Annotated in this window: 46 protein-coding genes (1 of these 46 running past the window's edge); 19 read left to right on the forward strand and 27 right to left on the reverse strand. The window is 66.4% G+C overall.

Translation table 11 applies throughout. From position 1 onward, the window contains the following. From HV701_RS12765 to HV701_RS12775, 3 genes are all read left to right on the forward strand, one after another. A partial coding sequence (locus tag HV701_RS12765; protein ID WP_175133396.1) for a VCBS domain-containing protein occupies positions 1-4,302 on the forward strand: 4,302 nt, incomplete at its 5' end. A 405-nt stretch (positions 4,303-4,707) separates the two neighbouring features. Then, the gene (locus HV701_RS12770; protein ID WP_175133397.1) at positions 4,708-5,367 is read left to right on the forward strand and encodes a TetR/AcrR family transcriptional regulator; all 660 of its coding nucleotides are present in this window, start codon (positions 4,708-4,710) and stop codon (positions 5,365-5,367) included. After that, positions 5,364-5,846, forward strand: a complete 483-nt coding sequence (locus HV701_RS12775) for a DUF8051 family protein (RefSeq protein ID WP_175133398.1) — start codon at positions 5,364-5,366, stop codon at positions 5,844-5,846. Before HV701_RS12770 ends, HV701_RS12775 begins: the two co-directional genes overlap by 4 nt. Before the next feature lie 111 nt (positions 5,847-5,957). On the opposite strand, the gene HV701_RS12780 is transcribed toward HV701_RS12775, so the two are convergent. From HV701_RS12780 to HV701_RS12790, 3 genes are all read right to left on the reverse strand, one after another. Next, complete coding sequence (locus HV701_RS12780; protein WP_175133399.1) at positions 5,958-9,080, reverse strand: CheR family methyltransferase; 3,123 nt, start codon at positions 9,078-9,080, stop codon at positions 5,958-5,960. Between the two features lie 416 nt (positions 9,081-9,496). Further along, a complete protein-coding gene (locus HV701_RS12785; RefSeq protein ID WP_175133400.1) occupies positions 9,497-9,673 on the reverse strand; it encodes a hypothetical protein in 177 nt (58 codons plus the stop codon). A 108-nt stretch (positions 9,674-9,781) separates the two neighbouring features. After that, a complete protein-coding gene (locus HV701_RS12790) occupies positions 9,782-10,156 on the reverse strand; it encodes an ArsR/SmtB family transcription factor (protein ID WP_175133401.1) in 375 nt (124 codons plus the stop codon). A 57-nt stretch (positions 10,157-10,213) separates the two neighbouring features. Between HV701_RS12790 and HV701_RS12795 the strand changes: the two genes are divergently transcribed. Both HV701_RS12795 and HV701_RS12800 read left to right on the forward strand, forming a co-directional pair. Beyond that, positions 10,214-11,023, forward strand: a complete 810-nt coding sequence (locus HV701_RS12795; RefSeq protein ID WP_272909473.1) for an alpha/beta fold hydrolase — start codon at positions 10,214-10,216, stop codon at positions 11,021-11,023. A 106-nt stretch (positions 11,024-11,129) separates the two neighbouring features. Further along, positions 11,130-12,341, forward strand: coding sequence for a diguanylate phosphodiesterase (locus HV701_RS12800; RefSeq protein WP_175133403.1), 1,212 nt, complete (start codon positions 11,130-11,132; stop codon positions 12,339-12,341). 116 nt (positions 12,342-12,457) lie between these two features. On the opposite strand, the gene HV701_RS12805 is transcribed toward HV701_RS12800, so the two are convergent. Further along, complete coding sequence (locus HV701_RS12805) at positions 12,458-14,164, reverse strand: flagellin N-terminal helical domain-containing protein (RefSeq protein WP_175133404.1); 1,707 nt, start codon at positions 14,162-14,164, stop codon at positions 12,458-12,460. 329 nt (positions 14,165-14,493) lie between these two features. After that, entirely contained in the window at positions 14,494-15,225 is a 732-nt protein-coding gene (locus tag HV701_RS12810) for a response regulator transcription factor (RefSeq protein ID WP_175133405.1), read from the reverse strand. Positions 15,226-15,509: 284 nt separating this feature from the next. On the opposite strand from HV701_RS12810, the gene HV701_RS12815 reads away from it, so the two are divergent. The 4 genes from HV701_RS12815 (at position 15,510) to HV701_RS12830 (ending at position 19,986) form a co-directional block, all read left to right on the forward strand. Next, positions 15,510-17,681: a TonB-dependent receptor gene (locus HV701_RS12815; RefSeq protein ID WP_175133406.1), complete on the forward strand. Its 2,172-nt coding sequence runs from the start codon at positions 15,510-15,512 to the stop codon at positions 17,679-17,681. A 78-nt stretch (positions 17,682-17,759) separates the two neighbouring features. Then, entirely contained in the window at positions 17,760-18,047 is a 288-nt protein-coding gene (locus HV701_RS12820; RefSeq protein ID WP_175133407.1) for a hypothetical protein, read from the forward strand. Beyond that, the gene (locus HV701_RS12825) at positions 18,034-18,342 is read left to right on the forward strand and encodes a hypothetical protein (protein WP_175133408.1); all 309 of its coding nucleotides are present in this window, start codon (positions 18,034-18,036) and stop codon (positions 18,340-18,342) included. Before HV701_RS12820 ends, HV701_RS12825 begins: the two co-directional genes overlap by 14 nt. 15 nt (positions 18,343-18,357) lie before the next feature. Beyond that, positions 18,358-19,986, forward strand: a complete 1,629-nt coding sequence (locus HV701_RS12830) for a PepSY-associated TM helix domain-containing protein (RefSeq protein WP_175133409.1) — start codon at positions 18,358-18,360, stop codon at positions 19,984-19,986. A gap of 38 nt (positions 19,987-20,024) precedes the next feature. Here HV701_RS12830 and HV701_RS12835 read toward each other — a convergent pair whose 3' ends face one another. Beyond that, positions 20,025-20,957, reverse strand: a complete 933-nt coding sequence (locus tag HV701_RS12835) for a LysR family transcriptional regulator (RefSeq protein WP_175133410.1) — start codon at positions 20,955-20,957, stop codon at positions 20,025-20,027. A 99-nt stretch (positions 20,958-21,056) separates the two neighbouring features. Between HV701_RS12835 and HV701_RS12840 the strand changes: the two genes are divergently transcribed. Both HV701_RS12840 and HV701_RS12845 read left to right on the forward strand, forming a co-directional pair. Then, a complete protein-coding gene (locus tag HV701_RS12840) occupies positions 21,057-22,388 on the forward strand; it encodes an arylsulfatase (protein WP_175133411.1) in 1,332 nt (443 codons plus the stop codon). Positions 22,389-22,429: 41 nt separating this feature from the next. Continuing rightward, complete coding sequence (locus HV701_RS12845; protein ID WP_175133412.1) at positions 22,430-23,404, forward strand: Bug family tripartite tricarboxylate transporter substrate binding protein; 975 nt, start codon at positions 22,430-22,432, stop codon at positions 23,402-23,404. Positions 23,405-23,418: 14 nt separating this feature from the next. On the opposite strand, the gene HV701_RS12850 is transcribed toward HV701_RS12845, so the two are convergent. Beyond that, positions 23,419-24,381 (reverse strand): N-carbamoyl-D-amino-acid hydrolase, encoded by a 963-nt coding sequence (locus tag HV701_RS12850; RefSeq protein WP_276512726.1) that lies wholly within the window; start codon positions 24,379-24,381, stop codon positions 23,419-23,421. Positions 24,382-24,645: 264 nt separating this feature from the next. After that, positions 24,646-28,041 carry an autotransporter domain-containing protein gene (locus HV701_RS12855; RefSeq protein ID WP_175133413.1) on the reverse strand — a complete coding sequence of 1,132 codons (3,396 nt, stop codon included), beginning with the start codon at positions 28,039-28,041 and terminating at the stop codon, positions 24,646-24,648. 704 nt (positions 28,042-28,745) lie between these two features. Between HV701_RS12855 and HV701_RS12860 the strand changes: the two genes are divergently transcribed. Next, entirely contained in the window at positions 28,746-30,353 is a 1,608-nt protein-coding gene (locus tag HV701_RS12860; RefSeq protein WP_175133414.1) for a methyl-accepting chemotaxis protein, read from the forward strand. Between the two features lie 760 nt (positions 30,354-31,113). Then, positions 31,114-32,928 carry an autotransporter domain-containing protein gene (locus HV701_RS12865; protein ID WP_254595167.1) on the forward strand — a complete coding sequence of 605 codons (1,815 nt, stop codon included), beginning with the start codon at positions 31,114-31,116 and terminating at the stop codon, positions 32,926-32,928. On the opposite strand, the gene HV701_RS12870 is transcribed toward HV701_RS12865, so the two are convergent. From HV701_RS12870 to HV701_RS12915, 10 genes are all read right to left on the reverse strand, one after another. Then, positions 32,925-35,354 carry a fimbria/pilus outer membrane usher protein gene (locus HV701_RS12870; protein ID WP_175133416.1) on the reverse strand — a complete coding sequence of 810 codons (2,430 nt, stop codon included), beginning with the start codon at positions 35,352-35,354 and terminating at the stop codon, positions 32,925-32,927. The genes HV701_RS12865 and HV701_RS12870 overlap by 4 nt on opposite strands. After that, positions 35,351-36,064 (reverse strand): fimbria/pilus chaperone family protein, encoded by a 714-nt coding sequence (locus HV701_RS12875; RefSeq protein ID WP_175133417.1) that lies wholly within the window; start codon positions 36,062-36,064, stop codon positions 35,351-35,353. The genes HV701_RS12870 and HV701_RS12875 overlap by 4 nt, the downstream gene beginning before the upstream one ends. 65 nt (positions 36,065-36,129) lie before the next feature. Further along, complete coding sequence (locus tag HV701_RS12880; RefSeq protein ID WP_175133418.1) at positions 36,130-36,756, reverse strand: DUF1120 domain-containing protein; 627 nt, start codon at positions 36,754-36,756, stop codon at positions 36,130-36,132. A gap of 38 nt (positions 36,757-36,794) precedes the next feature. After that, on the reverse strand, positions 36,795-37,466 hold the full coding sequence (locus HV701_RS12885) for a DUF1120 domain-containing protein (protein WP_175133419.1): 672 nt from the start codon (positions 37,464-37,466) through the stop codon (positions 36,795-36,797). A gap of 54 nt (positions 37,467-37,520) precedes the next feature. Next, entirely contained in the window at positions 37,521-38,282 is a 762-nt protein-coding gene (locus tag HV701_RS12890) for a hypothetical protein (RefSeq protein ID WP_175133420.1), read from the reverse strand. A 47-nt stretch (positions 38,283-38,329) separates the two neighbouring features. Beyond that, on the reverse strand, positions 38,330-39,064 hold the full coding sequence (locus tag HV701_RS12895; RefSeq protein ID WP_175133421.1) for a DUF1120 domain-containing protein: 735 nt from the start codon (positions 39,062-39,064) through the stop codon (positions 38,330-38,332). Positions 39,065-39,231: 167 nt separating this feature from the next. After that, positions 39,232-40,302, reverse strand: coding sequence for an extracellular solute-binding protein (locus HV701_RS12900; protein WP_175133422.1), 1,071 nt, complete (start codon positions 40,300-40,302; stop codon positions 39,232-39,234). A 74-nt stretch (positions 40,303-40,376) separates the two neighbouring features. Beyond that, positions 40,377-41,021, reverse strand: coding sequence for a response regulator (locus HV701_RS12905; RefSeq protein ID WP_175133423.1), 645 nt, complete (start codon positions 41,019-41,021; stop codon positions 40,377-40,379). Positions 41,022-41,091: 70 nt separating this feature from the next. Beyond that, a complete protein-coding gene (locus HV701_RS12910) occupies positions 41,092-44,367 on the reverse strand; it encodes an ATP-binding protein (RefSeq protein WP_175133424.1) in 3,276 nt (1,091 codons plus the stop codon). Positions 44,368-44,369: 2 nt separating this feature from the next. Continuing rightward, positions 44,370-45,554: an EAL domain-containing response regulator gene (locus HV701_RS12915; RefSeq protein WP_175133425.1), complete on the reverse strand. Its 1,185-nt coding sequence runs from the start codon at positions 45,552-45,554 to the stop codon at positions 44,370-44,372. Between the two features lie 289 nt (positions 45,555-45,843). Between HV701_RS12915 and HV701_RS12920 the strand changes: the two genes are divergently transcribed. Further along, positions 45,844-46,227, forward strand: coding sequence for a hypothetical protein (locus HV701_RS12920; protein WP_175133426.1), 384 nt, complete (start codon positions 45,844-45,846; stop codon positions 46,225-46,227). A gap of 86 nt (positions 46,228-46,313) precedes the next feature. Continuing rightward, positions 46,314-46,526 (forward strand): hypothetical protein, encoded by a 213-nt coding sequence (locus HV701_RS12925; protein WP_175133427.1) that lies wholly within the window; start codon positions 46,314-46,316, stop codon positions 46,524-46,526. Between the two features lie 22 nt (positions 46,527-46,548). On the opposite strand, the gene HV701_RS12930 is transcribed toward HV701_RS12925, so the two are convergent. The 4 genes from HV701_RS12930 to HV701_RS12945 form a co-directional block, all read right to left on the reverse strand. After that, positions 46,549-47,295 carry a fimbria/pilus periplasmic chaperone gene (locus HV701_RS12930; RefSeq protein ID WP_175133428.1) on the reverse strand — a complete coding sequence of 249 codons (747 nt, stop codon included), beginning with the start codon at positions 47,293-47,295 and terminating at the stop codon, positions 46,549-46,551. Between the two features lie 235 nt (positions 47,296-47,530). Further along, the gene (locus tag HV701_RS12935) at positions 47,531-49,993 is read right to left on the reverse strand and encodes a fimbria/pilus outer membrane usher protein (RefSeq protein ID WP_254595168.1); all 2,463 of its coding nucleotides are present in this window, start codon (positions 49,991-49,993) and stop codon (positions 47,531-47,533) included. 170 nt (positions 49,994-50,163) lie between these two features. Beyond that, the gene (locus HV701_RS12940; RefSeq protein WP_175133430.1) at positions 50,164-50,733 is read right to left on the reverse strand and encodes a fimbrial protein; all 570 of its coding nucleotides are present in this window, start codon (positions 50,731-50,733) and stop codon (positions 50,164-50,166) included. A 423-nt stretch (positions 50,734-51,156) separates the two neighbouring features. Next, positions 51,157-51,951, reverse strand: a complete 795-nt coding sequence (locus tag HV701_RS12945) for a sulfite exporter TauE/SafE family protein (protein WP_175133431.1) — start codon at positions 51,949-51,951, stop codon at positions 51,157-51,159. Positions 51,952-52,019: 68 nt separating this feature from the next. Between HV701_RS12945 and HV701_RS12950 the strand changes: the two genes are divergently transcribed. After that, positions 52,020-52,685, forward strand: a complete 666-nt coding sequence (locus HV701_RS12950) for a response regulator (protein ID WP_175133432.1) — start codon at positions 52,020-52,022, stop codon at positions 52,683-52,685. Next, a complete protein-coding gene (locus tag HV701_RS12955; protein ID WP_175133433.1) occupies positions 52,682-53,551 on the forward strand; it encodes a sensor histidine kinase in 870 nt (289 codons plus the stop codon). The genes HV701_RS12950 and HV701_RS12955 overlap by 4 nt, the downstream gene beginning before the upstream one ends. On the opposite strand, the gene HV701_RS12960 is transcribed toward HV701_RS12955, so the two are convergent. The 5 genes from HV701_RS12960 to HV701_RS12980 form a co-directional block, all read right to left on the reverse strand. Beyond that, positions 53,487-54,122, reverse strand: a complete 636-nt coding sequence (locus HV701_RS12960; RefSeq protein ID WP_175133434.1) for an IbrB-like domain-containing protein — start codon at positions 54,120-54,122, stop codon at positions 53,487-53,489. The two genes, HV701_RS12955 and HV701_RS12960, sit on opposite strands and share 65 nt — an antisense overlap. Then, positions 54,007-54,552, reverse strand: coding sequence for a GNAT family protein (locus HV701_RS12965; RefSeq protein ID WP_175133435.1), 546 nt, complete (start codon positions 54,550-54,552; stop codon positions 54,007-54,009). The genes HV701_RS12960 and HV701_RS12965 overlap by 116 nt, the downstream gene beginning before the upstream one ends. Then, positions 54,540-55,772: a phosphoadenosine phosphosulfate reductase gene (locus HV701_RS12970; RefSeq protein WP_175133436.1), complete on the reverse strand. Its 1,233-nt coding sequence runs from the start codon at positions 55,770-55,772 to the stop codon at positions 54,540-54,542. Before HV701_RS12970 ends, HV701_RS12965 begins: the two co-directional genes overlap by 13 nt. Positions 55,773-55,949: 177 nt before the next feature. Beyond that, entirely contained in the window at positions 55,950-56,321 is a 372-nt protein-coding gene (locus tag HV701_RS12975) for a tRNA-binding protein (protein WP_175133529.1), read from the reverse strand. A gap of 121 nt (positions 56,322-56,442) precedes the next feature. Beyond that, a complete protein-coding gene (locus HV701_RS12980; protein WP_175133437.1) occupies positions 56,443-56,613 on the reverse strand; it encodes a hypothetical protein in 171 nt (56 codons plus the stop codon). Between the two features lie 485 nt (positions 56,614-57,098). Here HV701_RS12980 and HV701_RS12985 point away from each other — a divergent pair, with 485 nt between their 5' ends. Further along, a complete protein-coding gene (locus HV701_RS12985; RefSeq protein WP_175133438.1) occupies positions 57,099-57,293 on the forward strand; it encodes a hypothetical protein in 195 nt (64 codons plus the stop codon). A gap of 38 nt (positions 57,294-57,331) precedes the next feature. After that, a protein-coding gene (locus HV701_RS12990; protein ID WP_175133439.1) for a GNAT family N-acetyltransferase crosses the window boundary here: on the forward strand, positions 57,332-57,671 show its 5' portion. 146 nt of this gene lie beyond the right edge of the window; 340 of the gene's 486 nt are visible here — the first part of the coding sequence; the start codon lies at positions 57,332-57,334; its stop codon lies beyond the right edge, outside the window.

A 57,671-nucleotide genomic window follows, 5' to 3' on the forward strand; every position in this document is an offset into this window, starting at 1 on the left:
GCGCGCGTGCAGTCGCTGGCCGTGGGCGAGACGCTGACCGAGACCATCACCGTCACCACCGCCGACGGCACCACCGGCACGGTCACCATCACCATCAACGGCACCAACGACACCCCGACCATCAGCGGCGAAGCCGCCGGCGCGGTCAAGGAAGACGGCACGCAGGAAGTGTCTGGCCAGCTGGACAAGGCCGACGTCGACGCCAGCGACACTCACACCTGGTCCGCCAACGACGGCGGCAAGGGTCAGTACGGCACACTCACGGTCGACCAGAGCGGCAGGTGGACCTATGTGCTGGACAACGGCAGCGACAAGGTCCAGGCGCTGACCGATGGCCAGAAGGTCACCGACACCCTCACCGTCACGGTGGATGATGGCCATGGCGGCACCGCCACCGAAACCATCACCGTCGAAATCACCGGCACCCGCGACGCCGCCATCATCACCCCGAGCAAGCCGGGCGATGACGCCGGCACCGTGCAGGAAGACAAGGCCTACACGGCCAATGGCAAGCTCGACGTCACGGACAAAGACGCTGGTCAGGCCAGCTTCAACGCCCAGACCGACGCCAAGGGCGAGCACGGCTCGTTCTCGATCGACGCCAACGGCAACTGGACCTACACGCTCGACAACACCGATCCCAAGGTTCAGGCCCTGGCCGTGGGTGAGAAGCTCGCCGAGACCTTCACCGTCACTACCGACGACGGCACCCAGAGCACCGTTACCGTCACCATCGACGGCACCAACGACAAGCCCGAACTCAGCGGCAAGACCGATGGCGCCGTGACCGAGGACGACACCGACACCGCCACCGCCACCGGCAAGCTCGACGTCAGCGACATCGACACCCGCGACACGCACACCTGGACCGTCGGCAACGATGGCAAGGGCCAGTACGGCACCTTCACCGTCGAGCAGAACGGCAACTGGAAGTTTGAGCTGGACAACGAGAGTGCCAAGGTCCAGGAGCTGGCAGAAGGCCAGCAGGTCACCGACACCTTCACCGTCACGGTGGACGACGGCCATGGCGGCACCGCCACCGAAACCATCACCGTCGAAATCACTGGCACCAACGACGCCCCGACCATCACCGGCACGGCCACCGGCAAGATCCAGGAAGGCAGCACCCAGGCGCTGACCGGCCAGCTCACCCAGCATGACGTCGACACCAACGACACCCATACCTGGTCGCTGAACAACGACGGCAAGGGCCAGTACGGCAGCTTCACGCTCGACCAGCATGGCAATTGGACCTACAAGCTCGACAACGCCAATACGGACGTCAAGGCGCTCAAGGACGGCGAACACCTGACCGAAACCATCACCGTGACGGTCGACGACGGGCAGGGCGGCAAGGCCACGCAGGTCATCGCCATCACGGTCGATGGCACCAGCGACGGCGCCGTCATCACCCCGAGCAAGCCGGGCGATGACGCCGGCACCGTCGAGGAAGACGCCACGCTGACCGCCAGCGGCAAGCTCGATGTCATCGATCCGGATGCCGGCGAGGCCGTGTTCCGTCCGCAGACCGACTTCGCGGGCCAGTACGGCACGTTCTCGATCGACGCCAATGGCAACTGGCGCTTCAAGCTCGACAACAACGCCCAGGCCATCCAGCAACTGGGCGCCAAGGATCACCTGACGGAAGTGTTCACGGTCATCACCGCCGACGGCACTAACGGCCAGGTCACCATCACCATCAACGGCACCAACGACGCGCCCACCCTCAGCGGCGCGGTTACCGGCGCCGTCAGGGAAGACGGCGCCCAGACCGCTTCCGGTCAACTGGACAAGGCTGACATCGACGCCAGTGACACGCATACCTGGACCGTCAGCAATGACGGCAAGGGCCAGTACGGCTCGTTCACCGTGGACGGCAGCGGCAAGTGGACCTACACGCTGGACAACGCCAGCGACAAGGTCCAGGCCCTCAAGGATGGCGAGACCGTCACCGACACCCTCACCGTCACGGTGGACGATGGCCATGGCGGCACGGCCACCGAAACCATCACCGTCGAAATCACCGGTACCCGCGACGCCGCCATCATCACCCCGAGCAGGCCGGGCGATGACGCCGGCACTGTGCAGGAAGACAAGGTCTACACGGCCAATGGCAAGCTCGACGTCACGGACAAAGACGCTGGTCAGGCCAGCTTCACGCCGCAGACCGACCACCAGGGCCAGTACGGCAAGTTCTCGATCGACGCCATCGGCAACTGGACCTTCACGCTCGACAACGACGCCCAGGCCGTCCAGCAACTGGGCGCCAAGGATCACCTGACGGAAGTGTTCACGGTCACCACCGCCGACGGCACCAGCGGCAAGGTCACCATCACCATCAACGGCGCCAACGACGCGCCGGTGGCTGCCGACAGTGCCGCCAGCGTGACCGAGGGAGGCCGCCACACCTTCACCGCCGCCGAGTTCAACTTCAACGATGGCGCCGAAGGCAATTCGCTCGACAGCGTCATCATCACGCGCCTGCCCGTCGACGGCGCGCTGGCGCTGAACGGCCGGCCGATCACCGCGAACACCGTGGTCCCGGCCGCGGACCTCGCCGCGGGCAAGCTGGTCTACACGCCGTCGGCAACGGGTCAGAACGCCTCTTTCGGCTTCAAGGTGCGCGACAACGGCGGCACCGCCGATGGCGGCCGCGACACTTCCGGCGAGTACAACTTCGTCATCAAGACCAACGCATTCATCGCCGGCGACAACGACAGCAGCGGCACGGGCGCCAAGCCGCCCCTCAGCGGCGGCGCCGGTGACGACGTCATCCTGGGCGACAAGGGCGGCACCGTCACCACGGTCGAACCGGGCAAGAACTACAGCATCGCGCTGGTGGTCGACACATCGGAAAGTATGTTGGACCCTTCGGGCACGAAGGACATGAACCGGATGCAGTTGACGATCGACGCGCTCAAGAACCTGGCGAATACGCTGAAGGGCCACGACGGCATCATCAACCTGGCGCTGATCAGCTTCCAAGGATCTTCTGCTATCAGGCACACGGTCAAGGGCCTGAATGGAGACAACGTCGGCAGCTTGATTAAGGCCATCGAGGGACTCTCGGCCAAAGGGGGTACCAACTATGCGGACGCGTTCTGGCAAGCGAACAGATGGTTCAACATGCAGCCGGAGGCCTCCAAGGGCGCGCCGTTCGAAAAGGTCGTGTATTTTCTTACGGACGGCGACTCGATTTCCATGGATTACGCTGTCGCGCAGTTCAAGCTCCTGACCGACAAGGGCGCCACGGTCCACGCTATCGGCATCGGCCAGGGCGTCAAGGAGGAATACCTGAAGTTCTTCGATAACTCGGGCGAGATGGAGATGGGCAAGTTGACGTTGCCTGGTGGCGATGTCGTCGCCCCGGTTGGCCAGCCCGAGATCGTCAACACCGCCGAGGAGTTGAAGGCTGCCCTGCAGAGCGGATCGTCCAAGACGGATCCAACCGCCGTTGGCGACGACGTGGTCAAGGGTGACGCCGGTCACGATCTCATTTTCGGCGACGTCCTGAACACCGATGGCGACGTGCTGGACTGGTCCGCCGTGGGCGGCCGCCCGGCCGACCTGGCGCAAGGGGCGGGCGTGAAGGCGCTGCAGGTGTTCCTGGAGATGCGCGACGGCCATACGCCGAGCAACGGCGAGCTGTACCAGTACATCAAGGAGCACCACGCCGACTTCAACCTGGCCGACGACGCGCGCGGCGGCGATGACACCATCCACGGTGGCAGCGGCGACGACATCATCTACGGGCAGGGCGGCAACGACACGCTGTACGGCGACGATGGCAGCGACATCCTCTATGGCGGCACCGGCGACGACAAACTTCATGGCGGTGACGGCAACGATATGCTGCATGGCGGTTCGGGCGACGACAGGCTCGATGGTGGCAATGGCAGCGACTTGCTGATCGGCGGCAAGGGTGACGACATCCTGACCGGCGGGGACGGCAGCGATGTCTTCAAGTGGGAGTTGGGCGACCAGGGCACGACCGCCAAGCCGTCCGTCGATACCATCAAGGACTTCTCGCTAGCCGCCGCGTCGGCAGGCGGCGATGTGCTGGATCTACGGGACCTGCTAACCGTCGGCAAGGCGGGCAGCCTGGCCCATTACCTGAACTTTCACAAGGAAGGCAACAACACAGTCATCGACGTCAACACCAAGGGCGAGCTGGGTTCCCAGGGCGCGGACCAGAAGATTGTGCTGGAGAATGTCGACCTGACGCACGATGGCCAGTTGAACAACCAAGCCATCATTGATGACCTGTTGCAGAAGGGCAAGCTCAACGTTGACCTGGGTTAGATCCATCCCGGTCCCCCAAGCCGATGACGGCCCCCGTCCTCCTCAGGCCCGGGGGGGGGGCTGATGGGTTATTTCATCGCCCGGTTGATTGCGCGGGTATGCTCGAGGAACTCGGAGATGGCAGGAAGTGGATCACCGGGTCGCTCGAAGCGCCTCTGGGTAGAGGCGTGAATCAGCGTCCGCCAGTTCCTGGTGCAAGACCCGGACGGGTACTTGCTTCGCTTCCCGTCAACTCTCGGCGAGCGGCCGTTCGCCGGGTCGCCCGGCGGTGCGGGCCGACCCGCCGGAAGCTCCTGCGTCTGATCCAGATTCACTCGGGACCGGGGCGACCGTTTGACAAATTTAGACCATCGGTCTAAATTGGCTTTACCCCTCATTCAGCCGCGCAATCCGCGTGATTCCATCTTGTCCGCCTCCACGCCAGCCACTCGTGCCAGATTCACCGCGCTAAGCGATGACGCGCGCGCGCGCTGGCTTGACCCGGCCGAAATCGAGTTCAGTGAACATGGGTTCGAAAATGCTTCGCTCAACCGCATCATTGCGGCAGCGGGAGAAAGCAAGGGGCGGACCTATCATTACTTTGCCGACAAGGGCGAACTGTTCCGCGCCACGCTTGAACGCAGTCTCGCCCGCCTAGGAAGGTTCGACGCGCAGGCCGAAGCGCTTGCCGGCGCCGCGCGAGATGCCTACTGGGCGCGGATCGCGGCCCTGTGCCGTCGATTGGCCGAGGCGCTTCAGCAGGATGAGCGCCTGGCCTGCCTGGTGCGGACCCTGCATCTGGAAGCCGCCGCGCAACGCGCCTGCGCCGAGCCGCTCGCGCAACTGCGGCGCCAGATCGAATCCATGCTGGCGTCCGGGCAAGCGGCCGCCGCAGTCCGAAACGACCTTCCTCTCGCGCTTCTGGCGGATGTTGCCTTGAGCCTTATCGTCACGGTGGACCGTTGGTTTGCGATGCATGCCTCTGCGCTGGATAAGCGCGAAGCGGCGCGCCTTTCCGAGGGCGCTTTTTCGCTGCTGATGGCGCCGCTTTTGCCCCCGGGCAATCCCGGAAAGACGAACCCATGATCCCGACGCGCGGTCTTGCCGCTCTGCTCGTTCTCAGCGCCGTGAACCTGGCCCTGATGGTGCCGGGCGGCCTTGTGGAAACCCGCAACTTTCCGGGATACAGCGTTGCCGTGCTGGCCGCGTTCAACCTCTTTCTGACGCTGCTCGGTCTCGGCAGCCTGGTCTTGGCCTATCGCGTTTTACGGTCTGGGCGGGGCGGGGCTTTTTCGGTGCTTGCCGGTGCCGCATTCATGGCGGTCTATCTGCTGGATCTGGCGACCGTCTTTCCCATTGCGGCGGCGCCGATGTCGACGACGCTCGCGGCCATGGAGTGGACTGGAACCGTCTTGGGCCTTGCGACCATGGCCGCCGGCGCATGGCTGGCGTTCGCGCAGGGTAAGCAGCAGGCCCGGTCTTCGCGGCTGCCGCTCGGGCTGCTGATCGCCATGGGCGTGATGACGGTGGCAATCGTCACGTTCGCCACGTTATCCGCGCGGTAGGTCTGGGCGGCCGATCCGGTGGTGGCTTCATGGAAATGGCCGAGGGCGCGATAGCGGCGGCGGCTTGGGCGAACTTCCAGGGGCCGCTCCGCGTAACAGTGACCGGGCAGGTCAGGCGGCATCGCCCGTCGCCGTGGCAACTTCGTTGTTATCCAGAGGTACGTTGATCTGGCACGAGATCCCCTCCTGCCTGAATTCCAATGTTGCTTTGGCGCGTAGCGTGAAAGCCAGTGCATGTTCGATCAGCTCGCTGCCGTAGCCGCGGCGGGTCGCGTTTGGCGCCACCGGCGCGCCGGTTTCGGTCCAGTCGATCACCAAGTGATCCTTGCTGTCTTGCGGCTGCACCCGCCACACGATATCCAGGCGACCGGCGCTATGGCTCAGCGCGCCGTACTTGACGGCATTGGTGGCCAGTTCGTGGATGGCCAGCGCCAAAGTCTGGATGTGATCCGCCTGCACCAGTACCGGCGGTCCCGAGAACGTGATCTGGTGTTCATTGCCGACGGCTTCCAGCTCGCGGCGCAACATGCCGCCGAATTCGATGCGCGCGGTGTCGCTTTCGCCCAGTAGATCCTGCACCCGGTCTAACGCGGCAAGGCGGGTGTCCAGGCGCTTGAAGGGTTCGCCGTCGCCCAGCGTGCGCCGGGCTACGTTTTTGACTAGCGCCAGCAGGTTACGGGTGCGGTGTTGTAGCTCGGATATCAGGATGCGGTGGCGCCGCTCCGCGTGGGTGACCTGCGTGATGTCGATGAATGTCACGACCACGCCGTCCACCTGGCTATCGCTGCCACGGTAGGGGACCAGGCGCAGTAGGTAATGTTTGCCATCCAGCGTTCCAGCGATGCGCCGTTCGATCGGCAGGTAACGATCGTAGACGTGCTGGATATCGCTGGCGAACGAGGGCAGGTCGAAACGGCTGGCCAAGTCGGTGATGGGGCGTCCGCAGTCGCTGGGCAAAATATTGAACACGTCACTGACCGCTGGCGTGAAGCTACGGATGATCAAGTTCTGATCCAGGAAAAGCGTAGCGATGGCTGTGCTTTCGAACAGGTTGTGCAGGTCGCTGTTGCTGCGGTCCAGCTCGTCGACCTTGCCATGCAACTCGGCATTGACAGTGTGCAGTTCTTCGTTCAGCGAGACCAGTTCTTCCTTGGAGGCTTCCAGCTCCTCGTTGGTCGATTGCAGCTCTTCATTGACAGACAGCAGCTCTTCATTGGAAGACTTCAATTCTTCAAGAGCAGTTTCGTATTCCTCGATCATCGACTGCAACCGTTCGCGCATGTCGCGCAATTCGCTTTCCAGGTGCCGTGTTGCGTCGTGACGCTGTGGATACGCGAGGTCTTGTGCCTCGTCCCGCGGCAGGACGGGGCCCTGGTCGTCGAACAGGATCAGATAGAGGGGCTCGGTTTCGTGTCGCGCCGCCAGGGGTTCGACAGTTAACGATATTTGCTGCACGCGGCCTTCGTCATCTTCCAGCGCGACATTTTTTCGAACGGCTGCCTGGCCCGTCTCGACGGCTTCATGCAGTAGCGTGCGCAGATCAAGTCGCAGGTCTTTACGGGCCAACGTCAGTACCTGCCGGGTGGGGGCCCCGGCCGCCGCTTCCAGGTATTTTCCGGTGCGGCTGGAGTAATAAACGATGTCGCCATCGCGGTTGACCAGCACATGCGCGGGGGCATGTTGCGACAACACTTGTGCGTCGACGGCTTGGCGTAGCGCGGTAGCGCCTGTTTGTTGGCGCGGCGTGCCGATGCTGGGTTGCCCCCGCGTCTGCAGCGCGGCCACTGGCAGCGCGGGGCGAGGTGGCGCGGCAATGTCTGCGCGGCGTTGGAAAATACGGTGTTTCTTCTCGATGGGGATGAAAAGCTCGCTGAATTGGCTGACGTTTTCAGACATTCCCAGGAATAGGTAACCGCCGGGGCGCAACGAATAGTGGAAGGTCGGAATGACTTGCTTCTGGATATCGCTGCCAAAGTAGATCAGCAGATTACGGCAGGAGATCAGGTCGATACGCGAAAACGGCGGATCCCGTAGGACACTGTGCGGCGAAAAAATGCAGATCTCGCGCACTTGTTTGTTGACTACGTAGCTGTCCCCGTCTGCATAAAAATGGCGATCGCGCCGCTCCTGCGACAAGTTTTCCAGCAGTTGACCGGGATAGCGTGCGGCCCGGGCCACGGCCAGCGCCCGGTCGTCGATATCGGTGGCGAACAACTGGATTTGCGGCGGTGACGGCATGCTGTCCATGTGCTCGCGCAGCAAAATCGCCAGGGAATAGACCTCTTCGCCAGTGGCGCAGCCCGGTATCCAGAGACGTACGGATTCGGCCGGGCCGCGGCCGTCCAGCAACTTCGGGATGACCAGACGCTGCAATGAATCGAACGCATCCTTGTCACGGAAGAAATTGGTGACGCTAATAAGCAGGTCGCGAAATAGCGCGCCAGCCTCTTGCGGGGACTGTTTCAGGCGCTCGATGTAGGCGTCTATGCCCTCGATTTGGTTGACATGCATGCGTCGCTGCACCCGGCGCATGAAAGTCTTGTTCTTGTAGCCGCTGAAGTCATGGCCGATGCGGCTACGCAGCAAGTTGCTAATTGCGAGTCCTGCCGCATCCAGGCACACCGGGCCGCTGCCCTGCGGCTCGGGGGGCGGAACGTGCCGCGCGAATTCGGCTAACCGCGGGCCCATCTGCCCGACCGGGAGCACGAAATCGATCAGGCCGCTGGCAATCGCACTGTCAGGCATCTCGGGATTCAGGGGGCCAAACTCGTTCGTCGCTTGCGCCAGGGTCAGGCCCCCGTGCTCCTTGATGGCCTTGATGCCTAGAGTGCCGTCGGAATTACCGCCCGATAGGATGACCCCCGCGGCGACATCACCGCAATCGCGCGCCAAGGCGGTAAAAAACAGATCGATAGGGCGGCGGCCAGGCAAGTCCGCAGGCCGCTTGAGCACCCGCAGGCGGCGATGGCTGATCGACATGAGCGCGTCTTGCGGCAGCACATAAATGCAATTGACATCGACCTGCTGATTGTCGACCGCGGGCAGCACCTGCAGCGTGGTGTAGCGCGACAGAACTTCTGACAGATGGCTTTCCCGCGACGGGCTCAGGTGCGTGATGACCACGATGGCCACACCGGGCGAAGGGGGCAGCCCGCGCAAGAACCCTTCGAGCGCTTCGATGCCGCCGGCGGAGGCGCCCACCCCCACGATAGGGAACTCCTGTTTGAGCGTCATGGCGCGGGGTACATGATTGACGGGATAAACAACGGATATGGGAGCATGGGACTCGCTGTGCCGTGGGCTATTGTTGTGAGCCAAGAAAACCGCATTTGGCCCGCGAGACTTGCTGCATGGGAAAGGTTCGTCGTATTGACGGGGTATTTATCAACATTACCACGGACGTATCGCATTTGTAATAAGGCGTGATTTAGCGTCGACCGGTTGGCGGGATGCGTGCCCTTATAGGGTTGTTGCGCCAAAGATGCCACCCCCAACAACGCCATAAGGCGCCAATAAAAAAGCCCTCGGCTCTATGCCAAAGGCTTCGCATACGGATCAGACATTCAAAAGATCCCTAGAAACTCACTGAGTGGTCAAGCGTCGTTAATGTGACCGCATTCTCGAATCAATGACGATGCCTGCAGCGCTGCTTAGTGCTGGCCGGCCGGAGGGGCCTTTTTGCCGCTTTGGTCTGCCGGAGCAGCCTTGCGCGCCGCGTCCTCCTTCTGCTGCTGGGTTTGCTGCTCGGCCTGCTTTTGGGCGGGATCGCCCTGACCGGGCTGGGTCGGTGAGTTGGATGATGCACTTTGACGAATGGTCGAAGACATTGTGCGTACCTCTATAGTGGTTGTGACGAAGATGCCACCCCCCCAACGTACGCCGGTCCGATGGCATCTCCTAGGTCTCAATTGAAACAAGCTCTGTTGAGCGCGGACTCAGGCGCGAAATGCGGTCTGGCCGGGGCTGCGGCCGCTTGCCGCATTCGCTGCGGCTGCCGCGCCGGGCAGCGCCAATTGCTGCTGCAGCCACGCCAGATAGTCTTGGATGCCGGCCTCATTGCGCTGGCAGTACGACCATTTCTGATGTCGGCGCACGGTGATGAATCCCGCCTGGCGCAGGATGTCCAGATGGCGGCTGGCGGTGGGCTGGGAGACCTCCAGCATTTCGGCGATCAGTGTCATGCATACCCCGAAGGTTTCGGGGTCGGCGGACCATTGGTGGCCGAAGTGCTGCTTCGCCTGTGCCAGGTAACGCAGGATGGACAGGCGCACTTCGCTGGCCATGGCCTTGATTTGCAGGGATCGTGTCATTTGCCTATTATATTATCACTTAGCTAAATGACTATATGAGGGCCGCGCGTGCTCGACTTGCCGCACACCACGTTGATTCAGGGAAACGCCGTCCGCTGGGGCCGATTCGGCAGTGGCCCGCCTTTGGTGGCGATTCACGGCACGCCGTTTTCCTCGCAGGTCTGGCGCCGCATCGTGCCGGCGCTGACCGATCGCCGCACCGTCTATTGTTTCGATCTGGTGGGTTACGGGCAGTCCGAGATGCGCGATGGGCAGGACGTGTCGCTGGGGGTGCAGAACCGGGTGCTGGCGGCGCTGTTCAAGGAATGGGGCCTGCAGCGTCCGGATGTCCTGGCGCACGATTTCGGCGGCGCCACGGCGCTGCGCGCGTATTTCCTGGATGGGTTGCGCTACGCCTCGCTGACGATTTTCGACGCGGTGGCCCTGGCGCCCTGGGGCTCGCCCTTTGTCCAACACGTGCGCCAGCACGAACAGGCGTTCGCGGCGATGCCCGACTACATGCATCGCGCGCTGTTGCGGGCCTACCTGCAAACGGCGGCCCATCAGCCGCTGTCCGAGGAGGCGCTGTCGGTCTATTGCGCGCCGTGGCTGGGCGCAACCGGCCAACCGGCGTTCTACCGGCAGATCGCGCAGATGGACCCGCGCTATACCGACGAGGTCCAGGGCAGCTACCGCGCGCTAGATTGTCCGGTACAGGTGCTGTGGGGAGAACAGGACCAATGGATTCCCCCGGGCCAGGGCGTGGCCCTGGCGGCGCTGATTTCCGATCGCCCCTGCCTGCCGGTGGCGGGCGCTGGCCACTTGGTGCAGGAAGACCGGCCCGAAGCCATTGTCGCGGCCGTGCTCAAGCAGATCGCGGCCGCCTGAGCGTGCGGCGAAGTCATGCCTGGACCGCGCTTTCGAACGACGACACGCTTGGTTGCACTAGAATCCCGGCAAATAGTCCGCCTGCACTGTTTTGGGAGCGCACGCCATGCTATCGACACTGATATATCGCAGCCGCGCCAGTCACTTGCAGAACCTCGACGCAATGAGCGGCCTGTTGGAGCTGGCCCGGCAGCGCAACACCGCCATGCACGTGACGGGCATATTGCTTTTCGATGGCGTCCATTTCGTGCAGCTTCTCGAAGGGCCCGATGCGGCGGTGGATGCGTTGTTCGAGTCGATCGGGCGGGATTCGCGCCATGGCAATGTCGTTCGTCTCATGCGCGACCACGCGGCGGCGCGTCGATTCGAAGGCGATTCGATGGCCCTGATCGACTTGCGCGAGCTCGATCCTGGGCAGGTGTCGTCGCGGCTACTCGCCCAAATGAAGACAAAGGGCCCTCTGTCCGGCAGCGATGACCGGGTGATCAACATCCTGATCTGGTATGCCCTGGCCCGCGGAACCCGCCATGTCGTCGACGGCGAGGATGCCAGCAACTGGCGGTTCGTGCGCGGCGGGCCGCCGGCGGATCAGGCCGCGCCTGGGGTCCAAGGACAGCGCTACCAGTTTGCGCTGCAGCCGATCGTGAAGCCGATGCACAGGGAAGTCAGTTCGTTCGAGTTTCTGATTCGAGGCCCCCACGGAGGTCCACCCGAGGAACTGTTTTCCTCCATTGCGCCCGGCGAATTGCATCGCATCGACCTGGAGTCCAAGGCGCTTGCCTTTCGCCTGGCCGGTCGATTGCCCTTGAAAGACACCAAAATTGCGGTCAATCTCTTGCCAAGATCATTGATGGCGGAGCCGCAGGCGGTGGAATTCCTGGCCGATCAGATCGCAGCGGCGGGGTTGTCGTCCCAGCAAGTCATCGTCGAGGTGACCGAGCAGGAGGCCGTGTCCAGCCCAAGCACCTTCAGCGGCGTGATCGAGCGCCTGCGCAGGGCAGGCATCGGTGTGGCAATCGATGATTTCGGCGCGGGTTTTGCCGGTTTGTCGTTGCTCGCGGAATTCCAGCCCGACAAACTCAAGATCGATCGCAAGCTCATTCAGGACATCCATTTGGATGGCCCTCGCCAGGCCATCGTGGTTGCGATTGTCGAGGCCTGCGCCGCGATGGGCATTACGCCCGTGGCGGAAGGCGTTGAGCGGGTAGAGGAATGGTGCTGGCTGCAAGCCGCCGGCATCCAGCGTTTCCAAGGTTATCTATTTGCAAAGCCTGCGCTCAATGGCATGCCCGAAATAAGCTGGCCTGAACGCGTGTAGCGGTATGCGTCGGCGGCGACTCGCGAGTCTGTCGTATTGCCCAGGGATGCGAAAAGCCCCCCGGCCATCGAATGGAACGATGGCCGGGGGGCCCAAGTGGCTGAGCTACGGCGCGATCAACGCAGCAGCGACAGCACCGTCTGCGGGACCTGGTTGGCCTGCGCCAGCACCGAGGTGCCGGCCTGTTGCAGGATCTGGGCCTTCGACATGTTCGACACTTCCGTGGCGTAGTCGGCGTCCTCGATGCGCGAACGCGCATTGGCCAGGTTGTTGATCACGTTGTTCAGGTTGGCGATGGTCGATTCCAGGCGGTTCTGCACCGCGCCCAGTTCACCGGTCATCTTGTCCAGCATGGTGAAAGCGGCGTCCAGCGTCTTCATGGGGTCTTCGGTCTTCGTGCCCTTGCTGGTGGTGTCGGTGGTCAGCTTGCCTGAGGCGCTGACGTAGGCGAGCGAACCGGTCTTGGGAGCGTAGTCGCCCGTGCCGGTGCCGCCCGTCACGGTGGCTTGGCCCGAGGTGGGATCGACATGGTAGTTCGTCGTGAATTCCTTGGTGGTGGTGAACTCATTCCTTTCGTCGACGTAGGTGTTGGTCGACGTGCCGGAGGTGAATTGCACGTTGGCGGAGGTGATGCCCGAGCCCAGCGTGATGGCCACGTCGTTGGCGGTGGCGTTGGCCTTGACCTTGGCCAGCAACGCATCGGACGAGATGGTGTCGACGAAGGAGATGTGGGTATTGTTAGTCCCCCCAAGGCCCATGTTTTGGTACGTCTTGCCGCCGATGGTCAGCGACGACAGGCCAGCGGCATTGGTATTAGCGCCGACGGCGGTCAACACGGTAGTGAGCGTGGCGGCGGTGCCGCCGGCGTTGTTGGTGCTCATGTTGCCGCCGGCATCGAGGTATGCGATCTGGCCGCCTATCTTGATGGCGCCCGTGGCGTCGACGTCGAAATCACTCCACGCGGTGCCGTTGGAGTGCACGTAGTGGCCGGTGGCGGTGCCGGTGGGCGGGCGCAGCGCGGTGGCCAGGGCGGTTATGGCGGCGGTGTCGGTGGTCGACTTGTCGGTGAACGAGAAATTGTTCTTGCTGGCGTCGTAGGTGTAGACGGTGGCGGAGGAAGGCACGGCCGGCCCGAAGGTGACCTTGTTGCCATTTTCCAGCTTGGCGAACACCTGGTCGGCGGTGGCGCTGGCGTGATTGGTCTGCACCACCCAGTCGTTGCCGGTGGCGGTACCGTTGGCGGCTGCCAAGTCGGTCACGGTGGCCGTGCGGTTCTGGGTCACGCCCGTGCCGTTGACGTTGAAGCCGTCCAGACCCAGCGTCTTGGCGCTGATTTCGGTCAGGTTCAGGGTGATGGTTTCGTTGTCGTTGGCGCCGACCTGCAAGGTCAGGGGCGTGGCCTTGTCCGACAGAACCTTGACGCCGTTGAAATCGGTTTGCTGCGAGATGCGGTCGATGTCCGACAGGCGCTGGTTGATTTCGTCCTGGATCGAGTTGAGCTGTTCCGACGAATAGCTGCCGTTGGCGGCCTGCACCGCCAGTTCGCGCACGCGCTGCAGGTGGGTGTTGATTTCGGCCGACGCGCCTTCGGTGGTCTGCGCCAGCGAGATGCCGTCGTTGGCGTTGCGGGCGGCCTGGGTCAGGCCCTTGACGTTGGCGGTGAAGCGGTTGGCGATGGCCATGCCGGCGGCATCGTCCTTGGCGCTGTTGATGCGCAGGCCCGACGACAGGCGTTCGATGGCGGTGCCCAGCGAGGCCTGGGACTTGTTGAGGTTGTTCTGCGCAACCAGCGACAAGTAGTTGGTGTTGATGACTGCAGCCATGTGTTTGCTCCTGGAGAGGGTGGCTTTACGGGATCGGGCCGCGGAGGCGGCCCGATGGAAACGCGGTGAGCCGCTGTGCGGGTGCGCGGCTCGTCCGTTGCCAGGACTACGACCCTCGCCGATTTGTTCTTTAGCGGTTTGCCTGGGGCAGGCGGGTTTTATGATTATTTATGAGCTTTTGCTCGCCATGTGGCGCCGGGCCGTACCGCGGAACACGAAAAAGAAAGCCCCACCCGCGGGTAAGCGGGTAGGGCTTTCAGGTCTAGGCTCTCTTGGGGAAAGTTCTAAGACAAGGGCAGTGTAGGGCTTTTTGGGGCGTTGAAAACTCATCAATGCTCAAACGCGCGCGGGGGGCAGGCCCGCGCCGCGAGGCGCACGGAGATGTCGCGCAGCACCAGCAAGGATCCCTCGGAATAGATGTTGCGGATCTGCATGGGCGTGCCGTGGATCGTGGCGAGTTTCTTGCGCACCCGGTAGAGCAGGGCGTCGATGCGGTGCTTGTCGTAGATGACCTCGGGGTAGCCCAGGATCTGCGACAGGCGTTTGTGGCTGATGGGAAACTTCGGGCTCTGGATCAGCGAGGCCATGACGATGGATTCCTTGGCGGTCAGGCTGACCTGCTCGCCCTGCGCCGAGCGCAACTGGCGGGATTCGACGTCCAGGGTCCAGTCGCCAGGCTGCAGCGGGGCGGGCGAGGCCGTGACCAGGCGCCGTTCCAGCGCGCTCAGCGTCACCGCCAGCAATGGCAGTTGCACCGGCTTGATCAGGTAGTGGTCGGCGCCATCGCTCATGCCCTGCAATTGCGTCGTGATGCGCACGTTGGCAGTCAGCACGATGATGCCCATGGTGGGAAAGGCGCGATGCAGCGCGGCGATGTGCGCGAGCATGTCGCCGTCCGGCAGCGGCGCGCCGCTGACGAGGATTTGCGGCGGTTCGCGCCGGATGCGGTCGAGCGCGTCGTGCAGGGTGCCGCAGGTGTGCACGTCATGGCCAAGCCCGGCGACATGCCGGGACACGGTTTCGGCCCACTCGGGGGGATCTTCGACGACGAGAATGCGCATGCCAGCTCTTGCCCAGTCCGGCCGCGTACAGGGGGGCGCGGCGGAACGGGTGGAACGCGCGGCGTTCCACCTTGAATTCGATACAAGCGGAATTCTAGGGTCGCGCGGGCCTGCAACTGCCGGTCGGAGTCCTGCTTTTGTCTGATATTCATGCCGGCCAGAGTTCGTGGGGGTTTCTGACTTTTAGCTGAAAAATCATCGATATTTATCCAGGGCATCTTCTTTTAGTCCGACCTATAATCATCTCGAGAAGCGTTTTCATTCGTATATAGGGGCGATGAATCTTGACCAACAATAAGCAATCGATCCTGGCGCAACACGCCAGGCGGCACGCGCCGCGTTTCGCGCTGGCGCTGGCATTTCCTTGCGCCGGCGCGCTGGCGCAAAGCGCGGCGCCCACGCTGCAACCGGTGACGGTGACGGCGGATTCGGTGCAGAACACGGACCTGCCCGCGCCATACGCGGGGGGGCAGGTGGCGCAGGGCGCGCGCCTGGGCCTGATGGGGAACCGGGACGTGATGGACACACCCTTTAACGTCACCAGCTATACCTCCGAACTGATCCGCAACCAGCAGGCCCGCACGCTGGCCGACGTGCTGGCCAACGACGCGTCGGTGCGCTTCACCACTTCCAGCGGCCACGCGTACGAGAACTTCCGCATTCGCGGCTTTGACGTCAACCAGAACGACGTGGCCATCAACGGGCTGTATGGCCTGGCGCCGATGGGCCGCACGCCGGTCGAATTTGTCGAGCGGGTCGAGGTGCTCAAGGGACCGAACGCCCTGTTTAGCGGTATGGCGCCCAGCGGCGCGGTGGGCGGCACCATCAATCTGGTGCCCAAGCGCGCCGACGACATCCCCAATGCCACCTTCGGCCTTAACTGGCAGGGCGACGGACAGTTGGGCACGACCATTGACGCTGGCCGGCGCTTTGGCGCCGACAACGCCTGGGGCGCCCGGGTCAACGGCGCATTCAGCGAAGGCGCCACCACGCTCGATGGCCAATCGCGCAAGCGTCAATTCCTGTCCGCCGGGTTGGACTACCGGGGAACCGCGCTGACCGCCTCGATCGACGCCTATCACAGCCAGGAATCGTTCAGCGGCGGCACGCCGGCCATGTTCTGGTTCGGCGGCTCGGTGGTGCCGAAGGCGCCCGATCCGCGCATCAACCAGTTCAGCACGGGCTACGGCAGCATCCAGAGCAATGCGGTGATCGGACGCGCCGAGTACCGCTTCAATGACAACGTGTCGGTATTCGGCGCCATTGGCCGGCGCGACAGCCACCAATCGGGTCTGATCAATGGCACCCATGCGCGCCAGATCGACGCCAACGGCAACTTCACCGGCTCGATCATCGGTCAGCGCGCCTATACCGACGCTACGTCGGCCGAAGGCGGTGTGCGAACGCGCTTCAGGACCGGCAGCGTGGGCCACGAACTGGTGCTGCAGGCCTCCTTGCTGGATCTGGAAGACGGCTCGGCCACTGGCAAGGCGTCGATGTTCAAGTCCAATATCTACCACCCGATCACGCCGGTCATGCCCGGCGTGCCCGACAGCGCCTCCAAGACCGCCGAGAACAAACTGTCGAGTCTGGCGCTGGTCGACACGCTGTCGTTCTTCGACGACAAACTGTTGCTGACCGGCGGGGTGCGCAACCAGCGCGTCAAGACCACCAACTTCGACAAGAGCGGCAGTGTCACCACGCGCTACGACAAGGAGGCCGTTACGCCTGCGGTGGCGGTGGTGGTCAAGCCATGGGGACCGGATCTTTCGTTCTACGCCAACTATGTGCAGGGCCTGAGCAAGGGCGACAGCGTCACGGATACCTCGGCCACCAATTTCGGGCAGGTGTTCGCGCCGTACAAGACCGAGCAGAAGGAAGTCGGCGTCAAATGGAACGCCGGCACTTTCACCAACACGCTGGCGCTGTTCCAGATCGACAAGCCGATGCTGGTGACCGAGGGCTCGACCTTGCGGCCGACCTACGCCGATGGCGGTGAAAAGCGCGTGCGCGGGGTGGAGTGGAACACTTTCGGCGAGCTGGGGCGCGGCGTGCGCGTGCTGGGCGGCGTGACGTATACGCAAGGCACGCAGACCAAGACCTCGTATGGTCGCTACGACGGCAACACGGCGGTCGGCGCGCCGCGCTGGCAGGCCAATACCGGGCTGGAATGGGATACCCCTTGGGTGCCCGGCCTGACCCTGAGCGCCCGCGTGCAGGCCACCTCCAGCCAGTATGCCGACGCCGCCAACAAGCTCAGGATCCCGGGCTGGGGCCAACTGGACTTGGGCGCGCGCTACGCGATGCTGGTCAACGGCAAGGATGTCGTGCTGCGCCTGAATGTCAATAACGTGTTCGACAAACACTATTACGCCGGCAGCTTCAGCGACACCACCCCGATCGCCACGCTGGGGCCGGCGCGCACCGTGACCGCCTCGGCCAGCATCAGCTTCTGAGCCCGTTGCCGCGCGTGATCAGCGCCCCGTTGCCGGACGGATCTGTCCGGCAACGGGGCGCCGCTTGCAAGGATGACTATGCCTTCCCTGGTTCTTCCCAGCCTGTTCGTGCTGTTTCTGGGCTGTCTGTGCCTGTATCTCGCCTCGCCCAACCAGCGCTGGCGCCGCGCGCCGAGTCCGCCGCTGGCCGCGCGCGGCGCGGGTGTCGTGCTGCTGGCGCTGGGCGGTGCGGGCTGCCTGCGCGCCTTCTCCACGGTGGCGGCTGTTTTTGTGTTTTGCACCGCCCTGATGCTGTTCTTCAGCCTGATCCCCTATCTGGGCGCACTGGCCGCGTTGCGGCGCAGCGATGCCGATGCGGCGCGCTGAATCCGCCAGGCCGGACAGGCCCGCTTCGATCCGCCGCGACTGGGTCGCCAAGACCCTGGCCGGCGCCTTGCTGGGTTTCGCGCTGGCGCTCGGAGCCAGCGCCGTGCTGGCCGCATTGACCCAGGCCGTTCCCCTGGCGACCCGCTCGCAGCTTGCCATGTGGCTTGTGCCGCCGGTGTGGCTGGGCGTGCTCGCCGGCGTCTATTTCTTTTCCAGTGGGCTGCGGGCCTGGTGCTGGCTGGGCGGGGCCTGCGCGCTGCTGTACGGCGGGCTGTTCCTGGCCGGCGCGCTGTGAGGTGTTGTGGCGATCATGAAAGCCGACTACATACGCATCTACAAGTCGGTCCACACCTGGACCGGCATCCTGGCGGGCATGGCGTTGTTCATCGCCTTCTATGCCGGCGCGCTGACGCTGTTCAAGGAACCCCTGTCGCGCTGGGCAACGCCGCCATCGGCACAGGCGCAGGTGCCGCTGGACGAAACCCCCGACCTGATCGCCCGGACCCTGGCGGCGCGGCCGGAGGTGGCCAAGGGCTTCGACATATACCTGCGGCAGACCGAAAACGTGCCGGCTCGGCTGGGTTGGGAAGTGCGCGACGCGCGGGCCGACGAGCACGATGAGTCGGCGGTGCGCCACTATGTCGCGGTGCCCGGGGCCGACGGCGGGCTGCGGCTGGAGCAGGCCGCGCCCAGCGGGCTGGCTGCGTTCATCGACGTGCTGCACCGGGTGGTGGGCCTGCCGGTCGACACCGACCCCAATCGCTGGATCATGGGGGTGATCGCCGCGCTGTACGCGCTGGCGCTGGTATCGGGTGTGGTGGTGCTGTTGCCCTCGCTGGTCAAGGATTTCTTCGCCCTGCGCATCGGCAAGAACCGCAAGCGCATGTGGCTGGACGCGCACAATGTGGTGGGCATCGTGTCGTTGCCGTTCCATCTGGTCATGGCGCTCAGTTCGGTGGTGTTCGCGTTCCATGACGGTATCTATGACCTGCAGGACAAGCTGATGTACCAAGGCAGGCTGGAGGCGGTGTTCCAGCGCCCGGGCGGCGCGGCCGGGGATGCGCCGCGGCGCGATCCGGCGGCCATGCTGGCGCCGCGTGAACTGTTGGCGCGGGCGCACGCGGCGGCCCCGGGTTTCGTGCCCGAGGTGCTGCAGTACCAGCAGGTCGACGGGCCGCGCGCGGTGGTGCGGGTGTGGGGCAAGGACCCGCGCGCGGTGTCGCCGCGCGCGCGCGGCGGCTTCGTGGCGATCGATCCGTACTCGGGCCGTATCGTCAACCGCGATTACCTTCCCGGCGCGCAAAGCGCCGCCAATCTGTGGATCAGCAGCTTCTTCGCCCTGCACATGGCGGCCTTTGGCGGCGTGACCGTGCAGTGGCTGTATTTCCTGCTGGCGCTGGCGGGCGCCTGGCTGTTCTACAGCGGCAACCTGTTGTGGATCGAAACGCGCCGCAAGAGCGCCGACCGCAAGACGGGCGCGATTCCGGCGCAGCGGCGCGACACGCGGCTGATGGCGGCGGCCACGGTAGGGGTCTGCCTGGGCAGCGTGTGCGGGATTTCGCTGATGATCGTCGCGGCCAAATGGCTCAATGGCCACGTCGCGGGCCTGGATGGCTGGCTGCGCGGGCTGTACTACACGGGCTTTTTCGCCAGCATCGCGTGGGCGTTCCTGCGGGGCGGCGCGATAGCAGGCGTGCAGCTGCTGTGGACGGCGGCGGCAGTGACGCTGGCGATTCCGTTGACGTCACTGGTGGGCGCGTTGTGGCCCGCCAGCGGCCTGTGGGCGCATACCTCGGCCGCGGCGTTGGCCGTGGATGCCACGGCACTGGTGGCTGCCCTGGGTTTTGCCGGGATGGCGCGGGCCAGCGCGCGGCGCGTTCGAGACGGCGCACGCGACAGCGTCTGGGCGCTTGGCGCCGAGGCGCGCGCGCGCACGTGATTCCGCGCGGCACTAAGAATGAGTCCGCGCGCGCGGCGCTAGGCCCGCTTGCCGCGCGTGGCCGCGGCCGCCTTGGCATCGCCGCCACACGCCAACACAGCTTCGCGGAACTCGTTCATCAGCGGCGACCAGGTGGTGCCACGGCGTGAGATCAAGGCAATACTGCGCCGCAAGGGTTGCCCCAGCGCCACCGGCAACGGCGTGACGGCCACCGTACCGGCCAGCGCGCTCAGCGGCAGCACGGCCAGCATGTCGCCCTCGGCCAGCAACTGCAACGATCCCGGAGAAAAATGCTCCACTTCGAGCGCCGCGGCCGGCGGCGTCAGGCCGGCCTCGGCGAACCGCGCATCCAGCATGCGGCGCACCACCGAGGTCGGGCGGGGCAGGATCCAGCGCTGCCCGGCCAGGTCGCGCCAGTGCAGGCGCGCCCGGGCGGCCAGGGGATGGCGCCGGCTGGCGGCCACGCACAAACCATCCTCGAACATGATCTCGTGGAGCAGGGTGGCGGGGCCGTCGGCATAGACCGGGGTTACCGCCAGGTCGAGGCCGCCGCGCTCGACCTGCTGGTTCAGGTCGTCGGACAGGCCTTGCGTGAGCTGCAGCCGCAGCGCTGGCCGGCGCGGCAGCAGGCGCCGCAGGGCGGGCATGACCACGCTATCCACCGTGACGCCGGTGGCGCCTACGCGCAACAGGCCGGCCTCGCCCATGCGCAGCTCCATCGCGTGGCGCACCGCGTCGCGGTACTCGGCCCAGAGCTTGTTGGCGTGCTGCAGGAACACCAGGCCCTCGGAAGAGAGCCGCAGGCCGCGCCCGTGGCGCTGCATCAGCGCCAGCCCGGTATCGGCCTCCAGCCGCCGCAACGACTTGGACAGCGCCGGCTGGCTCACGCCGCAGGCGGCGGCGGCGCGCTCCAGGTGGCCATGCTCGACCGCGGCCAGGAAGTACTCGATATCGCGCAATGACAGATTCATGAATCTTGGTTATTCCAGATCACACTTTCAGGAATGTTAAGACCGGATGACGCTTTTAGAATCCCGGACATACCCCGAGACCCTCCAGGAAACGCCGTTATGTCCCATCGCCCCAATATCGTGCTGATCGTCGCCGACAATCTCGGCTGGGGCGAGCTGGGCTGTTATGGCGGCGGGGCGCTGCGCGGGGCGCCTACGCCGCACATCGACCGGCTCGCCAGCGAAGGGCTGCTGTTGCAGAACTTCAACGTCGAAAGCGACTGCGTGCCGACCCGTTCGGCGCTGATGAGCGGCCGCCACCCGATCCGCACCGGCTGCCTGCAATCGGTGCCGCCGGGCCTGCCGCAGGGCCTGACGCGCGACGAGATCACGCTGGCGCAGCAGTTGTCGGGCCAGGGTTACGCCACGGCGCATTACGGCAAGTGGCACCTGGGCGACATTCCCGGCCGGTTTCCGTCGGATCGCGGCTTCGACCATTGGTACGGCATTCCGCGCACCACCGACGAAAGCCAGTTCACCTCGTCCATCGGTTTCGATCCCAGTGTGGCGGATCTGCCCTACATCATGGAGGGCCGCGCCGGCCAGGCGTCGACCCAGGTCAAGCTGTACGACCTGGACAGCCGCCGCGGCATCGACGCCGACCTGGTGCGCCACGCCCAGGCCTTCATGCGCGAGCAGGCGCACGCCGCGCGCCCGTTCTTCCTGTATCTGCCGCTGGTGCATCTGCACTTTCCGACGCTGCCGCATCCGGACTTCGCCGGCCGTACCGGCGCGGGCGACTTCGCCGACTCCATGGTGGAAATGGACCATCGCGTGGGCCAGATCGTGGCCGAGGTGGACCAACTGGGGCTGCGCGACGACACGGTGTTCATCTTCTGCAGCGACAACGGTCCGGAGTTCCGCAAGCCCTACCGGGGCACCGCCGGCCCCTGGAGCGGCACCTATCACACCGCCATGGAAGGCAGCCTGCGCGTGCCGTTCATCATCCGCTGGCCTGGCAAGGTGGCACCCGGCCGCGTGTCCAACGAAATGGTGCACGTGACCGACCTGTTCACGACGCTGTCGCGCATCGGCGGCGCCGACATCCCGGCCGACCGGCCGATCGACGGCATCGACCAGACCGACTTCTTCACTGGCGCGCGCGCCGATTCCACGCGCGAGGGCTTCCTGTTCTACATCAAGAACGAGTTGCGCGCGGTCAAGTGGCGCGACTGGAAGCTGCACTTCTATTGGGAACCCGAGGTCAACGAAGGCAAGGGCAAGCTCGAATCGCCTTACCTGTTCAATCTGAAACAGGACCCCAAGGAAGAAAGCGACATCCTGATCTTCAACACCTGGGTGCTCGGGCCGATGCTGAAAATGGTGCAGGCATTCAACCAATCCTGCGCCGAGCATCCCAACACCACACCCGGCCGGCCCGACCGGGATTGAGCCGCCCGCGCAGACGGGGGGCGTTCATACAAGGGGAAATCATGAAATCCGTCATCCGACGCTTCGCACTCTGGCTGGGGTGCGCCACGGCCCTGGCGCCAGCCTGGTCCGCGCAGGCCGAACCGGCCCTGGCCTGGCCCGCCCGGCAGATCACCTGGGTCGTGGGCTTCGTGCCCGGCGGCACCGCCGACGTACTGACCCGCGTTGCCGCGCAGGAACTCTCGCGCCGCAGCGGCCTGACGGTGGTGGTGGAAAACAAGGCGGGCGCGTCCGGCGCGATCGCGCTGCAACTGGTGGCGCGCAGCCAGGCCAGCGATGGCTACCTGATCACCGTGCCCGGGCCCCTCATCTATCCCAACCCGCAGCCGGCGATCGGCAAGGAACTTGCGCCGGTGATGCTGCTGGCGCAAGGGCCCATGGTGATTGTGGGGCCGGCCTCGCGCAGCCTGCCGGGCCTGGCCGAGGTGCTGGCCGATGCGCGCAAGCATCCCGAGGCGTGGAGCTTCGGCAGCTCGGGCAACGGCACGTCGCAACACCTGGCTGGCGAGCTGCTGAACCAGTACGCCGGCACGCGCATTATGCACGTGCCCTACAAGGGCGGCGGCCAGGCCGTTTCGGATGTCGCGGGCGGCCAGATTCCGCTGGCCATCCTGGGCTCGGCGCCGGTGCTGCCACAGATCCGCGCCGGCGTGCTCAAGGCCTATGCGGTCACCACGCGCGCGCGCCTGGCTTCGCTGCCGGATGTGCCCACCGTGGCTGAATCGGGCTTTCCGGACTACGACGCGAGCCAGTGGTTTTCAGTGGCGGCCTCGCCCGCGATCGACGCGGCGGTGCTCGACCAATTGAACGCGCTGCTGCGCCAGACGGTGCAGTCGCGCGCCTTCCAGGACGCGGTCGCCACCGCCGGCATGACCGCTGGCGGCGGCTCGCGCGCCGATTTGCAGCGCTTCATCGCCGATGACTCGGCCAAGTGGCGCAAGCTGCTCGACAGCGGCGCGATCAAGCTGGGCAACTGACGCGCCGTCCGCGTTCACGCCGGGTCCGCCGGCGTGGGCAGCGGCGCGCCGGCGCCGGTGCGCTCGACGATCAACTGGTAGTGGCGCGGGCTGCGGTGCTTGGCGAAATTGAACACGTGCTCGCGGAAGGTCTGGCCCATGGCCAGATCGATCCGGGCCGTGATGACTTCGTCCTCTTCATAGGTCGAGCGCGCCACGATTTCTCCGGACGGCGCCACGATCATCGAACTGCCGATCATGTGGTGGCCGTCTTCCGAGCCGCATTTGCCGGCCGCGCCGATCCACACGGCATTCTGGTAGGCGCTGGCCTGCAGCACGATCTCGTGCGTGCTGGTGCGCCAGTGCGCCGGTTCGTTCCAGTGGATGTTGAGCGAGGGCGTGTTGTAGCCCAGCACGATCAGCTCGGCGCTTTGCAGTGACATCACGCGGTAGGTCTCGGGCCAGCGGCGGTCGTTGCACAGGCACATGCCGACCTGGGTGCCTTCCAGGTCCCATACGCCGAAGCCCAGATCGCCGACTTCGAAGAATTTCTTTTCCAGGTGCTGGAAGGGCGCATCGGTCTTGTGGTCGTCGTGGCCGGGCAGGTGGATCTTGCGGTACTTGCCGATGATGCGCGCGGTCCGGTCGACCAGCACGGCCGTGTTGTAGCGGCGGCCGTCCGGCGTGATTTCGGCATAGCCAAGGTAGAAGCCGATGCCCAGGTCGCGGGCGGTGTCGAACAGCGGCTGCACGTCGGCGTTGGGCATGCTGCGCTCGAAGAAGCGCTCGACCGCCTCGGCTTCGCTCATCCAGTAGCGCGGGAAGAACGTGGTCAGCGCCAGTTCCGGAAAGACCACGAATTCGCTGCCGCGCGCGGACGCCTCGCGCATCATTTCGACCAGTCGTTTGACCACGGCGGCCCGATCGTCGGCCAGATGCACCGGGCCCATTTGCGCGACCGCCAGGCCAAGCTTGCGGCGGGTGGACGTTTTGCTCACAGGAAAGCTCCTCGTAGGGGGATCGAGGCCTGGCATGCGGCCCCTTGGATTCAAAGCGCGTAGATTGCCCGCTGGCGAGCGATAGGGGAACCCGGGGCGGACGGGCGCGGGCGCCCGTCCCGGAACTGGCGTTGTCCGGGTAAGTGGCTGTTTTGAATGATGATTTTTCAGCCCGGCTGGCGCGCGCGTGGCGCCGGGCATAACCCCGGCGCATGGGTCATGCGCAAAGATTGATAGGCGGGCGGAGCGTGCGCGCCGCGCGCCTTACGGGAAGCGCCAGCGCAGCCCCGCCGACAGGCCATTGCTGGCCACGCCGCCACGGCCGAATTGCAGGGTGCCGTTGACGAACCAGGACAGCGCGTTGCCGAGCTGGGCGCGGACGCCCATGCCGACCCAGCCGCTATGGCGCGGCAGCCCGATGCCTTCGACCTGGAAGCTGGCGTCGGGGGCGCCGCCAAAGGCGGCCGTGAAGTCCAGCCGCGCCGGATTGCCGTAGCGGTAGGCGCCATAGGCGCTGAAGGTGGTGAGGCCGCCGGCCCAGTCCACCGGCGCGGCGCGCAGCCGCAGGCCCAGCAGTCCGGCGCTCTGGTCGTAGGCGCGCGCGCCGGACTTCAGGGCGAAGGGATGGCTGCCCTCGTCGATGGCGCCGCGCCGCAGGTGGTCGTGCGACAGGCCCACGAACGGGGTGAGGCGGCTGCCATGGCCGGCGAAGGCGTGGCCGGCTTCAAGGTACAGCGAGGTCAGGCCGTCGGCGCGCCCGCTGTCCAGGCGCGTGGTGGCGCCCACCAGGACATCGCGGCGGACGTCGGCGTGGATCCATTCATGGCCGGCGCGGGCCGCCACATAGGGCCCCTGGTCGGCGCCCAGGCGCGCATACAGCGATAGCCCGGCGCCCTGGCTCCTGGCGCGGCCGCCGTAGCTGTCGAAGCTGGCCTTGGCGTCAGACCAGGCCAGGGCGATGCCCACCACGGTGTCGGCGTTGATGGCGTGGTCGAAGCCGGCCTGGCCGCCATACAGGCGGGTGTTGGCGCTGGCGTAGCCGGACTGGCGCAGCCGGCCCGTGGCGCCGATCATGTTGACCCAGCCGCCGGTGCGCGCGCCGGACGGCGCGAGGTCGTCGAGGCGGTCGGTCAAGGCGCGGTCCACCGTCTGCGCCTGCTGGAATGCCAGCGCCTGCGACGAGGCGTGGATCTGTCCGCTGACGCTGTCCAGGGCGGCGGCCAGCGACGTGGCGTCGGCCACGGCTTGCAACTGGGCCGCGCCCGCGACGAAGGCGTCGCTGACGCGGGCCTCCGCGCCCAGCGCTTTCTCGTCGGCGGCCTGGAAGGCGGTTTCGACGGCTTGCGCGGCGGCCAGCCGGCCGGGCTGGCCGGCGTACAGGCCTTGCGCCACCTCCGCGACGTCCTTGCGCGCCACGTTCAGGTCGACCTGGGTGGCCGAGTAGTCGGGGCTGACCGCATACAACAGGCCCGCGCCCGCGGTCACCGTGCCGAAACGGCCGATCACCGCGCCGGCCTTGACCGCGGTCTCGCGCGACATGACGACGTAGGCGTCGTCCGGTTTGGTGACCACCAGGGTGGAATCGTTCAGGCTGGCGGCGCCATCGACCGTCAGGGCCGTGCCGAGCTGGGTGGTCAGGTTGGCTTCGCGCTCGGCGGTGTAGTCGCCGAGGATGTGCAGGCCATTGCCGTCGGTCCGCAGTGTGCCGCGGTTGTCCACCGAGCGTCGCGCCACGCCGCCGTCGGCGCTCAGGGCGCCGTCAGGCTGGATGGCGATGTCGCCGGCAAGGCTGCCGTACAGCTCGACGGTGCCGTTGTTGATGGTGGTGGTGCCGGCGTAGCTGTTCTGGCCCCACAGCACCAGCGTGCCGGTGCCGCCCTTGGTCAGGCCGGCGTCGCCGCCGATGTCGTTGAAGAACTCCGAGCGCATGTCATCGAAACTGGCCACGAAGTCGCCGCCAAGCGTCAGGCGCGTGTCGAACAGGGCGGGGCCGCGCACGGCGCGCTCAATGTTCAACTTGCCCCAGCCAAAGCGCGCCCGGTCGCCCAGGTCGTCGGTGGTCGACAGCACGGTCTGGCGCAGGGCGCTGTTGTCCATCCAGGGATAGGCCTGCGCCACCAGCGCCGCGGTGGCCGCGACCATGGGCGCGGCGAACGAAGTGCCGGTGAGGGATTTGGCGCGCGTGCGTACGCTCAGGCACCAGTTCGCCGCGACACCGCAGGCGTCGGACCACAACGCGAGATTATCAGCCCCGGACTCCAATTGCGTGACCGTGAGCCAGCCGCGTTCAAGCGCGGGCATGACATACGGCGCGCCCGCGATCAGGTAGGGATTGTCCCGCGATTCGTTGCCGTTGGCCCAGACCAACAACTGGTTGTTGCGGGTCACGGCGGTCAAGTACATCGGGAAATAACCCCTGACGGTGGCTGAGTCGGGCCGGGCTTCGCTACCGTCTGGCAGCGCCTGCGAGGCGACGATGGTGAAGGACCAGGAGTTGTTGATGATCCTGACCCCGCGCGCGTTCATGGCGGTCATCAGGTTTTGCAGGTGTACGTTCGAGAAGCTGGTAGGCCGGTTGGCCTGGTACAGGTTGACACCGGTGGCCACACCCCTGGGAAAGCTGTCGCCCGCCACGCTCTGGCCGGCGAGGACGCGGCTGACCATGGCGCCGTGGGTGGTGACCGCGCCCCTGGCGTCAGTAGGCTCGGCGGATTCCGGGGCGATGACCTCGCGCAGCGCGCCGGCCACCGCGGTCTTGTGGTGATCCTTGGCGGGGTCGGCTTCGAAGCCATTGTCGATCACGCCGACATTGACGCCGGTGCCGTCGAACGCGGTCACCAGCGGCACCGCCGGCATAGGCGACGTGGGCCGCCAGCCGGGAATGCCGCCGTCGCTGATGGGCACGGGCGGGCCGATCGGAATGGGGGCGGGCAGCGGCTCGGCGGGCTCGACGGGAACGGCGGTTGGGCCGGCGGAGGTGTCGGTATCGGCTGAGGTGTCGGTATTGACGGGTGTGTCGGTATTGACGGGTGTGTCGGTATCGGCGGGCGTGTCGGTATTGACGGGTGTGTCGGTATCGACGGGCGTGTCGGTATTGACAGGTGTGTCGGTATTGACGGGTGCGTCGGTATCGACGGGCGTGTCGGTATTGACGGGGGCGTCGGTATCGACGGGCGTGTCGGTCTTGACGGGTGTGTCGGTATCGGCGGGCGTGTCGGTATTGACGGGTGTGTCGGTATCGGCGGGCGTGTCGGTATTGACGGGTGCGTCGGTATCGACGGGCGTGTCGGTCTTGACGGGTGTGTCGGTCTCGACAGGCGCGTCGGTCTCGGCTGGTGGGACCGTGTCGTCGGGCGGGACTGGCGTGTCGGGCGCAGGCTCGACGGGAACGGCGGTAGGGCCTGGGTCGGCGGACGTACTGGAGTCGTCAGGCGTGCCGGTATCAGCGGGTGGGAGAGGCGCGACGGGTATGGGTTCAACGGGCACCGGCTCGACAGGAACAGGCTCGGCGGGAACGGCGGCTGGGTCCGGGTCGGCGGGCGTGTCCGTATCGGCGTGGGCGTCAGGATCTGCGGGCGCGTCAGGATCGTCAGGAAGCGCCGGCGCAACCGGGGCGGCCGGTTCATCAGGATTGTCGGGTGCGACCGGATCGACAGTCACGACAGGCTCGTCGCGCGTACCTGGGTCCACCGGCTCGACAGGCGCAACCGGAACCACTGGAACAACCGGAACAACCGGAACAACTGGATCCACCGGCGCGGCTGGCGCCGCCGTGTTCTCGCTACCGCTGCCGCCGCCTGCGGGGCCGGGCAGGGGCGCGTTCGCCCCCGAGGCGCCTTGACGCGAACCGCCACCGCCACCGCCACCGCCACCGCAGGCGGCCAGGATGGACAGGGCAAGAATGGACAGGGCGCGTCGGGATGCGATCCGCAGGGATCCGGGTGTGCGCATGGTGGGACGGGTCTCCGTGAACGTCTGGGCCTCGCGAGCGAGGCGTGAAGGGGGGCATTGCCCTTGAGCCAGTCCCGGTTCTTTGCAATGCCCCGGGCTCGACGCCGCACCATGCTCACCGCCGCGCATTAACCCGACGTTAGCGGGCGGCGAGACTGCAAAAGCGCGCGCGCGTTCTCGGACTGAACAACGGATTTGTCCACCGTCCCACGCGCTGCGCGCGCATTGCAAAAATTTATAGAGGCCTTAAGCAAATGCTTGAACCAGCAGCGGGAAAAGTCGCAAAAACCCGCTTTTCCTAGTGTTATCCCGGCCGGTGCCTTGGTCCTACGATGCAAGTCCGGCTCAACACAGCCCCGGCACAACAACAGGCGGTATCACGCCATCGGGCCGCGGCACCCTAGGGAGCAAGCATGTTTCGGCTTTTTTCTGGTTTGCGTATCCGTGCCCGCCTGTCGGGCGCATTTCTGATGGTGGCGCTATTGGGAGGCGCGATCGGCGCTTTCGGCGTCTGGGCCATGGCCCGCATCAACGACATGAACACCGAGCTTTACGATGTCGAGCTGCGTGGCCTGACCGCAATCAAGGACGCCAACCTCCAACTGGTGTACGCCGGCCGCGCCCGCAACAGCTACCTGGCGGCGACCAGCGAGCGCGAGCGCGAGGCCATCCGTCAGCAGTTCGACACCGCCGTGAGCAAGCTGGACGCGTTGCGCGAGCGCGCCCATGGCTACTTCCACACCGAGGAAGGGCGCCGCATGCTGGTGTCGTTCAAACAGATGGAAGACGCCTGGCGGCGCGACGCCGATGCGTTCTTCAACGAAGCCGCCAGACTGCCGCTGATGCAGAAGGATCCACGCGCCGTCGAGATCGAAAAGCAGTTGATCGCGTCTTCGGAAATGCTGGACGCCCTCATGGCAAAACTCGCCCGCAACAAGGAAAACGCCACCGCGCAGTCGGTGCAGGCCGGTTCCGATCTGTATGAGCGCACCCGCGACATCATGGTCGCGCTGTCGTTCGGCGGCGTGGCGCTCGGGATTCTACTGGGCTGGCTGATGACGCGCGGCATCGTCGGGCCGCTCGGCCAGGCGGTGAACGCGGCGCGCCAGGTGGCCGCCGGCGACCTGACCGGCGACATCCGCGTTCTCAGCCGCGATGAGACCGGTGACCTGATGACCGCGCTCAAGGACATGAACGACGGCCTGGCGTGCATTGTGCGCGACGTGCGCGATGGCTGCGAAGGCATTGCCGCGGCCTCTTCCGAGATCGCGCAGGGCAATGCCGATCTGTCGCAACGCACCGAGGCGCAGGCGGCGTCGCTGGAAGAAACCGCGGCGTCGATGGAGCAACTGACCAGCACCGTGCAGTTGAACGCCAACCATGCGAGTCAGGCCGAGCAGCTCGTCACCCGCGCCTCCAGCGTGGCCACGCGCGGCGGCGAGGAAGTCGACGGCGTGGTGCGAACCATGGAAGCGATCGCGGAAAGCTCGCGCCGGATCGCCGACATCACGAACGTGATAGATGGCATCGCGTTTCAGACCAATATCCTGGCGCTCAATGCCGCCGTCGAAGCCGCGCGCGCTGGCGCGCAGGGCCGCGGCTTCGCGGTGGTGGCCGGCGAGGTCCGCACGCTGGCGCAGCGTTCGGCGGTGGCGGCCAAGGAAATCAACGCGCTGATCAACGAATCGGTCAGCCGCGTCGAGGACGGCACCCGCCAGGCCGACGAGGCCGGCCGCACCATGCGGGAAGTGGTGGAGAGCGTGCACCGCACCGTGACGCTGGTTCGCGAGATCGCGGGCGCCTCGGTCGAACAGTCCACCGGCATCGGCCAGGTCAATCAGGCCGTGGCGCAGATGGACGACGTCACCCAGCAGAACGCCGCGCTGGTGGAGCAGGCCGCCGCCGCGGCCGTCAGCATGCGCGAGCAGTCCGGCCGGTTGGCGCAGCAAGTGCGGCGCTTCAAGGTGCATGCGGAGGCGGTGCCGGTGGGGCCGGCCGGGGCCGGCGCCACGCCGCCCTGACGGCAGGCTCGGGGTATTCCCGGCTAAGACAATTCCGGTTTTTTTCGAGGACGAAATCAGCACTTCTCCGGCTGGTAGATTGAGTTTCACAGTGAAATCAAACGTTCGTTTTGGTAAACGCTGTTCAAAAAAACTGTCGCATGGCGTGCTGCCAAGCCAAGTGCCTGAGCGGGCGGCCATGACGATGGCTTCGACTCAATAAACTGGAGGAGACAGTCGCATGATTGATTCAAGGTACCCGAAGCGCCGGCGCAAGGCGCGGATGATGGCGATCGCGCTGGCCGCCGTGCTGGGCCCCCAACTGAACGCCCTGGCCTCGCCCTATGACGAGGTCATTTTCCTGGGCGATTCGCTCACTGATACCGGGGCAATCGCCGCAAAGTCGTTTACCGGGAAGTATGTACTCGGGCCGGATGGAAGGTCCCTGCCGGAGTATTTCATGCAAGGTCCGGGGCAGGCCGAGGCGCAAAAGGCTACGGATCTGATCATGGGCCAAATTAAAGCGAATAGGGCAGACGTAGTTGATTTTGCACAACAAGCTGTCCAGGACGCAATATTAAAAGCTGCCAGTTCGTGGCTAGGCGGCGCTATGTCGTGGGTGGGCGGCCCTCTAAATAGCGCCGTCTCACCGCAGATACCCGATCTCGTCGATCAAGCGATGGTGACGGGAAAACCCCGGATTCTAGAGGTATTGAAGACCCAGGTCCTGCCAAATTATGCCCTCCACCTGGCGCAGCCATTATCCCGCGCCGCATCCACGATGACGGTAGCCGACACGGCCTACATTCTCTGGGGCAGGCCCCTGCTGCCCGCCCACACGACCAATCCGGATTCCACCTGGGCGTTCCATCTGGCCCGGGCCTTGGGTGGTGGCAATGCGGATGCCTGGAAACCGGCGGGGGATGGCGGCAACAACTACGCCTGGGGCGGCGCGCGCACGACACAGGCCACCCAATACCTATTGCCCGAGCTGGATACCGGGATGGGGAAAGTGTCCCTGCACTACATGATTCCCTCGGTCAAAGATCAGATCTCGGCGCTGTTGCAGAGCCGCCCTGGGGGCCTGAGCCGCAACGGCCTGTATTCGGTCTGGGTGGGCGCCAACGATCTGATGGCGACGATGGAGACCTATCAAGGTTCGTTGGCGGTACCCGTGACGCGGGCCGACGCCGCACGGCAGGTGCTGGCGATCTCCGGCCAGACCGCCGTCGACGTCGCCGGCCAGGTCATGCGCTTGCGCGACGCCGGCGCGGGCACCGTGCTCGTCGTCAACCTGCCCGACATTGGCCGCACCCCCCGGGCGCTGGGCTTGCCGGCCCAGGCGCGCAGCCTGTTGAGCTACATGGCCTCGACCTTCAATGATTCGCTGAACAGCCAGCTCGCGGATTACCAGGGCAACCTGGTCGCCCTTGATGTCCATGGTCTGCTCAATGAGGTGATCGACCATCCGCAGCGCTACGGCCTGCGCAACGTGACCACGCCCGCGTGTGGGGCCGAGGCGGCGATCTGGTGCGGCCGCGCCAACCTGGTGGCGCCCGATGCGGACCGTACCTATCTGTTCGCGGACGGCATCCACCCCAGCGGCATCGGGCACGCGCTGCTGTCCGATTACGTGCTGTCGGTGCTGCAGGCGCCCACCCGCATCGGCCTGCTGGCCGAAGCGCCGGTGGCGGGCACGCGCGCCAGCCTGTCCGCGATCGGAGACCGTCTGCGCGTGCGTGACAACACCTCCGGCGTGCAGACCTATGCCTCGTATCAGCGCGCCAGCGATAGCCAGCGTGGCGGCGACGCCTGGAAGCCCGGCTTCGGCAACCGCATGGACATGTTGCTCATTGGCATCGACGGCGGCGTTGGCCAGAACTGGCTCGTGGGGGTCGGCGCGTCCCAGGTCCAGCACCACGCCACGCTGGGACGGGACGCCGGCTGGTTCCGCCTTGGCCAGACCCAGTTGTCGGCGTACGGCCGTTATCGCACGGGCGATTGGTCGGCGGCGCTGATCGGTAGCGTTGGCTACCTGAGCTATGGCGACGTGGCCCGCGAGTTCGCCATCGGGCCTGCCCGCTTGCGCGAGCAGGGTTCGACTACTGGGACGACCTCCGCCTTGTCCGCCTCGACGCAATACGACTGGCATGCGGGCGCCTTCACGTTGATCCCTTCGCTCGGCCTGACCTGGCAAAACATCAATGTCAGGGGCTACAACGAGTCGCGCGATGGCGGGCGCACCGCGACCAGCATGAATTACCGCGAACAGACCCGGCGCTCGCTGGCGTCCACGCTGGGGCTGCGCCTGCAGGCCGATCTGCGCCATGGCGAGTACCTGTGGCGACCCTACGCCGGCCTGGCCTGGGAGCACGAGTTCCAGCGCAAGACCCGCGAAGTGCGCGGCCACTTGCGCGGCATGGCGGGCAGCTTCGGGCAGACCATCGCAATGGCGCCGGCCGACCGCATGCTGGTCTCGGCCGGCCTGAGCGTCGCCAATGGCGGCGCCTGGAGCGGGCGGGTGGGCTACCAGGGCCGCTATGGCGGCGGGGAGCAGTCGCGAGCGGTGCAGGCCTCGGTGCAATACCGGTTCTAGCCGCGCGCCGCGCTGGCCGCCATGCGGCGGCACAGCGCGGCGGCGTCTTCGTAGGGCCGGTCGGGGTCGGGTTTGGCCACCGGCTGGAATTCCAGGATGCATTTGCCGCCGTCCTTCAGGCCCACCTGCAGCGGCAGCGCATACGCGTCATCCAGGAAGATCTGGCCGCGCCGGCCCACCAGGGTGATGACATGGCCGCGCCCATCCATCACCGGCAGCCGCTCGGCCAGCGGCTGCCGGTCATCGGCCGACACCGCCGACAGCAGATAGCGCTGCACCTGGCGCAGATTGAAGTCCACCACCTGCACCGCGCCGCGCGCCGGCTTGAGCGACTGGATGCCGTTGGGCAGGTTGGCGTTGCGCGGCAGGCTGGTGGTGTTGATCTCGACCGCGCTTTCGCTGTAGGCGGGCAGCTCGGGGATGACCGCGTGGCCCCAGGCGTCAGTCCAGGTCGGCCCGGCCGGCGTCTGGATCTCCACCCCGCCCAGGTTGCCGACCTTGGCGATGCCGAACGTATCGCCCACTTGGTGCGGCGAAAACGCCACGGCGCCGCCGGCCGCCACCACCGCGCCCTGCACGCCCCAGTTGGTCGACACGCCGCCCTGGGCATCGCGGTTGGCCGACAGATTGACGCGGGCATAGCGCGGCAGCGTATCGATCGCCACCGACGAATTGACGGCGTGGCCGGGATTGGCCACGCTGGAGCTCAGGTTGTAGCTGAACTGCGGGCTGAGCGTGTCGGAATAGCTCGCCCCGACCGCGCTGCTGTCGCCGGCCTTGCTGACGTACACGCCGGCGCTGGCGCTACCCAACGGAAAACTGAGCGTCAGGAAATACTGATTGTCCGTGTACGCGCGCGTGTCCGCGCTCAGGTCCCGGGCCGCCGACAGCGTGACCGACGCGCGTCCGAAACTGCGGTTCCACGACAAGGTGGCGCGTTGACGCGTGGCGTCCACGCCGCCCAGGCGGCTGGCGGAATAGGTCGCTGACAGCGAGCCCAGCGTGGGCTGGAACCAGGATACGCCGGCCGTATAGGTCTGGCTCGCCCTGGCGCCGGCGCGTGGGTCGCGGGTGCGTTGCAGCACCTGCGCCAGGTCGCGGTAGTCCTCGGTCTGCCAGGTCGCCGAGACATTGGTGGACAGGCGCTCCAGGGGCGAAAGCGACAGGGTCGCGGCAATCTGCCGGCCCTGGCGCCTGGCGCCGTCGGCCGAGGCGCTCGACATGCGGATGCCGATCGAGCCGTTGAGGGCGGCGCTGGGCGAGGCGGCGAAGGTGGCCGCCAGGGCGCGGTAGGGCGCCGACACCAGCAGGCCGGCATTGAGGGTGCTGTGCTCGCCCAGGTTCCAGCCATTGCTCGCGGTGGCCACCAACGGGGTCTGGCTGTCACTGCCCCGGTAAGCCTGGTAGCGTCCCACCGCGACCGAAAGCCCCGGCGCCGTGGTGTTGCGCACGGCGCCGAAGGAAGCCGCCGGCACCACGAACTGCTGCCGTTCGCCATTGCTCGCGATCACCTGCACGTCCAGGTCGGCGTTGCCGCTGATGATGGGAACGTCGCTGATGGTGTAGGCGCCGGCCGGCACCTGCGTCATCAGGATCAACGTGCCCAGTTGCCGCACTTCGATCCGGCTCTGGCCGTTGGCGATGCCGCTGAAGCCGACGCCTGAGGCCTGGGTCTGGCGCAGCGCGTATTCCGGGAACAGCTGCGCGCCGCGCAGGGTGCCCACGGCGAACAATGAGCCGGTGGGGGATATCTGGCCCGCCTGGAACGTGGCGCGCAACGCCGGCACGGCGCGCTGCGCATAGGTGTCGCCCTGGGTGAAGGTCGAACGTCCGCCTTGCGAGTAATAGTCCTGGCGGCTGCGCACAATCCAGTCGGCGATGTTCAGGCCGGTTTCGCTGTAGGCGCGCAGGTACTGATAGCCGGTGTCGCCATTGCCGCTGCGCGCGCCGCTGATGTTGTAGTTGAGCAGGGCGGCGACACCGCCCGACGCGTATTGCCCCACCATGGATTCCTCGACCGGCGCGCGCGCGGCCAACGGTGTGACGATGTCGACCTGCGCCTGATTCGGCAACTGCGTGATGGCGGTTTCGGGGTAGGCCTTGCGATAGTCCGGGCAGTCCTGGTCGGCGGTGCCGTCCGGCACCTTCAGGCCGGCGCGCCGCAGCAGGTCGGGGGTGAAGCAGAGCGTGCCTTCCTCGTCGAAGCGCACGTCGGCCGTTCCCAGGTCGGCGCCGTTGACCCGCAGGCGTACCCGGGTGACGCCCGGCAGAAAGCGCGCGGTCTTGCTGAAATAGGCGGCCGTTTCCGGCGAGATGCCCAGCCGGCGCAAGGTCTGCGGGTCGAATTGCTGCGCGAACGCGGCGGGGGAGACCATCATGCTGAGCAGGACGGCCAGGCCCACGGCCGGGTACGCGAGCGGGTTCATTTCCCGGGCGTCGGCTTGCAGCCGTTGCCTAAGGTGATCGCGTGCTGGCCCGCGGCGTAACCGTAGACGGTCGCCGGCCAGATCGTTACCGTGCCGGTGGCGGCGGCGCGCTTGCCGGCCAGGGGCAGTTCGAAACGTTCACCGGGCAGCAGATAGGTCTTGGGCAGCGGCAGGTTGACGTTGCCGCTGTCCAGGCGCGCCTGTTGGGCCATTCGCACCACGTAGCCGCTGTCATTGCACAGGCGCAGTTTGCCGCCGTCGACGCTGGCGCTCAGGCGGGTCCAGGGGTCTTTCAGCTTTTCCAGCCCGCGCGGCTGGATGATCACCGGGATGTTCTGGCGAAAGGTCGTCTGCACCTGATTGTCGGCATCGCGCGCGAAGGGAATGCCCTCGAAGGTGGCGCGCTTGAGGCGCTGCGTGGCCAGCGGGCCCTTGCGGGTCAGCATGAAGCGCACCAACTGCGATTGGCCGGCTTCCAGACGAGCCATCGGCGGGGTCACGACCAGCAGTTCTTCGGTGTCCTCGGCGACGTTCTCGATCGCCGAATAGAGCAACACCGGCGCGGTGTCGGTGTTCTGTACGGTCATGGTGCCCTCGCCGGTGGCCTCATCGACGATGAGCACCGAGCTTTCGGGCACCACGCCGGCGGCGCCGGCGGCGTTGGCCAGCAGGGCGCCGGCCAGGGAAACAAGGGTCAGGAAGGTTTTCATGGCAGCAGGTAAAAGACGTGTTGATGCCGGCCGCAAGCGGCCCGCGGTAATGGCCCTCGGAAGGCCTACAGGAAAATCGCCGACAGGCTGATCGAGCCGTCGAGCAGGGCCTCGCGGCCCAGGTACAAGGTGGCGGTCGGTGCGATCGCCGATTCGATCCGCACGCCGGCCGTCAGGCTGCGGCCGCTGGCCGGGCGGCGTTCGCCGCCGCGCGACCAGGCGATCAGGTCGGCGTCGCCGACTACCGTGTCGTCCTGCATGTCGCGCCAGGTGGCGCCGCCGTCGGACGAGATGATCAGTTGCGCTGGCACGCCATCGAGCGTGGCGCCGTCGCGCCGCCAGCGCAGCGCGAAAGCGCCCAGTGGCCGGCCGGATGCCCGCCCGAGTCCATGGCTGGTCTGCGGCGTCAGGCCCAGCCTGCCGCCGGCCGCCGGATGGGCCGCGCCGTCGCTGGCCGACTGCCGCAAGGCGAGCCTCGCGGGCTGTTCACAGGTCAGCGTGAACTGACGTTGCTGCGGCGGCAACGGGGCGGCCTCGGCGGCGCGCAACAGGTTGCGCTTGATCCGGCCGTAGTCGATGGCGGCGCCGCCGCCAAGCTGGATCCGGCAGCCGGCCGCGGGCGGCGCCGCCCGGCTCGGGGCGCCAGGCGCGGCGCCCAGCAGGGCGCAAAGGAGTATCAGGTATGGCTTCATGATCCGCCGGCGCTCCCGGCACGAGGCGGCCGCGGCCGCTAAAGATAGACAAGTGTCAGGACCGCGCCGCCGATGAAGGGGGTCTCGCTCGACAGACCCAGTCGGGCGGTACTGTCCAAGGCCACCTGAACCCGCATCGTGCCCACGAATTCGCTGCCGGATACCGGTTCCTTCGATCCGCTCGGGCTCCAGGACTCCAGGCTGCCGTCGTCATGGAAGAAGTTGCCCACCGAGGGTTGCCAGGTAACGCCTCGGTCGCTGCTGTAGATGGAGTCGGTGGGCTGCTGGTCCACTTTGAAGCCGGGCACCAGTTGCAAGGCCCAGGCGCCCATGCTGCGTCCCGTATCGTCGCGCAGCCCATACTGCCGCGAGGGCGACCAGCTCTTGCCGCTTCCGCCGAAGAACACGATGTCTTGCGAGAATGCCACCTTCCCGGCGTTGCTGTCGCTGATGGTCAGCGCCACTTGGGATTTCGCCTCGCAGGAAATACGCAGTTCGCGGTCGAGCGTGGGCAGCAAGGTGAAGCTGTCCCTTTTCAGCGCTTTGGGCTGGATCCGCCCATAGTTGAAGGTGCCTTGTTCGGCGATCTGCAAGGCGCAGGCGGCCGGCTTGATCTGGCCCTGCACCGCGATGTTCAGGGGAACGTCCTGTGCCTGGCTCGCCAGCGGCATGGCCGCCACGGTCCAGCAAAACAAAGTTCGGAGTTTCATGTTCGTGTGGCCTTCAGCCTGCCGCCGTCTGTCGCACGGCGGCAGGCGTCCGGATCAGAGGTAGCTGAGCGTGATGGTGGCTTCGCCACGGAACGTCAGGTTGTCGTTGAGCGTGAGTTCCGACTTCGGCGAGATCACCGCGCCGATGACGATGTCGCCATCGAACAGCGAGGCCCTCACCGGCACGCTGGGTGTGGCCGCGTCCACGAAGGTCACGTAGTTCGAGCCGTCGGACTTCAGTTGCGCGGCGTTCTCATCGGTGTCGGCCGCGGTGCTCCACGCGGCCCGGTCCTCGCTGGATGCGACCAGGGCCTTGACTGCCTTGCCATCGGTGGCGGCGGCGGTCGTGTAGCGGAAGTTGCGGAACTGGAACACGTAGCGGCCGATGCGGTTCGTCGCGGTCGCGACATCCACCAGGTCGTAGATGTAGCCCTTTTTCGACGCGGCGCGGATGCCGGTGGCCTTGTGATCGAGCGACTCATCGTAAGCCTTGGCGGCCTTGAGGGCGCCAGTGACCGACAGGGCCACGGCGGCATCGCCGCCATCGCATTTGATGGACAAGGGCTGGACGATGGGGGCCAGCGGGGTTTCCGCTTTTTCCTTCAGCGAGGTCGGGTTGATCTTCTTCAGGTCGAAGGCCACCGATTTCGCGGCCGGGGTGCAACTGCCCGGGGTGATGACGCCACCCACCGCGACGTTCAGCCCGGCGGTTCCGGCGGGCGCGGACGGCGCGGCCGATGCATCGACCGAGGCCACGGCGCCGGCCGCGCAAGCCAGTGCGGCCAACAGGATCTTGCTGGATTGGAGATGGTTCATTGTTGCTCTCGGAATGTCGAAGCCTGTGCCACGCATGAATGCGCGGATCAGAGGTAGTTCAGCGTGATGGTGGCGCCGCCTTCGAATTTCAGGTCGCCGGTCAGCTTCAGGTCCTTCTTGGCGAGAATGAGAGGGGCGATGAGCAGTTCGCCTTCGAAGACGCTCGCCAGCGCCGGAACGGTTTGCGCCTTCTCGTCGGAAAAGGAGACGAAATTGCTGCCGTCGCGCTTGAGCTGGGCGGTATTCCAGCCGTTCTGGTCGCTGGTGTAGGCCCAGCTGACCTTGTCGTCGCTTGTGATCACGCTGGCCTTGGTGGACGTGGAGCCCGTGCCGCCGCCGGTGTACGTGAAGTTGCGGAACTGCATGCCGTACACGCCGATGCGCTTGTTGCCATCGGCGGGGTCGACCAGGTCGTACAGCAACGGCTCGGAGGTCGACACGCCGGCGGGATGGTTCTTCAATTCCGAATCCCATTTTGCCGGGGCGGTGGTGCTGCTGGTGACATTCAGCGCGATCGCGGTGTCGGCGGTGCAGGTGATCTTGACCTTGTTGGTCAGCGCCGGCAGCATCGTCACCTTGTCGACGTTCAGCGATTTCGGATTGATGTTCTTCATGTCGAAGGTCAGGGCGCTGGCGGCCGGCGTGCAGCTACCGGGGGCGATGGTGCCGGTGACGTTGATCTTGAAGCTGGGGGCGGCGACGGGCGCGGTCTGGGCCATGGCGCCGATGCTGGTGATGCACGCCAGAATGGCGGCGGAGAGCGTGCTGATATGGAGTTTCATGGAGTCTGAGAAGCGGAAGTGGATGCAGGTCGGTTGTTGTGTTCCAACGCGGCGGGCGCGAGCCCTTGCGTTCATCACGGAAACTAAGGTACCAACCGGACACTGCACCGCACCATCAGACGATTCCGGTACTCGCGGCGCGTAGCGAGCAGCGCGGTGTTTTGCCCCTACGAGGCGGGTTTCATGATGCGCGCCAGCCACGCCGCGCGCAGCGTGGCGATATGCGCCACCGTGATGTTCGCCCACTCCAGGGGGATCAGACGCGCGGCGACGTCGGGTGCCAGCAGCGGAATCCTGCGCCGAGCCGCTTCGCTGACCTTGGCCTTCTGGTTCGCGGGCGCGTAGTACATCGCTTCGGCGAAGGCCTGTTGCGCGGGCGGGCTCAAGGAATAATTGATGAAAGCCTGGGCCGCCTCGCCGTTCGGGCGGTCGGCCACCCGCGCGATCAGGATGGGGACGGCGATCGTGCCTTCCTGGGGCACGGTCGTGGCGTAGCCGCTGAGGCTGTCCATCTGGCTCTGGCTGCGGGAATTCCAGCCCAACGCCAACAGCGCCTGGTTGCGCGCCACCATCCAGTACTGATTGGGGCGCGGGGTCCATGTCAGGATGTTCGGCGCCAGTTTTTCCAGATAGGCGAAGGCCGCGTCGAAGCTGGTGATGCCATCGGGCGCGCCGGCCAGCCGGTTGGCGAGCGTCGTCAGCGCGATCATGCTGCCATTGACGGCCTGGTTGGTGGACACAGTCACTTTGCCGCGGTACTTGGGATCCCACATGTCGCGCCAGCTCTTGGGCGGCTGCGCGAACGCCGACTTGGCGTACACCAGCGTCATGGAATCGTACATGGCCGGCAGCGCCCAGAAGCCCAGCTCTCGGCCCATGGACCCCAGGTCGGCCGCGTTCGGGACAAGCGTGGGATCCAGCGGCGCGATCAGCTGCTCGGCCTGGGCCAGACGCGCATTGGGCGGGTCGATGATGACGACGTCGACCCGCGGCGCCATGCGTTGCGCGCGCAATACCGCCAGGGCGTTGCGCGAGTCGCGCACGGCGTAGTAGCTCACCGTGATGCCCGGATGCGCGGCTTCGAAGGGGCGGATGACCGTGCGCATGTATTTCTGGTCGAAGCCGTCCACGCCATAAGCCATGACGGTAAGCCGTGCCGGCGCAGCCGCCTGTGCCGCCACGGGCGGCAACCCGCTACCCGCGCAGGCCAGCAGCGCCAGGGCGATGAGCCGGCGCACGGGCGTCGGCCGCGCGTGAGAAAGGGGACGCGCCCCGGGGCGGCGCGATTCTAGAGGCGTGTCAGGCATGGTTTTCATTTGAAGACATCGTGATTGACGCCGAACATGACCAGTTCATGGTCGGTTTCCACATCCAGTTTGCGCATCGCGGCGATCTTGTGGGTGCTGACCGTCTTGACGCTGCGGTTCATGATGCGGGCGATGTCGCCCACCGAGGTGCCCGACAGAAAATGCCGCAGCACTTCCAGCTCTTTGGGCGAGAGCCGCGCGATCCGCGCCGCCGCATCCTGCGCTTCGCGCGGATAGGCGCTGAGCGCCGTCTGCTGCCCGCTGCGGTAGACCTGGTTCTTTTCGAGTGTGCCCAGCGCCGTCAGGATCTCGGCCAGGTCGCGGCTCTTGAACAACACGCCGCTGACGCCTTCCTCGTACAAGCTGGCGACGATCACCGGCGAGGTGATCATGGTATGGATCAGGATGCGCACCTTCGGAAAATGGCGGCGCAGGTATTGCACCAATGCCAGCCCGTCGCCATAACCGTCCTCCGACGGCATGTTGTAGTCGGTGATGATGATGTCGGGCGCCAGCTCGCGCGCCTTGCAGATGAGGTCGGTGGCGTTGGTGGCCTCGCCCACGACCTGGTAGCGGGCGGCGCCTTCGAGCACGTTGCGAACGCCCAGGATCACGACTTGGTGATCGTCGGCCAGCAGGATTCGGGTCATGGTATCGCTCCTTGTGTGATGCGCTTGGCGAGTTGGCCTGCGGTCTGTTCGGGCTGTTTTGGGGGCGTGATTACAGTTCCTTGAATTGCTCCGCGATCTGCGCCAGGGTGCTCTTGATGGCGTTTTCGAGCACGGGCGTCAGCCCATCCGTGGCGATTTTCTGTTCGAGCACGCCACAGAAGCGGGCAATGTCCTCCGCGTTGACCACGACCAGCGAGCCGCGCATGCGGTGCAGCGTCGCCACGGCCGCGGCGGGATCGCGCGCCGCCAGGGCCGCCCGCATGGCGGCCATGTCTTCGCGCATGGTGGTGTGGAAGGCCGCCCGCAGGTGATCGTCATAGAACTCCTTGGGCTTGTTCGGCGGCGGGCCGGAGAACTTGGCGCTGATGATGCGCGCGCAGGCCGTGCTGAGCGCGTCGTGCAGCGTGCGCAGGTCCACGGGCTTGACCACCCAGGCGTTCAACCCGGCGGCGAAACCGGCTTCCCGTTGCGTCTGCAGCGCGTCGGCCGTCAAGCCGATGATGGGGGCGTTGGTGCTGCGCGCGCGTAGCGTGCGCACCAGTTCGTAGCCATTCATCAGCGGCATGTTCATGTCCGTGATCAGCACGTCGAACTCGTCGCTGTTCCAGCGGGCCAGGGTTTCCACGCCATCGGCGCACAGCGTTACTTCGCAACCCAGTTCTTCCAGTTGCCGCACCAGGAGGGTCCGGTTGACGGGGTTGTCCTCGGCGGCCAGCACGCGCAATCCCAGCCTGCGCAGCCCCGCATCCGGGCGGTATGTGCCGGGGCCGGGATCATCGGTCGTGTCCGCTTCGGCCTGCTTGGCCTCGGCCGGGGTTGGCCTGCCGCGTTGCGCCAGGGCCACCGCCTCGACGATGCTGTGCCGCAGGTGACTGGTCACGTGGATTTCGGACAGGCTCCATTGCGGTTTGTCGGGGCCGTCGGGAATGCACGACACGCGCGGTCCGCTCCACTCGATCGGCGGCAGACGCTCGGGCAGCAGTTCCACCAGGATGCCGTCGTCCTTGAGGGGCGCGGTGTTGTGCAGGGGACGCGCGTTGGCGCCGGCCAGCGTCAGCCAGGCGCAGGTATCCTGCGCCAGGTCCGCCACCGGCGCTCGCACCCAGACCGACGAGGACGCGGCGATCTCGCCGTTGCCCACCCGGTGCGTGGCGTCGGCCGTGATCCGCAACGGCAGCCTGAACGTGAACGCGCTGCCGCGGCCCGGGCTGCTGTCCAGGGTGATGGTGCCTTGCATCAGTTCGCACAGGCTGTGGCAGATGTAGAGGCCCAGCCCGGTGCTGGGCAGGGCGTGTCCGGGCGTGGCGTGCGCCTGATAGAACGGCTGGAAAAGATGCGGTTGCTGATCGGGCGCAATGCCCAGCCCGGTATCGGCGATGTGCCATTCGAGCATGGCCTGATGCTCGCTCGTGGCCCCCAGAGTCAGGTCGACCCGGACCCAGCCGGCTTCGGTGAACTTGATGGCATTGCTGACGAGGTTGTTCAAGACCTGCTTGATGCGCAGCGCATCGCCGTAGGCATAGACCGGCACATCGGTGGCGATGGTCGAGAAGAACTGCAGGCCCTTGGCGTCCGCGGTGGCCGCATAGGCCTGCAAGATTTCCTCGGTGAGCGTGGCCGGGTCGAGCCGGTGATCCTTGAGGGTCATCTGGCGCGACTCGATCTTGGACACGTCCAGGATGTCGTTGATCACATTGAGCAGACCGGCCGACGAGGTCTGGATGGTGCGCAGGTAGCCGCGTTGCAGGTTGGTCAGCGGCGTCAGGCCGAGCAGCTCGACCGTACCCAGGGTGCCATAGAGCGGCGTGCGGATTTCGTGGCTCATGGTCGCCAGGAACACCGTCTTGCCCGCGTTGGCGTCGTCGGCGGCGCGCTTGGCTTGCGCCAGCGCGGTCTGCACGCGTTTGTGGTCGCTGATATCGCTGAACGTGGCCAGGACCACATCCTGGCCCTGGTAGGTCAGGCGCGAGGCGCTGAAACTCAGGTGCCGGCCATTGATCTCGACTTCGCCGGTCTTGGCCGGGCTGTCGGGCGCGAAGGTGAGGCGCCTGACGATTTCCTCGTCCCCCAGCCAGTCGTCGGCCAGGCGGTTCTTGGCGACGATGCGGTGGTCGCTCACGCGCAGCGCGCAGACCGCCACGCGCGCGGCCTCGATCACCGCGCGGTTGAAGGACTCGCTTTCGACCACCCGTTCATGGCTGGCCTGGGCCGGCCGCACCACCAGGTTGCGATGGCGCCGGTACAGCACCACACAGCCGCCCGCGCACAACAGGATCAGCGCCGCGAAAGCGGTCAACTGCCTGGGCGCGGCCTGGAAGAACTGGGTGTAGGGCACGAGGTAGCTGGCGGTCCAGCCGTCATCGCACCAGGTGGTGATGCGGGTGCCTTCCAGCCCGAAATGCACGCGGCTGTGGACTTCCTCGAGCGCGCCATGTTCGCTGGCGCCGCCTAACAGTTTGGCGCCCGGCAAAATGTCCAGGCGCTCGAAGTACACGCGGCCATAGTCCGGGTCGCCGTTGTATACGTCGCGCATTTCGATGAAGGTCGCCAGCACCAGGTCGCGCTTGGGCGTATCGGGCAGCCACAGCGCGTCCGGCAGCTCGATGGCGCTGTACACCACATAGCCGAGACGGTCCGCGCCGCCGCTGGGCAGGGTGACGCTGATCCAGCGGTCGCCGGCCGGACTGGGGCGACTCGACTGGGTGTAGATCAGTTCGCGCACCCGGTCCGCCGACAGGGGGCAGCGCCACCAGCGGTGCACGTCGTCGGTCATGGAATCCTCGGAGCACGGCACCGAGATGCTGACTGGGCTGTTCAGGTCGAGCAGGAAGCCTTGCATGCCGGGCTGCTGCCAGGCGCTGCGATAGGTGCCATAGACGTTGGACAGCCCGGCCGCCACGGTCTGCAAGCGGCTGGCCAGATCGCCGCCGGCAGCGCTGTCATCACGCTTGACCTTGATGATGTAAGGCATCGCCAGGCTTTCGCGCTGGCCCTCGTAGGTATTGGTGACAGCGTCGCTGTCGATCAGGTCGAACGAGGCCGGGCGTGCCTGCGGCGGGGCCAGCGCGAGCCGGACGGCATCGTTGCGGGTGGCGCGGGCCAGGAAGGATTCCTGGCCATGCAGGTTGGCGGCGAGCTGCTGGAAATGCGTGCGGGCCTCATTGCTGGCCAGGTGGATCAGGCCATTCACAATCCAGTAGCACAGCACCAGCATGATCACGGTAATGATCAGCGTCACGATGAAAAGCGCCTGCACCCGCAGGGAGATGCGGGCCAGATCGCCGATGGTGGCGATGCGGGTGAACCTGGGCGTTGAGCGCGGCATCGTCAGACGGCGGGATTCCGTTTGAGGAATCCCAGCAGCAATTCGGGGGTCAGGGCGCGGGATATCAGGAAGCCCTGCGCCATGTCGCACTGCATCTTCTTGAGCTGGGCCAGTTGTTCCCAGGTTTCGACGCCTTCGGCCACCACGTTCAGCGCCAAACGCCGGCCCAGTGAAACGATGCTCTCGACCGCGGCCTGCGCGCCGTCGTCGGTAACGCAGCGGCTGATCAGGGAGCGGTCTATCTTCAGTTCGGTGAAGGGGGTGGACACCAGGTTGAACACCGAGCTGTAGCCCTGGCCCGAATCGTCCTGGGCCAGGCCGAAGCCCTTCATCCTCAGGCGGCAGGCGCCCGCGTAGTAATCGCTTATCGCATCCGTGGTCGTGCCCTCGGTCAGTTCAAAGCAGATGTCCCGCGGGTTGCCCCCCAGGCGCATGACGTGGTCGTACAGGCGGTCCGGCAATTCGGCGTCCTGCAGCAGGTGCGTCGGCAAATTGACGGAGACTTCCACCCGGAAGTCATGCTGCTGCCAGGCGTGTTGCGCGGTAATGGTCTGTGCGAGCATCGACAATAGCAGGTCGTCTTCGAGCTCGTCCAGTATCAGGGCCGGCAGGAATTGGCCGGGCAGCAGCACGCTGCCATCGGGGCGAACCCAGCGCACCAGGGCTTCGGCGGCCACGATGGTGCCATCGCCGATCCGCATCTTGGGTTGGAACCAGGCGCGGATTTCGCCCGAGGTCAAGGCTTGCTGCAATGCGGCACGGTCGAACATCTGGCCCGATACCAGCGATTCCGCCTTGAGCCGCGAGGCGGCCTTCAGCTTGGCCACCAGGGCGATGATGGCCTGGGGCTGGGCCGGCTTGGACAATTGGTCGATGACGCGCATGCCCAGCGTCTTGGCCACCAGGCTGGCGCCGGAGATCAGGCGCTTGGGCGAGGAACTGATCACCGCCAGCAGCGGCGGGGTTTCGTAGGTGGACAGGCGCTGGATCAGCTGCACGCCGTCCAGCTCGGGCATGAGCAGATCGCTCAGCACCAGGTCGTAGGGTTGTTGCTCCAGCAGGCGCAAGGCATGCGAGCCGTTCTCAGCGGTTTCCACATGCGCGATGCCGGCCTGGAGAAACAGGTTTTTCAGGTACTCGCGCTGCAATAGTTGGTCGTCGACGATCAGGACGCGATAGGACAACATGGCTTGTAATCTCCAAGGGGGCGGCCCGGCTCGTCCAGGACGGAACGGGCCGAGCGGTAATGGCGTGCACGCGTCGGCGGTCGGCAGTCCGCCATTAGAGCGATCCATGACCAAGCCCGGTATCAGACGATTCCTAATCGACGGCCGGAAGGGCACGGCGTTTCGACGGCCTGGCGGTGGCGCTTTAGGAACTGTCTGATGGTCGCGGCGAAGCGGCGTTTCTAGAATCCCATGCTTCCAATTCCGTGCTTTCGCCGTGGCCCATTTCGCCTTTCTGCACAACCTGCATGTGCACGCCCAATACCTCGACCGCGCCGAGCGCCTCGCGACCTGTCTGAAGGAGTCGGTGGCGACCGTCAGCCTCTATGCGGAGACCCAGGCCAGCCTGTATGCGCGGGCTGGCGCGCCGGGCAGGCACTACCTGCTGGTCGAGGGGCGCTCGTCGTGGCTGCTGCGCTTCCTGGCGGTGCCGCATTGCCCGCGGCTGGCCGGCGTGATCGCGATCGTCAGCGATCGGGCGGGCTCGGCCGATCGCGCCAAGCTCCTGCTGGCGGGCGCGGACGTCTGCCTGCCCGGCTCGGCCTTGCCGCGGGAGATGGTGGCGGCGCTGTCGGTGTTGGCGCGTATGGAACGCCGGCTCGCCGTTGCCGACCAGGGCCAGCAGGCAGCGTGAGATTAGTTCGATTTATGGAAAACACTATTCCACCAAAGAAAAGTTTGGCAGAATGTAACCCCGGCATTCGAATTTCCACTGAGCCCATGAGCAGACCCAGAGTTGCCTTGAGCGGATGGTTGCGCGCCGCGCGCAGGAACTGGCGCCCCTTTGTCCTGGGGGTGCTGATCGTGTTTACCGTGGCGCTCGTGTGTGTCCTGTACCTGCTGGGTACGGACCGGGGCGAGCATGCGGCAATTGTCCTCGGAACGGCGCTCATCGGCATGCTCGGTCTGGGCGTCTGGGTTTGCCGCCGCTGACGATCCGGCGCCCGCGCTGCCGTCAGTCGCCGGTGCGCTCCTGGAACACGCACAGGCCCGCTTCGCAGCGGTAGCGGTTCATGCGCAGGCCGCCATAATCATCGACGTTGCCCAGCATCAACTGGCCGGCGCTGGCGGGCAGCACTGCCTTCAGCGTCTGCTCCGACCGCGGCGCCAGCATGACGGGCGTGTCGAAGCCTGGCAGCCGCTGCTTGCGGTCCGTGCCCAGCCAGAGCACCGTGACGTAGTAGGGCGATGCATTCTTGAGCGTCAGCGTGCGGCCGTCGGTGCGCGCCTGCAAGGTCTGTTCCGGCGCGGCCTCGCCGCGCGCGGCCAACTCGGCCGGGCGCAGGAACAGCTTGATCTGGCTTTGCGTGGTCAGTTGCAAAATGCTGGCGTCCTTGTCTTTCGGCGCTGGCGGGATCTCGCGCACGTTGAAATAGAACAGGCTTTCTCGGTCCTGCGGCAGGCGCGCCCTGGCGGCGGCGCTCATCTGCGCGATCCGTACCTGCGCCTTCTTGCCCGCGTCGATGCGCTGCAGCGGCGGCAGCGCCAGCAGGTCGTTGGTGATGTTGCCATCCTGGTCTTCGATCCAGGACTGCGCCAGGTAGGGAATGTCGGCGCTTTCGTTGGTCAGCACCACGGAGACTGATTTTTGCGCGGCGCCCATGATGATGCGGGTCCGGTCCACGTTGATCGCGGCCTGGCCAGGGGCGGAGCAGGCCAGCAGCGCCCCCAGGAGGGGCGCCGCCAAATGTTTGGTGTTCATGGCTGTCTGAAAAAGGAAAACGGGGGAGTCCGGATTCACGGACGGCTCGGCGCTCAAGAGTAGGCCAACGCATCAGTGACGCTGGCCGAGATCGAGCCGGGGGGGCGCGGCGGGGCCTGCAATCGGTTGGCGCAGTGGTCAAGGAAATCGAAACGCAGGTCGCCCGCGCCAGGCATCGTCAGAGGCGGAATACGCGGCGCTGACGAGCGCGCTAGGGTCGAGTCGGCGAGCGGCTTCATTGGCATGGCAGGGGCTGCGGCCCCGCCTCCAGGGTGGTTGGTGCGGGCAGGGTCAGGTGGCATTCCCGCTCGCCGGCCCAGGTCACGGTGAGCGCATCGCGGTCCTGCGCGTCCAGGCCGCTCAGGTAGACCAGCCCGTCATCGCCCACCATGCCGGCGCCGCGGCCGGTGCGGGTGGACAACACCACCGCGCCCAGCGGCGGACTGCTGCCGTCGGCCAGCCGTACGTGGCCCAGGATCTGTTCGCCCTGGCTGGCGCGGATGCGCGAGTAGCCGATGGCTCCTTCGGTCAGCACCTGGCCGATGACCGACTCGGCCACCTCCACGCCGTCGGGCAATGCGTTCACGTCCACCGAGATGCTGCTCTCGTGATAGCTCGATACGCCATTGACCACCGCGATGCCGAAGCGGTTGGTGACGCCGCTGCCGTTGTCCACCGGCACGTCGCCGATGCCGTCGGTGTCGATCATCATGCGCGGCTCGTTGCCGGCGCCGGGCTGGCCGAAGGCCGCGCCCGCGGCCGTGGCGGTCACCGAGCCATACCAGTTCAGGCCGATGTTGCGGTACTGGCCCGGCTGCACGGTGAAGTCGGCGCTGGCGCGGCCATAGGGCGTGCGGCTTTGGATGTTGCCGCTCAGGCTCTGGCGCTGCGCGTCGGCGCTGCGTTCGTCGCTCGCGCTCAGGTTCCAGGTGGTGTCCGGACGGCTGAAGTCGGTGTAGCCGGCGGTGTGCTGCATGCGGCCGTTGCCGCTGTTCTGGTAGCCGTAGTTCAATTGGCGGCTGTCGCCCAGCGGGATGCCGAGCGTGACATACATCTGGTTCTCGGTCTGGCCGTAAATGCCCTGGGTGCGGGCGAGCGACAGCGACAGGTTGACGTTGCGCAGCGCGCCGAAGCTGGCATTCTTGCTGAGCGACAGCATGTAGTGGTTGTTGCTGGCGCCGTCGTTCCAGTAGTTCAGCCGGCTCAGCGACAGCGACACGCTCATGTCGAGCGCGCGCAGGTACTGGCTGTACGCCACCGTGTAGCTCTGCTTCTCGTCGCGGAAGTATTCGTCGCGCAGGGCCGCGCGCGCGATGTAGTCCTGCAACGACAGGAAGTGCCGCCCCGAGAACCGGTAACCCATGAAGGCGATGGTGCTGCCCAGGTCGTCGAAGGTCTTGGCGTAGTTGACGCGGTAGCTGTAGCCGATGCGGCGCGGCGCGCCCGAGAACGGCAGCCGCGCATCCGAGCGTGTGACGTCGGCCGACAGCGCGCCCAGCACGCCCAGGTTCTGACCGGCGCCCAACGCCAGCGCGTGGTAGTTGCCGTTGGTGGCGATCAGGCCGCCATACAGCGAGGTGTCGTTGAACGCGCCCCAGGTGGCCTCGCCCATGATGAAGCCGGGAGCGGCCAGCTGGTTGTTGGCGCGGCCGCCGAACAACGGCCGCCCGGCCGACACCTGGTAGCGCAGGTTGCCCTTGCGCGTCATGAAGGGCACGCTGGCGGTGGTGATCTGCCAGCTGCGCGTGCTGCCGTCGCTTTCCTGCAGCGTCACGTCCAGGTTGCCGCTGATGTTGCGGTTCAGCGCCGGCAGCACGAAGGGGCCGGGCGATACCCGCGTCTGGTACAGCAGGCGGCCGTTCTGGCTGACCGTCACCTGCGCGTTGCTGTTGGCGATGCCGGTCACCTGCGGTGCATAGCCCTGCAGCGACGGCGGCAGCATGCGTTCATCACTGGCCAGCGTGATGCCGGCGAAGCGGAACGGGTCGAAGATGGAAGACGCCAGGTAGGTCTGGCCCAGCGTCAGCCTGGATTGCCACTGCGGCAGCGGCCGGAACAGGTAGGTCTGCGGCAGGCTGAAGCTGGCCTGCGTGCCGCCGCGGCTGTCGTAGCGGTTGTACTGGTAGTCGCTGCGCAGGCGCCAGGCGCCCAGGTTCAGGCCGGCGGTGCCATAGAGCGTGTAGCTGGCGGTGTCGCCGCCCTGCCGCGCCATGTTGCGGTTGGCCAGCAGGTTGTAGTCCAGCAGCACGCCGTTCACGCCGTGGCTCCAGCGCGCCGGCGGCACCCAGTCGGGGTCCTGGTATCGCAGCCAGGCCTGCGGCACGGTCACCGTCAGCGACTGGCTGTCGGGGCTGTAGTCGACCTTGCTGGTGGGCGTGTCCAGGTCGATGCAGGTGCCTTCGGCGGTGTTGACGCGGGCCAGCCGCGCGACGACGTCGTCCTTGAGCGTGAGCATGTCGAGCATTGCCGCGGTGATGCAGAATGCCGTGCCGTCGTCGATCACCGGCACGGCCTTGACCAGGTACTGGCTCTGGATCAGCCGCTGGTTCAGATAGAAATCCACCAGGTAGGCGCCGGGTGCGACGTAGCCGTCGCGGCTGAAAGTCGACAAATCGACGTTGCGCTTGTCTTTGGTATTGAGAAAGACGCTGCTGAATTCCGTGGCCTGCGCCGATAGCACAAAAGTACTGATTGCCATGATGGATGCCAAACGGGCCAGGGTCATGATGTCTTTTGCCGTCTCTCCGGCATGAGGGGGGGCCGGAAACACTCGGCGGCGACGTGGCGCGGCAGCCACCTCGGGACGAAAAGGGAACGCGCCGGCCGCGCCCCGCCGCGTGGGCGGGGGGCGGGGCGCCGCCGGGCCGCTTAGAAATAGCTCAGCGTGTAGGTGACCGAACTGTTGACCGTGCCGGCGCCGCCGACGCCGGTGGCAAAGAGCCGTGCGAAGAAGTTCAGCGCGTTGCCGGCGCCGCCGCCGTCCGTCATCTGCTGGGCGTTGGCGGCCGCGGGCGCGGTGGTGAAATTGACGGGAGCGGTGTTGGTCTTGTCGAGGATCTGGACCACGACGTTGGCGGCGGTGCCGGTATTGGTGAGCTTGCCAGTCGCCGCGTCGCTGACGGCGCCGGTGAAGGCGATGCCGACTTTCGACAGATTGGTGGCCGGCGTGCCGGTTGGTGTGCCGAAGGAGCAGCCCGTCAGGTGGATGCTGATCGGCACCGAGGCGGAGAATTTGTTGGCTGCGCTCAGGTCCTTCTTGGAGATCTGGCCCAGGTCGATGACCTGGTTCGAGTCGGCGGCGGTGATGCTGCATGGCGCTTCCGTGACCGAACCGGTGAAGGTGATGGTGCCTTGGCCCATGTCGCCGGCGGCGAACGCGGCGAGCGGGCTGAGCAGGGCGGCGCTGGCGGCGGTGGCGAGGAGCGTTTTCTTGAACATGGATAGTCCTTTTTGATATCCGTGGGGGTTTTTCTGCGCTGAATGCGGCGCAGTGGTTTAAGAAATCTCAGGAGGGCCGCGCCGGGTTCAAACAGCGGAACGGGCGGGCAGGCCCGCACCGTCAGCGGCAAGCGCCGTGCGGGGGCGGAGGAGCGGCGGGGGGGAAGGGACGGACGGCAGGGCGCGGACTGCGCGGGCATGCACCGCGCGGGAGTGCGTCGTTGGCAGGCGGAGGTGAACCCGCCAGGCAGGCGAAGGGATATGCGTCTTTTGCATCATGCGACGAATCGTGCATGACGCCAATTATCTGAACGTTAATTGCACGTCAGACTAATCTGGTTCGCGGGCGGAGGCCGCGCGGCGATTGACCCGGCCGTACCGTACCATACGCCGCGCTGGCGTGGGCGCCGCGCGGCCGGCGTATCAGGCGCGCCAGGCAAGTACGCCGGCGACCACCACGCAGACCGCCGCGAAGACCCGTTGCAGCACGGCTTGCGGCACGCGCGGCGCCACCATGCGGCCCGCCGCCATGCCGGCGATGGCGGCGGCCACGAAGGCCCATTGCGCCGCCGTCAGCGTCAGGCCGTGCAGCAGCGCCGAACTGACCGTGGCAGCCGATACCAGCGCGATGACCATGAGCGAGGTGGAGACAATGCTGATCATGCGCGCGTCGCTGAAGTGCGCCAGCGCCGGCACGATGATGAAGCCGCCGCCCACGCCCAGCATGCCGGTGCACAGACCGGACACCGCACCGATGCCGCCCAGCGTGGCGGCGGTGAGGCGGTTCCAGACGAAACGGCCGGTTTCGGGCGACAGGCGGCAGGCCTTGGGCGGCGCCTCGGGCGCGCCGTCGCCCGGCGCGCCGCGGCGCGATTGCTGCACCATGCGCGCCGCCACCAGCAGCATCACGCCGGCAAATGTCAGACTAAGCCAATGCGCCGGCAGGTGGCGGGCCAGCGACAATCCGAGGGGAGCGGTCAGCGCGCCCACCGCCGCCATCAGCATGGCGGCCTTGTAGCGCACCAGGCCGCGCAAAAGGCCCTGCAAGGCGCCGACCGCCGATGCGATGCCCACCGCGATCAGCGCCACCGGCGCGGCCTGCGGCAGCGTCAGGCCCAGGCCGAACATCAGCGCGGGCACCGCCAGGATGCCGCCGCCCGCCCCGGTCAGGCCCAGGGAGACGCCGATACACAGGCCGAGCAGGGTCGCGGTCAACATGGCTAATAACTTTTAGAAATTAACTTATTACTTGAATAAGTATAACGTGCCGGGACAGGGAGTCTGCGATGCGCATTTTGTTGGTCGAGGATGACGCTTCCATCGCCATGGCGATACAGGCCGGGCTCGGGTTGCAGGGGTTCGTGGTGGATGCCGTCGGCAGCTTGCGGCAGGCCGACCTGGCGATGCAGACATCCCATGTCTGCGCCTGTCTGCTGGATCTGTGCCTGCCCGATGGCGATGGCATGACGCTGCTGCGGAAATGGCGCGCGCGCCGCGAAAGCGTGCCGGTACTGGTGCTGAGCGCGCGCTCGGCGGTCACGCAGCGCGTCGACGCGCTGCGGGCCGGCGCCGACGATTACCTTTCCAAGCCGTTCGACCTGGACGAACTGGGCGCGCGCCTGCAGGCCGTGATCCGGCGCGTGGCCGGGCATGCCAGCGATCGCATCGACCACGGCCGCCTGACCTTGTTTCCGTCGCGCGGCGAGGTGCTGCTGGATGGCGCCCGCATCACGCTGCAGCGGCGCGAGCTGGCCTTGCTCCAGACCCTGTTGCAGCATCCCGGGCAGATCCTCACCATGGACCAGCTGCACGACAGCCTCTATGGCTTCGATGACCGGGTCGAGAGCAACGCCGTCAACGTGCACATCCATAAGCTGCGCCGCAAGTTCGGCGCGGACCTGATCGAAACCGTGCGCGGCTGGGGCTACCGGCTGGGGGCGCCGACGCCATGATCGCCGGCGGGCGCGCGATGCTGCTGCTGGGCGCCACCTGGGTCGCCGGGGTGGTGGCCGGGTGGCTGGCGGCAAGGGGGCTGCCAAGAAGGGGCGCCGAACGCCTGCCGGCGCCGCATGCGTTGGCGCGGCACATGGAAGAAACGCTGCGGCGCGAACGGCATTTTTCGGATTACGCCGCGCACGAGATGCGTTCGCCGGTCACCGCGATCAAGGCGCATCTGCAGGTGCTGCAACGGCTGCCGGCGGCGCGCGATGCGGCCAGCAGCCAGGCGATCGCGCAGGCATTGCTGGGCACCGAGCGCCTGGAGCGCCTGATCGAACAATTGTTGACGCTGGCCCGTGTCGATGGCGCCGAGGCGGCCGAGGGGCCGGCCTGCGACGCCATGACGGTGTTGGATCGGGTGGCGTGCCGCAAGCCCGCCCGGGTGCGCTGGCGCCTGCCCGGCGAACTGCCATGGGCGGCGCTGCCGGACGCCTTGCTGGACTGCGCGGTGCGCAACCTGGTGGACAACGCCCTCAAGTATTCGCCGCCGGACCGGCCGGTGGAGGTCGACGCCACGGTCTTGCCGCACTGGCTGGTGGTGGCGGTGCGCGACCACGGTCCCGGCCTGACCGCGACGCAGTGCGAACAGGCGGCCGAGCCGTTCTGGCGCGGCCAGCGTCAGGTCGAGGGGGCGGGCCTGGGGCTGTCGATCGTGGCGACCATCGCGGCGCGCCATGGCGGCATGCTGGCGCTGGCGCCGGCCGCGGGCGGCGGCCTTTGCGCGCGCCTGACCCTGCCGCTGGCCGAGACGCCGGTTATTCCCAGGATCGAGAATAGCTGTGATCCCGGAACAGCTCGGGCAGGCCCGACACCTGTTTGAAGCGCAGCACTTCGTCTTCGTCCATGCCGAGCTGGCGCGCCACGTCGGCGTCGCTCCAGCCGGCTCGCAGCAGGCGCACCACGATCTCGGTCATGGGCATCACGCCGTGCACGCCGCGGGCGCGGTTGTGGCGGATGGTGGCGGCGATGCGGTCGGCGGCCGCGTCGCGGCCGGGCCGGATCGTCACCAGCGGCAGGTAGCCGTGCACGCGCGCCTGGATCGGGCCTTTCTTCTTGCCGACGCGCTGGCGGTGAAAGCCGTCGACCACCACGTAGCGATCCGCCGCCGCATGATGGGCGACGATGGGCTGGGTATAGCCGTCGGCCGCGATCGACAGCTCCAGCAGGCGCATTTCGGGCGGCGCGACGCTGTTGGGGTTGTAGTCGTTGGCCTCGACCTGGTAGCCGGGAATCCACTGCACGCAGTCGACCGGTTCGGCCGCGAACGGGCTGTGCTCATGCAGGCAGCGCCGGATCCGGTTGATGGCGTCGATGCGCGAAGCCAGGGGCAGGTTGCGCAGTTCCTCGAACAAGGTCCTGGCGCGGTTCTCCAGATCCGTTACGTGTGGCATGCGTGTTCCTTTTCAAGGTGACCCAGTTGCCCCGGGTGGTTTGGACCTGGAAGCCGTGCGGCAGCAGCAGCGTCGCGCAGTCGCGCGGCACGCGTAGCGTGCAGGGTTGGTCGCGTTCGTCGATGAATTCGAGCACCTGGCGGCGCAGCTCCCGGAACAGGCCGCGCTGGCGCGCTTCGGGGCGGATGTAGCCGTCGCGGATGCGGACGGCGCCGGTCTGCAATTCGATGCTGACGAAACCGAGCAGGCGCTGCTGGCCGCGCCGGCGCACCACGAACCAGCGGTGGCGCGCGCTGTCGTTCAGGGGGTAGCCGCCGCAGTCGCGGCGCACCGTGGCGCTGGCGAAAAAGCGCCCCATCTGGGCGAAGAAGGCGGCCTCGTCGTCGTAGGAGGTCAGGCGCAGGAAGTCGTATTGGTTCAGGGCGGGCATGGGGACGTCCGCTGTGCAGGGGCAAGCACGGTGTCGATGTCGCGGCGGGCGGGCCCGAACGACAGTGAACGGGCCATGTCCTGCTTGAGCAGCGACAGGCCGATGCGCCGCCAGGATGGCTGCGCCTTGCGGTTTTCGAGATCGGGAATGCCGGCATCGGGCCACTGGGCCAGCGGTTGGCCGTGCTGTTCCCACCAGGCGATGAAGACGTCGATGCGGCGCGCGTATACCTGGCGCAGCGTGGCGGGCATGCTTTCGAGCAGGAACTGGCTGTACTGGCGCCAGGAACTGAAGGTGGGCGGCAGGCCGAGGCCGCCGCGATAGCCAAGAAAGCGCTGGCGGCAGTAGCGCGCGGCATAGTTGGCGCCTTCGACGCGCTTGACGGCGCGGAACCAGGTGGCCGGCTCGAGCTTGTGGAACAGGTCCAGCCCCTTGCGCTGGTCGTCGCCATAGGGTTGGCAGATGCGCATCTGCGAGTACGCCACGCCGGCGCGCAGCATCTGGTCGTAGAGCCGGTTGTAGGGGTGGCGGTGCTCGCCGGTGTAGCGCCAGATGTCTTCGAACTTCCAGTCGTAGATCGGAAAGAAGGTGACGGCCCTGTCGCTCAGCTTGTCGCGCGTGCTCCAGGCCAGCGCCTTGCGCGCGCCAGGCGGGGTCCAGGCGCATTTCTTGCTGCGGCGCTTGACCGCCAGGTAGCGGTTGAGCGATTCGTCGGAGCGGATGCCCACCAGGAACGCGGTGGACGCGTCGCGCGACAGCCAGTGGTTGAATTCGGGCACGAACTCCTCGAATTCCATGCGATGGCGGTAGAACGGGAAATAGCCGGGATCGCTGATCACGGCGGGATGCCGTGGCAGCGGGCGGATCCAGTCGGCCTCGCGGCCCGGTTCCCAGGCGCACCAGTAGGGTTCGCGCAGGCTGGAGGCATTGCGCAGGTTGATGGGCAGGCAGATCCACCACGGATGGACGTCGGGCCGCTGGAACATCTCGGTGACGTGGGCGATGGTGGCCTGGTATTGGCCTTCGAGATCGATGAAGACCGCGTGCACCGGGCCGCGTCCCATTTCGCGCGCCACGTCGAGCGCCAGATGCAGGGTGACGGAGCTGTCCTTGCCGCCCGAAAAGGCGACGCAGACGCGTTCGAAGTACTTGAACGCCAGGCGGATGCGCGCCCGGGCGGCTTCAAGGACATTGCAGTCGCGGTAATGCTTGACCGCCATTCTTCCCACCTTTGCACGGCATTACGGTCGCGCCGGGTGGCCGGGGCCATGGCGCCATGTCTCTGTCGGCCAGGAAGGGTTTATACGTATCCACCGCGACAGGCTAGTGAGAATAGCCCGAACGCGCAGGGGGCACGCGGTCATTGCGTCCGACTTTGATCGGACGGGGCGCGCGCCTCAGGTCAGCCTGGCACCGTTGGGCACATGGTGCTCGGGCGTCACCAGAATGGTGTGGTCGGCATCGTCGGCCAGGCCCAGCACCAGCACTTCGGAGCGCACCGGGCCGACCTGGCGCGGCGGGAAGTTGACCACGGCCAGCACGCGCTTGCCCGGCAATTGCTCGAGGCTGTAGCGGCCGGTGATTTGCGCCGAGCTTTTCTTGATGCCGACGCCGGCGCCGAAGTCGATGGTGAGCTTGTAGGCCGGTTTGCGCGCTTCGGGGAACGGGTCGGCGGCCATCACGGTGCCGACGCGGATGTCGACCTTCATGAAGTCGTCGAAGCTGACGGTGGCGGCGGGCGGGGTGTTCGGGTCCTGGGTGTAGTGCATGGTCTCGGGTGAGGCGAAGCGGCGCATGGGCGCGATGGTGGCGCATCGCGTCGAGCCGGCCGCGGTCCCGTCGTGCCGGCGGCGCATGGGCGCGCGCGGCACGGCAGGACCGTCAGGCGCGTCAGGGTTTGGTGGCGGCGGCCGCCGGGGCGGCGCTTTTCTTGCCGCGCGGCTTGGCCGCGGGCGTCTGGGTTACTGGCGGCGTGTCGATCTCCTGTTTGTTTCGTTCGCCCCGCGGGGTGTTTTCCGGATGGGGTTTGGGAAAGGCCCAGGGTTTCGTTTTCTGATCCATTGCTTGTACTCCTTGCACAGGCGGAACAGTAGCATTTGCCGTGGCCGTGAGTAAGTGAGGGTTGACGTCAATATTCATCGCATCGTGATGGGGAAAAGCGGCGGGCGCGGTATCGCGCCGGCTGCTGTACGACCGCCGCGGCGGCGGTGCGTTCACTATTTGATGGGGGCGTGTGTGGTGATGGGTTGTCGGAAGGCCGCGATGTCGATCGCGGACCGGGCCTGGCGGCGGATCCGGCGCCAGCGCGGACGCGCAATATACCCGGTTGGCGCGTCGCGCATGGCGCAACGCTTGCCGCGATCCGCGCGGCAATACGCATGCCAGGCGCGGTTCGGCGCAATTCTACCGCGCCCGGGGCCAGCCCCGCGTTCAGGGTATTCATCCGGATGGCATCCGGCCTCATCCCTTTGCATCGGCGAAACCCTGTATTGTCGGCCGCGCTGGAACGTCTACGATGGACGTCGTGCACATAGGGGGGATGCGCTATGGACACGAGCAAGGAATGGTATGCCGCCGTCAAGGAATGGCAGCGCGCGCGCGACGCATTGACCAGCGCCATCGCCGCCATCAAATGGCCCGATCCGACACCGGATTGCCTGGCCACTTACGATCGTGCCTATGCGCAGGAGACTGCCGCGCGCGAGCGCATGAAGCAGGCCTATGAGCGTGTGCGGCGGTGATGCGGTGAGGCGGCGGCGCGGTTGCTACACTGCCGCGCATGACGCAATTTTCGAACACTCTGATCGTCCGGCCGGCGCGGCCCGACGACGTGGCGGCGCTGGAAGCCGTGCTGACGCGCACCTACGAAGGCACCTGGCGGCCGCAGATGACGCCGGAGAAATACCGGTATTTCCTCGATAGCGGCAAGATCCCGCGCTACGTCGCCGAGCGCGGCGCGCGCTTTCATGTTTGCGAGGCCGATGGCCGCGTGGCCGGCATGGTCGATTGGGAGCAGAACTTCATCTGGGCGCTGCATGTGCATCCGGATTGGCAACGGCGTGGCGTCGGCGCCGCGCTGCTGGCGCTGGCCGAGGATGGCATGCGCGCCGACGGCCACC

The sequence above is a fragment of the Achromobacter pulmonis genome, assembly GCF_902859765.1.
In the GTDB taxonomy this organism is placed as follows: Bacteria; Pseudomonadota; Gammaproteobacteria; order Burkholderiales; family Burkholderiaceae_B; genus Achromobacter; species Achromobacter pulmonis.

Bases quoted from the DNA above. Each gene is read 5' to 3' on its own strand.
- HV701_RS12775 (WP_175133398.1), top strand. From the start codon at position 5,364: ATGATCCCGACGCGCGGTCTTGCCGCTCTGCTCGTTCTCAGCGCCGTG.
- HV701_RS12780 (WP_175133399.1), bottom strand. From the start codon at position 9,080: ATGACGCTCAAACAGGAGTTCCCTATCGTGGGGGTGGGCGCCTCCGCC.
- HV701_RS12785 (WP_175133400.1), bottom strand. From the start codon at position 9,673: ATGTCTTCGACCATTCGTCAAAGTGCATCATCCAACTCACCGACCCAG.
- HV701_RS12790 (WP_175133401.1), bottom strand. From the start codon at position 10,156: ATGACACGATCCCTGCAAATCAAGGCCATGGCCAGCGAAGTGCGCCTG.
- HV701_RS12800 (WP_175133403.1), top strand. From the start codon at position 11,130: ATGCTATCGACACTGATATATCGCAGCCGCGCCAGTCACTTGCAGAAC.
- HV701_RS12805 (WP_175133404.1), bottom strand. From the start codon at position 14,164: ATGGCTGCAGTCATCAACACCAACTACTTGTCGCTGGTTGCGCAGAAC.
- HV701_RS12810 (WP_175133405.1), bottom strand. From the start codon at position 15,225: ATGCGCATTCTCGTCGTCGAAGATCCCCCCGAGTGGGCCGAAACCGTG.
- HV701_RS12820 (WP_175133407.1), top strand. From the start codon at position 17,760: ATGCCTTCCCTGGTTCTTCCCAGCCTGTTCGTGCTGTTTCTGGGCTGT.
- HV701_RS12825 (WP_175133408.1), top strand. From the start codon at position 18,034: ATGCGGCGCGCTGAATCCGCCAGGCCGGACAGGCCCGCTTCGATCCGC.
- HV701_RS12830 (WP_175133409.1), top strand. From the start codon at position 18,358: ATGAAAGCCGACTACATACGCATCTACAAGTCGGTCCACACCTGGACC.
- HV701_RS12835 (WP_175133410.1), bottom strand. From the start codon at position 20,957: ATGAATCTGTCATTGCGCGATATCGAGTACTTCCTGGCCGCGGTCGAG.
- HV701_RS12840 (WP_175133411.1), top strand. From the start codon at position 21,057: ATGTCCCATCGCCCCAATATCGTGCTGATCGTCGCCGACAATCTCGGC.
- HV701_RS12845 (WP_175133412.1), top strand. From the start codon at position 22,430: ATGAAATCCGTCATCCGACGCTTCGCACTCTGGCTGGGGTGCGCCACG.
- HV701_RS12860 (WP_175133414.1), top strand. From the start codon at position 28,746: ATGTTTCGGCTTTTTTCTGGTTTGCGTATCCGTGCCCGCCTGTCGGGC.
- HV701_RS12865 (WP_254595167.1), top strand. From the start codon at position 31,114: ATGACGGTAGCCGACACGGCCTACATTCTCTGGGGCAGGCCCCTGCTG.
- HV701_RS12870 (WP_175133416.1), bottom strand. From the start codon at position 35,354: ATGAACCCGCTCGCGTACCCGGCCGTGGGCCTGGCCGTCCTGCTCAGC.
- HV701_RS12875 (WP_175133417.1), bottom strand. From the start codon at position 36,064: ATGAAAACCTTCCTGACCCTTGTTTCCCTGGCCGGCGCCCTGCTGGCC.
- HV701_RS12880 (WP_175133418.1), bottom strand. From the start codon at position 36,756: ATGAAGCCATACCTGATACTCCTTTGCGCCCTGCTGGGCGCCGCGCCT.
- HV701_RS12885 (WP_175133419.1), bottom strand. From the start codon at position 37,466: ATGAAACTCCGAACTTTGTTTTGCTGGACCGTGGCGGCCATGCCGCTG.
- HV701_RS12890 (WP_175133420.1), bottom strand. From the start codon at position 38,282: ATGAACCATCTCCAATCCAGCAAGATCCTGTTGGCCGCACTGGCTTGC.
- HV701_RS12895 (WP_175133421.1), bottom strand. From the start codon at position 39,064: ATGAAACTCCATATCAGCACGCTCTCCGCCGCCATTCTGGCGTGCATC.
- HV701_RS12905 (WP_175133423.1), bottom strand. From the start codon at position 41,021: ATGACCCGAATCCTGCTGGCCGACGATCACCAAGTCGTGATCCTGGGC.
- HV701_RS12910 (WP_175133424.1), bottom strand. From the start codon at position 44,367: ATGCCGCGCTCAACGCCCAGGTTCACCCGCATCGCCACCATCGGCGAT.
- HV701_RS12915 (WP_175133425.1), bottom strand. From the start codon at position 45,554: ATGTTGTCCTATCGCGTCCTGATCGTCGACGACCAACTATTGCAGCGC.
- HV701_RS12925 (WP_175133427.1), top strand. From the start codon at position 46,314: ATGAGCAGACCCAGAGTTGCCTTGAGCGGATGGTTGCGCGCCGCGCGC.
- HV701_RS12930 (WP_175133428.1), bottom strand. From the start codon at position 47,295: ATGAACACCAAACATTTGGCGGCGCCCCTCCTGGGGGCGCTGCTGGCC.
- HV701_RS12935 (WP_254595168.1), bottom strand. From the start codon at position 49,993: ATGGCAATCAGTACTTTTGTGCTATCGGCGCAGGCCACGGAATTCAGC.
- HV701_RS12940 (WP_175133430.1), bottom strand. From the start codon at position 50,733: ATGTTCAAGAAAACGCTCCTCGCCACCGCCGCCAGCGCCGCCCTGCTC.
- HV701_RS12945 (WP_175133431.1), bottom strand. From the start codon at position 51,951: ATGTTGACCGCGACCCTGCTCGGCCTGTGTATCGGCGTCTCCCTGGGC.
- HV701_RS12950 (WP_175133432.1), top strand. From the start codon at position 52,020: ATGCGCATTTTGTTGGTCGAGGATGACGCTTCCATCGCCATGGCGATA.
- HV701_RS12955 (WP_175133433.1), top strand. From the start codon at position 52,682: ATGATCGCCGGCGGGCGCGCGATGCTGCTGCTGGGCGCCACCTGGGTC.
- HV701_RS12960 (WP_175133434.1), bottom strand. From the start codon at position 54,122: ATGCCACACGTAACGGATCTGGAGAACCGCGCCAGGACCTTGTTCGAG.
- HV701_RS12965 (WP_175133435.1), bottom strand. From the start codon at position 54,552: ATGCCCGCCCTGAACCAATACGACTTCCTGCGCCTGACCTCCTACGAC.
- HV701_RS12970 (WP_175133436.1), bottom strand. From the start codon at position 55,772: ATGGCGGTCAAGCATTACCGCGACTGCAATGTCCTTGAAGCCGCCCGG.
- HV701_RS12975 (WP_175133529.1), bottom strand. From the start codon at position 56,321: ATGCACTACACCCAGGACCCGAACACCCCGCCCGCCGCCACCGTCAGC.
- HV701_RS12980 (WP_175133437.1), bottom strand. From the start codon at position 56,613: ATGGATCAGAAAACGAAACCCTGGGCCTTTCCCAAACCCCATCCGGAA.
- HV701_RS12985 (WP_175133438.1), top strand. From the start codon at position 57,099: ATGGACACGAGCAAGGAATGGTATGCCGCCGTCAAGGAATGGCAGCGC.